Origin of the sequence: Pseudomonas sp. (assembly GCF_049653025.1) — a bacterium.
Lineage (GTDB): Bacteria > Pseudomonadota > Gammaproteobacteria > Pseudomonadales > Pseudomonadaceae > Aquipseudomonas.
Genome location: NZ_JBASFM010000016.1, coordinates 57672 through 113636 on the forward strand (window position 1 = coordinate 57672; position 55965 = coordinate 113636).

The window sequence follows — 55965 nt, forward strand, 5'->3', positions numbered from 1 at the left end:
TCCGCCGTTCACAACGTACATGGTCCTAGCCTCTGGCTTCAGTTGCACGCTGATAACCCAGCTACCACTCTTTGCCTTGCTGGGGAGTGGTAACGGCTCCCATGCCAGGCTGCCGTCTTCTTTCTGAATGATCTCTATGGCAGCCGCAAGCGCGTGCCGCCTGCGGTTTGCAGCAGCCCATGCCTGGGTTGGGGTCTCATATCGGATTGCAGCTTCCAGGCAGTACACCCAATGGCTCGGGGATGCGTCCACAAGGAAACCACCCTCGAAGCCGCTCTCTACTCCGTACCCGATCACCTTTCCCATCCTGCTTATCTCCCTTTGGTTTTTTCCTTCCTTTTATAGTTTGACCATACCGCGAGGAACGCCGTCAAGCGCGACAAGCAGCGCGAGAGTCTGCACCAACACCGTTTTCATCGCTGCGCTGATCGTCTACGGCTTCCAATAAGCGCTTATGCGAGGCTTTCAGAGAAATACGCTGCGTGATACCAGATTGCGCATAACGCAAAGCCTGCGGCCTTTCTGGTGCCTTTCTGGCTATATGATTCGCATAATGTATATTATGTTAAATTACATTTATGAACACCGCTATCGATCAGCGGTGTGAGCCTCCTGACAAAAAAAGAGAAAAATCCTGATCAAAAAGAATCTTTGATAATCAGAGTCCTACAGACGCTCAGCCATTTCACTCCCCTCCGTGGGTGAAATTCACAGTCTAAAAAAGAGACTGGTGCCCAATTTATGCCTGACTAAAAAAAGCAAAAAGTAGACAAATCTCAACTCGCTTACTTACATGTAGCTCACTAGCCACTGCTCGACAATGTCGCTGGAGTCGCCTATGTCCTTAGCTACAGATTTAGCGCCGCGCCCGATATTTTGCGGTCCCGACGCCATAGGCCTTAGCGTTGAGCAGTATTCCGCTAGTTATCCTTGTGTCTTGGCGTACCTCCGTAGTTTCTCGCCTTCAATAGGCGTAGAAAACGATGTCTTATGGGGGCGGCAATTTTTAAGTCACCACACACGTGTCTCCGGCACATACAATTCCTATCGCGCAATTGTAGAGCGCTTGTTGCTTTGGAGTTGGATATTTGAAGGCAAATCAGTCTTAACCTTGAATAGAAGTGATTTCGGTCGATTTTGTTCGTTTTGTGAGCAGCCACCCGAGAGTTGGATTGGAGCCGGCCGGCTGGTTCGTTTTTTGAACACCGATTCGGGTCGAGTTCAAAATGACTCTTGGCGCCCATTCGATGCCAGTGGTCAGGCAGGATCAGATAACTATAAGCCGTTCACAGGCGCACTGCGTCAGGTGCAAAGCATCAGCAGTTCTTTCTTCAATTTCCTTCACGCAAACGATGCGGCAGCAGTTAATCCCGTGGTCATGAGCAGATCGAAGAATGGGCGCGCAGATAAGCGACACCAACCTAGTCGGCAGTTTTTAACTTCAGAGCAAATATCTAAGGTAATTGACGTTTTAGAGCGTCTCGCAGTAGTCGACCCCGCTCTGGAACGCCCCCTCTTTATCGTGGCTGCCACTGTATATATGTGCCTGCATGGAACTGATTTAGCGTCAACTGATGGCTACTGCCCGACCATGAACTGCTTCGTCATGGAGGAAGATAATTGGTGGTTTATTATTGATCGGCCAGGCTCCTCACCTCACAAGCTCGCAGTTCCTTCGCACTTTTTGCCTTATCTGAAGCGCTACCGGATCAGCCGAGGGTTGCTGCCACTGCCAGGACGCAATGAGGACGAGCCCATGTTGCATAGCAATCGTGGACGCCTGGGGCTATGTGAGCGCCATATCCGCGAAGTAGTAAATGATGCGCTAAAACAGGTACATTCCGATATCAACGAGAGAGAAGGAAGTTGCGCAGATTGGAATATATTGCTTTCTTCCAATATGCGCTTTTTAAAAGATAGTGGCGCGAAGATTGCCGCTCTAACCCAGTCGCCTTCTGAGTTGCAACATAATCTTCGCAGTGGGAGCCTTACTTATACGTATGGCAGATATTACGTTGACCCATAAATCATTATCACGCCAGCAGTTGTTACTCTGCTTGCCATAATTTTTTATGTGGCCGGTGCTAGACGTTGTTTTGGAGGGCGTGGCAAGGCTTACTCAAAAATTTCGTTGGCTTTGCGCCTCCCCTCAGAGACGATAGGTCTTTGGGACGCCAATACATTGCGTAGCCAACCTAGCGTATGCCCCGAAGGCTCTACCTCCATCATGTCACCATGGACCTTGCCATCATCCCGCAGCCAGCCTTAGGACTCTATAATCACTCTATAATCACTCTATAATCGACTATAAAGACCTATAGAACCTTAGATCTAGAGCGGTGCAAGGCTGCTCCCGCTGCGACTCAGGTTATCGGGCTCCACGCCGAGCCGAGTGGGTGCTGCGAATCCTACGAGCTTGAGCAATCCGTCTAAACGGAGCAGCCAACTGGGCCCGATACCCCGTTGGGTAGTCCCCCTCTTGCAGCCCTACTTGTGCATCGCCGAGCTTGTCTGCTCCGTCATAGAAGGTGCCAAACAAGTGATCCCACAGAAGTAAGAACTCACCAAAATTAACCTGAGCATCTTCGAAATCACGCTTGTGGTGCCAGCGGTGTGTCTCCGCGACGCCGATCACATTGCGTAGCCAGCCTAACGAGTAGTCCAGGTTGGAATGCTGGAAAGCGAGATGCACAGTCAGGATGCCAAACCAAGTTGCGACAAGGGCTGATGGTGTTCCCATCGCGAAAAGCACCAAGAGTCCGGGACCGGCCATGATCGCTGCGTGTAGGGGATGTCGGCGCTCGCCATTCATCCAGTAGAGTCGCTCTGCGCTGTGGTGTGGTTCATGTAGGTGCCATAGCCATGGCACGTAATGGCTGAGCCGGTGCATGGCGTAGAGACTGAGATCCAAAACCATGGCTACGATGAGCAACTGGCACCACAGTGGCAGATCCGTTGGGAAGGTACGCACAGCGTCAGGCACCCAATCGCCCAGCCGAGCCAGGATCGCGGCGGTGAACTGGATGACAGACAGATTCACGATCATGTGAAGCAGGTCGGTCAGCGTGTCTTGGTGGTCGGCAAGCCAGCTCTTCCGGAATGGCTGCAGGCGTTCCAAGATAGCGACCGGAATAATTCCGACTACGGCAATGAGGGCTGTGCTGGGCCAATATGGCAAGCCTTTGTAAAGCAGCCAGATCATCCAACCCGCCGTACCGCCAAAAATAACTGGATAGCTGAACCAGCGAATCACGAACTTGAGGCAATTGGTCATCGTACAGTCCTCCCCTTGATGACCATAACGTTAAGCTGCTTCAGCGGTGCTGGCTTGAACGAAAAAGCTGCTCTCAACTGCTAAGACTGACTTGCTTCAAGGCCGAAGACGGATCGAGGCCAAACAGGCTGCGAAAGGTCCTAGAAAAGTGCGCGGCATCCGAGAATCCTGCAGCGTGGGCCGCCACGGTCAAACTTTGGCCTTCCGTAATCTGTTGCAGCGCAGTGACCAGACGAAGCCACTTCCGGTAACTACGCAGTGGCAGACCGGTCTGTTCAACAAACCAATGTGAAAAGCGAGTCGGCGAAAGGTGGATCAGATCGGCTAACTCTTGCCTGCCATTAGCGGGTTTGCTCAACGCTTTAAGGACAAGCTGTAGCCGTGTATCGATTGTCGGTAGATCGGTGAGATTAAGAAATTGGCGTACCGCTTCCCGCATCTGTTGGGCTGAGATATCAGGAGTTGCCAACAGTCTTTGCAGAGACGAAATGCTTTGTACATCTATAGGCAAAATGTTGGTTGCGGCATTGAACACCTGTGCTTCCTCAGACAAGGCGTCAAGGTAAATCGAAATGACCTCCACCGCTTCGATTCGGTGAGTTACGCCTGCCTGGATACAGATAGCTCGGGCTGTGACGCTGCTACCGGGGGTTATCACGGTCAAGTCATTGGTTATTCCGATAGTGATCTGGTGAGCCATGTGACAGTGCCAATCATGATGGCCTGCCTGCCCCGAAAATACTCCAAACCCTGGAGAGACCCAGGCCTTGCCGTGCCAGCGGACACCCTGCGTTGCAATCACCTAATACTTCCTCGGCTTTTTTGCGCCCTGCTCTTCTGCCTGTCGCTCTTTCATTGAAACCACGACTCGATGCTTCGTAGCGAACAGGACTGCCTGTCCACAGAGGGAGCCTTGCAGATCCTCTAGTTTGATCGAGATCAACGAAGTGCTGCAGTGGTCGAAAGGAGCACTCATGCCTTGGAGCAATCTGCTATCGTCGCACTATCGCCTTGCTTGGTGAATCGTTGTGCGTCGAATTGGATTGGTTCTGGTAATGATTGTTAGCCTAGTACTGCCGAGCTTCGGCGGTATGGCTTTCAGCATGCCGGCACAACCTTGTCCGATGCAGAACAGTGATCACCTAGATCATGCAATGGCTGATGCTCCGTGCTGCGAGCATATGGATAAATCCGATGGGCTGGCCGGAAAATCCCCCTGTAAGTCCGGCCAGGACTGCAAGACTGGAGGTCTTCTTCAGGCAGCCGTGATTAAGACTATCTCCCCTCGCCCTTCACGCCCCGAGTCGCTACTGAACCAGTCGGTGATCAAGCGTGAGCCCGCAGAGCTTTGGCGCCCTCCTCGCTTCGCCTAATGCACTGATCCATCGCGCCTGCTTAGCAGGTGCGCCGTCGCTACCGTGCACTGCGCGGTAGCGACTTCGATCAATCGCATTGGAGGCGAAAGCATGTCAGCTTTCCTTTTCACACGCCGTGGCTGTATGGGCGTGCTGGCTGTCGCATTCTGGGCAGTCCCTTTTGTTGCCGTTCAGGCTCAACCCCTGACGTTTGAGCGCGCGCAATCACTTGCAGAACAAACCGCACCTGAGAACCTCGCGCGACAAGCGCAGGTCGCATCGGCACAGCAGGCTGTAGAGCCCGCGGATGCCCTACCCGACCCCAAGCTGATCCTCGGTGTCGACAACCTGCCTATCGAAGGGCCGGATCGTTACACCCTCAATAGGGACTTCATGACCATGCGCCGCATTGGGCTCATGCAGGAGGTCCCCAATAGCGACAAACGCCAGGCTCGACGCCAGTTGGCCGAGGCCTCCGTTGTTCGGGCCGAGGCCGAACAGCGAGCAATGCAACTGGAGATCAAGCGCCAGACGGCATTGAGTTGGCTGGATGTGTACTACGCCGAACGTAGTGTCGGCCTCTTCGATCAATTGGAGCGGCATATCGACATGCTCCGCTCGACTGTGCAATCGCTGATTGCCGGCGGCAGCGCCCAACCTGGCGAGCTGTTACAGGCCGATCAGGAAGCACTGGCATTACAGGATCGACGAGATGAACTCAACCGCGATGTGGCGATCGCCCGAGCCAAGCTGCGCCGCTGGATCGGCAATGAGGCCGATCAGCCTCTGACGGGAAACGTGCCCAGCCTGAGCCTCGAAGCTCCGCATTTGCAGCACCGTTTGGCTCAGCATCCCGACTTACGGGCAGCATCGGCCCGGGTTGGCGAGGCCAGCGCTGAGCTGGACGAGGCGATCGCCGAGAAGACGCCTGACTGGGGTGTTGAGCTTGCCTACAACAACCGCGACAACCAGTTCGGCGACATGGTGATGGTGCAGTTCACTTTCGACCTGCCGATGTTCGTTGGCACCCGCCAGGGGCCCAAGATCAGCTCCAAGCAGCAGAGCGTGTCGCAGATGGAAGCCGAGCAGGAAGTGCTGCTGCGCGCCCATCAGGCCGAGCTGGAAAGCGGCCTGGCTGAGCTTGAGCAATTACGTAGAACCCTGGCGCGCACCGAAAGCACCATGATTCCACTGGCAAGCAAACGTGCCGATCTTGAACTGGCCGCCTACCAGGCCGGCAACAGCCAGCTGACATCCGTTATCACCGTCCAGCGCGATCTGATCGAGGCGCAGCTACGGCAGCTCGAACAGCAGCGCAAGCTGAGCCAACTCTCCGCAAGCCTGTATTACGCCTATGTGGAGGGACTGAAATGAAGATTTCTGCATTTGGTTTTGCGGTCGCTATGCTGGCCGTTGGCATTGCGGCGGCAGGAAGTGGCTACTGGCTGGCCCAGAGGCAGCCTGGACATGACGTCATGCCAAGCAGCGCACCGACGAATGAGCGCAAAGTGCTCTACTGGTACGACCCCATGCAACCGGGGCAGCGCTTCGATAAACCGGGCAAATCACCCTTCATGGATATGGAGCTTGTCCCCAAGTACGCAGGGGCTGCACAGGAATCGTCTGCTCTGAGCGTGCCTGCTCAAGCCGTGCAAAGCCTTGGGATGCGAACCTCAAAGGTGGTTCGCGGTGTACTTCCCTCCGGCATCGAGGCTGTCGGTTCTCTGGCCTACAACCAGCGCGAGGTGGCGAACCTTCAGGCCCGCGCTGGCGGATTCGTCGAACGCGTCTACGGACGTGCCCCGGGCGATGTGCTGCCCGCCGGCACGCCTCTCGTCGACCTCCTGATTCCCGAGTGGTCTGCAGCCCAGCTTGAGTTCCTGGCGGTACTGCGCACCGGTGATGCCCGCCTGATCGCTGCAGGCCAGGAACGACTGCGCCTGCTGGGCATGCCGCGCGCACTGATCGAACAAGTTCGACACAGCGGAAAACCGCAGGCGGTGCAAACCCTCACCACACCTATCAGCGGCGAGCTCCAAACCTTGGAGGTACGCGCTGGGATGACCGTCGAAGCCGGGCAGGATCTGGCGCGTATCAACGGGCTGTCCACGGTCTGGCTCGATGCGGCAATACCCGAAGCGATGGCTGGAGCGGTTCAGGTTGGGAGCGACATCCGGGCCACCCTGACAGCCTTCCCCGGGCAACCGCTACAAGGCCGTATCATCGCTTTATTACCGAGTGCCGACCCGCAGACGCGTACGATCACCGTGCGCAGCGAACTGTCCAACACCGCAGGCAAGCTGCGCCCCGGCATGTTCGCGGCCGTGCGCTTGGACAGCGATGTCGAGCCGCCCGTACTTCTGGTGCCGAGTGAGGCGGTGATCCGTACGGGCAAACGTGCGCTGGTCATGCTGACCAACGGTGACGGGCGCTACCGCCCCCAGGAAATCATCCTGGGCCGTGAAGCCGATGGGCGCCTGGAAGTGTTGTCTGGCCTAGAGGAAAGTCAGGCCGTCGTCACCTCTGGCCAGTTCCTCATCGATTCGGAAGCCAGCCTTCAGGGCGTCATGGCCAGCAACGCGGAACAGAACAGCGCGAATGGGCTGCATGAGTCTCATGGTGTGATTCGTGCTCTGGACGCTGAGGAAGTCACCCTGGAGCACGGGCCCTTCGAGAGCCTGAACATGCCCGGTATGACCATGGCATTTCCACTGGCCAGCCCCGAAGTAGCGGCTGGGCTTAAGCCCGGGGATCACGTGCGTATCGGCGTCCGCCAGACGGACTCTGGCCTGCAGGTCGAGCGGCTGGTCAATCAAGGAGATCAGCCATGATCGCGCGTCTGATCCACTGGTCTATCGGCAATCGCTTTCTGGTGCTGCTGGCGACCCTGTTCATCACCGCCCTGGGCATCTGGTCACTGCGCAACACGCCGTTGGATGCACTGCCGGATCTGTCCGACACCCAGGTCATCATCCGCACCAGCTTCCCCGGCCAGGCACCGCAGATTGTCGAGAACCAGGTGACCTACCCGCTGGCCACCACCATGCTCTCGGTGCCGGGGGCGAAGACAGTGCGCGGCTACTCGTTCTTCGGCGACTCCTTCGTTTATGTGCTGTTCGAGGACGATATCGACCTCTACTGGGCGCGCTCGCGGGTGCTGGAGTACCTCAACCAGGCGCAGGAACGCCTGCCCGAGGGTGTTACCACCACCCTTGGGCCGGATGCCACCGGCGTGGGCTGGATCTACCAGTACGCCTTGGTCGACCGCAGCGGCCAGCATGATCTTGCCCAGCTGCGGGCACTGCAGGACTGGTTCCTTAAGTACGAACTCAAGAGCCTGCCCAACGTAGCCGAAGTGGCCACCCTCGGCGGCATGGTCAAGCAATACCAAGTGCTGCTCGATCCGCAGAAGCTAGTGGCTTATGGGGTAACTCAGCAGGAGGTCGAAGCGGCGCTGAAGAGCGCCAATCAGGAAACCGGCGGCGCCATCCTGGAGCTGGCAGAGCGCGAGTACATGGTGCGGGCTTCAGGCTATCTAGAAAGCTTGGAGGATTTCCGCAATGTGCCGCTTCGGGCTTCGGCAGGCGGAATTCCGGTGCTTCTGGGTCAGGTGGCCACCATTCAACTGGGACCAGAGATGCGGCGTGGCATTGCCGAGTTGGATGGTCAGGGTGAAGTGGTAGGCGGCGTAGTCATCCTTCGCTCCGGCAAAAATGCCCGCGATACCATCGCCGCGGTGAAGACCAGGCTGGACAGCCTGAAGGGCAGCCTGCCGGCCGGCGTCGAGGTGGTCACCACCTATGACCGTTCGCAACTGATCGACCGCGCCATCGACAACCTCAGCTATAAGCTGCTGGAAGAGTTCGCGGTGGTTGCCCTGGTTTGCCTGATCTTCCTCTGGCACCTGCGCTCGTCGCTGGTCGCGATCATCACCCTGCCCCTGGGCATCCTTATGGCCTTCATTGTCATGCGCTACCAGGGCGTCAATGCCAACATCATGTCGCTCGGCGGGATCGCCATCGCTATCGGTGCCATGGTCGACGCAGCCGTGGTGATGATCGAGAACGCGCACAAGCACATCGAGGCCTGGAAGGCCCGGAATCCTGATGAGCACCTCCATGGCGAGGCGCACTGGCGAGTGATCGGCGAAGCCGCAGCCGAAGTCGGGCCCGCGCTGTTCTTCAGCCTGCTGATCATCACCCTGTCCTTCCTCCCCGTTTTCACTCTGGAGGCTCAGGAGGGCCGGTTATTTGGCCCACTGGCCTTTACCAAGACCTATGCCATGGCGGCCGCCGCCGGACTGTCGGTCACCCTGGTGCCAGTGCTGATGGGCTACTGGATTCGTGGGCATATCCCCAACGAACAGCAAAACCCGCTAAATCGCTGGCTGATCAATGCCTACCGGCCGGTGTTGGAAGCGGTGCTGGCTTGGCCGAAAACAACGCTGACGCTGGCATTGGTGGTTTTTCTCTCTAGCGTCTGGCCACTTAGCCAGCTAGGCGGTGAGTTCCTGCCACCCATGGATGAGGGCGATCTGCTGTACATGCCATCTGCCCTGCCCGGCCTGCCGGCAAGCAAGGCCAGTCAGTTGCTGCAGCAGACCAACCGGATGATCCTTACCGTGCCGGAAGTGGCGCGGGTGTTCGGCAAAGCCGGTCGAGCAGAAACGGCCACCGACCCAGCGCCGCTGGAGATGTTCGAGACCACGGTACAGTTCAAGCCGCGCGATCAGTGGCGCCCGGGAATGACACCAGAGAAGCTCATCGAGGCATTGGACCAGGCGGTGAAAGTCCCGGGACTGTCCAACATCTGGGTTCCGCCGATCCGTAACCGCATCGACATGCTGGCCACGGGGATCAAGAGTCCCATCGGGGTCAAGGTGGCCGGAACCGCACTGGCCGAGATTGAGCGCATAACGCGTGACATTGAGGCAGTGGCCAAGGAGGTAGCTGGCGTGAGTTCAGCGCTGGCAGAGCGGCTGACCGGCGGGCGTTATGTGGATATCCAGATCAATCGCCTGGCCGCAGCGCGCTATGGTCTGAGCATCGCCGACGTGCAGGCGGTGGTATCGGGCGCTATAGGCGGCAGTAATATCGGTGAAACGGTCGAGGGGCTGGCCCGCTTCCCGATCAGCCTGCGCTATCCCAGGGAGTGGCGTGACAGCCCGGAGGCCTTGCGGCGGCTACCAATTCTGAGCGCAGCGGGCCAGCAAATCACGTTAGGAACCGTTGCCCAGATCAGCCTGACAGAAGGCCCAACGATGTTGCGCAGCGAGAACGGCCGTCTCTCGGGCTGGGTCTATGTCGATGTCCGCGGACGCGATCTGGCTTCGACTGTGCGTGAGCTGCAGCAGCGCGTCGCCGACCGCGTCCAGCTGGACGCCGGCATGACCGTCTCCTACTCAGGTCAGTTCGAGTTCCTGGAGCGCGCCAATGCGCGCCTGACCTGGGTGGTTCCGGCGACACTGCTGATTATCTTCGTGCTGCTCTATCTAACCTTCAACCGTTTGAGCGAGGCCTTGCTGATCATGGCCACCTTACCGTTCGCCCTGACCGGCGGCGTCTGGCTGCTCTACTGGCTGGGTTTCAACCTCTCGGTGGCCACTGGCGTAGGCTTTATTGCGCTGGCTGGTGTGTCTGCAGAGTTCGGGGTGATCATGCTGATCTACCTGCAGAACGCCTGGCATTCCCGAGTTGAAGCGGGCCGTACAGATAGTCCTGCTTTGCTTGAGTCCATTCGAGAGGGGGCGGTGTTGCGCGTGCGACCGAAGGTGATGACGGTCGCAGTGATCATTGCCGGTCTATTGCCGATCCTTTGGGGCGACGGAGCGGGATCTGAAGTAATGAAGCGAATCGCCGCACCGATGGTCGGCGGGATGATTACCGCACCGTTGCTGTCGATGCTGGTGTTGCCGGCTGCCTACTGGTTGATACGGTGCAAAGGACGTTGATCTCAAACCAACAGGCGTGAAGATTATTCGGGTCAACTGGATAAAAATCTAAGTTGACCCGAATTAGTTCATCTCTTCAGCTACAGCAGAAATCCCCGGCCCTAAGTCACGCCTGATACTCGCGATATTCGGTTAGTAACGATGTCGGTCGGCTCAGTACGAAAAAGTCTTTGCCGCTATCAGGTCGAAAAAAAACGCTGCAAGAGGCCGTCACTCAACCACTGACGCAACCAGCTCACGGCCTGCGCCGGTGCCTGCTCGCCCAGGTGAGTTAGCTCGCCGCACAACTCAGCAAAGCTCCAGCCCTGATCGGTCATGCCCTGCAGCGCCGCGGCTTCATCGGCCGCCAGGCTGCGATAACGGGTAATCAATTGATCGCGCCAGATCAGGCAAACCTCGGCTTTGGCCAATACCTGGCTACCGGGAAACTCGCCCTGCTCCTTGCATGCTCGCCAGATTGCCAAGCTGTTATTCCCGCACACCTGCCACTGCACGCTGGGCAGCAGACGCAGTTGCAGAGTTGGCCAATCCTCGACAGGCATCTCGGCCATCTGCGTCAGGCTCATGGGCTGCCCTTCGGGCGCATCGAAGGCCAGGGTAAAAGCCCACTCCAAGCGCGCCAGCTCACTCAGCGGCGCGGCCTGCGCGGGTACTAGATAACAATCGATAAAATCGGCGAGCTGCGCACCAAGCCAGCGCAGGCTGAAATGCTGCGACGGATGAACGCGCAGATAGGCCAGCGCCAGGGCGTCGAATTCCTCATCACCGAGCCAGCCATGCACAGCTGGGTAATCACCGAGTAAAGCCTCCAGCAGCCGCGCGCGGTAGGCGTTGTGGTAGATCGCCAAGCCCTGCTCGGCACTCAGGGCCGCGCTGCCCAGAAGGCTCGCCTGCAGCGCCGGGTTGGGCTGAGCATCAGGGCTCAGCAAATAGGCCTGCACTTCGTGCTGCCAGTCATTCAGGCGCATCGGGCAGCCCCCTGAAGCGCATCGGCGGCCACACGGCGGGCCTTGTCCAGCTCGCAGAGCAGTTCATCCAGAACGGGGAAATGATCATCGCGTTCGAGCAGGGTGGAAACCGGCCCAAGGTGCTGCAGCGTGCGTTGGTAGAGCTGCCAGACCGGGTCGCTGACCGGCTGATCATGGGTGTCAATCAGGTAGCTGCCGTAGTCGCTGTGGCCGGCCAAGTGCAACTGACGCACACGCTGCTTGGGCAGACTGCTGATGAACTCCCACGCATCAAAACCATGATTGCGCGCACTGACATAAACGTTGTTAACGTCCAGCAGCAACTCGCAGCCACTGAGCTCGCTGAGAGCGGCGAGAAACTGCCATTCGCTGAATTGATCATCGGCGCAGCGCAAGTAACTGGAAACGTTTTCCAGCACCAGCGGCCGTTCGATTACATCCTGCACCTGGCGCACCCGCGCAGCCACGTGCTGCAGACTTTCCTCGGTGTAAGGCACCGGCAACAGGTCATGCAGCTGGTGGGCATTGCCCCGGCTCCAGCATAGGTGATCGGAGATCCACGCCGGCCGCACTCTCTCGGCCAGATGTTTGAGCTGGCGTAGGTAGTCGCGGTCCAGCTCATGCGGGCCGCCAATCGACAGCGACACACCATGCATCACCAGCGGGTACTGTTCGCCGATGGCATCGAGAAAGTAGAGGGCCTTACCGCCCGCCACCAGGTAATTTTCCGAGACGATCTCGAACCAGTCGATCGCCGGCCGTTGTTCAAGAATGGCTTGGTAGTAGGTACTGCGCAGGCCCAGGCCAAAGCCCAGATTGTCGCGTTGAGCATTCATCACTGACTCCTTGCTCGGTGATGCGGGGCAACCGCACGGCGGTCGCCCCGGCTCACTTACTCGCCGACAGTACCCTTGGCAGCGTTGCACTCAGCCAGAGTCATAGACTTGAAGCCGTGGCCTTTGCAAGCGCCCTGGCCTTTGCAGCTGTTTTCGGCGGTCTTGCAGTCATTCTGGCCTTTGCAGGACGTTACGCCGTAGCAATGTACCTTGGCCTCTTCGGCCACCACGACAGTGCTTGAAAGGCCGGCAAACAGGCTTGCAGCAGCGAGCGCGATAGCAGCACCAGCAGCGGTATTTTTAATCGTCATGTGCGTATCCTCGGGTGATCTTGATTGGCCGGGCAAAAGGATTTTCGCGTGCCGGCATTCAACTAGAGCCACGAGGCGAGATGGCGTTACAACAAAGTTGAAAAATTCACAGCTCAAAGAAGATTCCCTGCTGATATCCAATGCCAAGGCCAGCAGAGCGCGTGCGACAATATTCAGTAAAGCTGCCTAGTAGCTGCAATTGAAATCATGCTGCCGACCGGAAACCATTGGCAAAAGCAGACACTGCCCGTCCGACCGGCTTCCTTGCCTGATGCTCGCCGGTCGGTGGACAGATGTAAGGAGTATAGGGCATCCAGCTATGGCGCTGAGTGGCCGGAAGTTGCTCGTAAATAGGTCACTAGTGGTCAACTTTCGACTCAAAGCAATCATTCGCCTGTCACGATACTTGCCCGAGAAGCTTAGCGGCTGGAGCTGGGGCGCTTTGCCTTAGATAACTCGTTTGACGCTCAGGTACTCGCCCTTGGTCTTCAGCGTGATGGTCACGTCGCTGTTACTGCGGTTGCGCCAGAACCAGCCGTGGGTACCGTCGAAAATTGCAGTTAGTTCGCCTTTGTCGCCTTTGACCTGCTTGGCCTTGCTGTAGCTGTGGTAGTAGTCCTTGGGGCCGTTGTAGGGCTCGCCGTGGGTGTCGTGGTTGACCGGAATGCCATTGGTCGTCCACTCGTAGCTGACCGTGGCCTTGTCCAGCATTTCCAGCTTGATTTCACTGGCCTCACCTGGCTTCAGGGTGACGGTTATCTCGTCAGACTTCAGGGCTGGCTGTGGCTCTGCGGCTGGTTCAGCCACAGGCACTGCCGCGACTTGCTCTTGAGCTACCGGCTGAACAGGCACGGGGGCTTGCACAACGGGGGCCGCAGCGGGTTGAACCGCTGCATCCGCAGCCGCTTCTTCGGCCAGGGTTTTCTTCATTTCGCCCATCTGGGTCAGGCCGAGTAAGCGGCCAACGCCCGTTGGGTCGATGGCGTACTCCGAAGGCATCACTACAGTGACCAGTAAGGCTGCGGCAACGCCCACGGCGATCACAGTGGAGCGCAACAGTTGGCGGCTGGTAGGCAATTCGCTTTGGGTCGGAAGCTTGGTATTGAACATGCTGAGAATTCCTTACTGAGAGACGATCAGGCCGGTGAGCTGGTAACCCATCAAGAGGAAACCGGCGCTCATCATGGCGACGTTTGCGGTATATGCATGGCGCCAGAAGCTGGCGGTGCGTCGCCAGTAGCCCATGACAATCAGGATGGCGCTCAGGGCCAGGAGCTGGCCGATTTCGACGCCGACGTTGAAGGCGATCAGGTTGGTGATCAGGCCATCTGCCGAGATCTCGTATTCCTGAATCTTGGTCGCCAGACCAAAGCCATGCAGCAGGCCGAAAATCAGCGTGGCCGCTTTGGTGTTCGGCTGATGGCCGAACCAGCGCTGGAATGCGCCCAGGTTATCCAGCGCCTTGTACACCACCGAGAAACCGATTATGGCGTCGATCACATAGGAACTGATGTTGATTTCCGCCAGTACGCCCAGCAGCAGCGTCACGGTGTGACCCACGGCGAACAGCGTGACGTAGAGCCCCACGTCCTTCAGGCGGTAGAGAAAGAAGATCACCCCGAAGAGGAACAGCAGATGGTCGTAGCCAGTGATCATGTGCTTAGCGCCCATGTATATAAACGGCAGCACCATCACCCCGGAGCTTTCCTGGATAAAGCCCTTGTCGCCCTCGGCGACAGCGTGGGCCAGTGCGTCAGGCATGCCGAGAAACAGCAATGCCGTGAAGAGCAGCAACAGTAGTAACGAGCGATTCGGACGCACGACAGATGAGTCCATTGCGCCCATAGATAGCGAATGCATGGCTGAGTCCTAAATTAAAGGGGGCTTGGGCCGCACAGCGGCCTGTGTCAGAGCACGAATGTGGCGCGCGGTGGCCGCTCGATCAGGAAGATCGGGCTTGGAGGAATGGAGTAATGAGGGGCTGGTATCGGCTGCGCACGTTCTGGCAGCGTGCTGATGCTCAGCAGCGTGGGCAGGTGCGGTGTTTCATGTAGATGGTCGGCGGTCAGCGGCGAGTGGCAGTGATCCCCGTAAGTAGCACAGGCCAGCGTCTCGTCACCATGCGCATGCGAATGAGCACCGTCACTGCCACCCAAGGCAGGCTGGCTCGACCCCATAAACAGCGCAGAGGTATGCCCAGCCCAAGCCATCAATATGGCGAGAGCAAGGGCAAAAATTACCTTGGTGCTGATGGGATTGCTGAGCATGTTGTGGTTCTTTCGATGCCTGAGCGGGTGGCTTTTCTGGAGGGGTGATCGGTTTGACCGTATCCCCCCAGGGGGGATAGCATGTGAGCGTAATTCATCGACGCACGAGACTCAAGGCATGAGCGATCACGAACACGGCCACCAGCACCAAAGTCATGGCGACATCATCAAAAGGTTGAAGCGTGCGGAGGGCCACCTGCGCAGCATCGTCACCATGATCGAAGAAAGCCGGGCCTGCGTCGACATCGCGCAGCAGCTGCATGCCGTGGAAAAAGCCGTGTGCCAGGCCAAGCGTGTGCTGATCCAGGATCATATCGATCACTGTCTGGAACACACGATCGAAGCACTCGCAACCGGCGAGCGCGCGTCACTCGAAGATTTCAAGCAAATCACCAAGTACCTCTAGGTCATTACCCCCATGTCGAGCTTCGTCGAACTGCTGCAACAGGGGGCCTCGCAGGCCTGGCTGTACTTCCCCAGCGCCATTCTGCTGGGTGCTTTGCACGGCTTGGAGCCAGGGCACTCGAAGACCATGATGGCGGCGTTTATCGTGGCCATTCGTGGCACGGTGAAGCAGGCCATTCTGCTAGGCCTTGCCGCAACGCTTTCGCACACCGCCGTAGTCTGGCTGGTGGCCATGGCTGGCATGTACCTAGGACAAGGCCTGGATGCCGAAACCACCGAGCCTTATTTCCAGCTCGCGTCCGCAGCGATCATTATCACTATCGCCTTGTGGATGCTTTGGCGCACTTGGCGTGGCGAGCAGATGTGGCGCTTCGAGGAGGGCAATGACCATCACCAACACGATGAAACCCATCGCATCGATACCGGGCATGGGTGTATCGAGCTGTCGATCTTTGAAGAAGGAGTTCCACCACGCTGGCGGCTGAAGTCCTTGAGTGGCCATACCTGGTCGGCTATTGAAGTGAGCCTGCTGGCTACCCGGCCCGATGGCCAGACCGAACAATTCTGGTTCGTAGACCGAGGAGGCTATCTGGAATCACTGGTCGAGATTCCTGAGCCCCATGACTTCACTGCACGGCTTAGCCTGGGCCATACCGGTCATTCCCACGACTATGACCTGGAGTTCCGCGAGCACAGCCACGGTCATGAGCATGCTGAGCAGGAGGAACTGGAACTGTCGCTGGAGGGCTATCAAGATGCCCATGAACGGGCGCACGCCAACGACATCCGCAAACGCTTCAGCAGCCGTAACGTCACCACCAGTCAGATCATCATGTTCGGCCTAACGGGAGGGCTGATTCCGTGTCCGGCCGCAATCACCGTGCTGCTGCTCTGCCTGCAAGTGAAGGAAGTTGCGCTGGGAGCCGTACTGGTGTTGTGCTTCAGCATTGGTTTGGCCATCACTCTGGTCACCGTTGGCGCTGCCGCCGCTATCGGCGCTCGCCAAGCCTCCAGTCGCTGGCCGTGGCTTGGCGCTGTAGCGCGTCGCGCCCCTTACCTGTCCAGCTTGCTGATCATCGGCGTGGGGATTTACGTCGGTTTCCACGGTTGGATCGGCCTGAACGCCTAGCCGATGTGGGAGTTATCCGGTTATTTCGGTCTGTTCCTCACAGCCTTCGGTGCCGCCACGCTGCTGCCCATGCAGTCGGAGGCGGTACTGGTCGGGTTGCTGCTGACTGACCGCTATACAGCATGGACACTACTGGCGGTGGCCACCACGGGCAATGTGCTGGGCTCGGTGCTGAACTGGCTGCTGGGTCGCTCCATCGAGCACTACCGGCACAAGCGCTGGTTTCCCGTCAGCGAAGGCAAGCTGGAAAGGGCCCAGCAGGCGTATCACCGCTTCGGTCGCTGGTCGCTGCTGCTCAGTTGGGTACCGATCATTGGTGATCCACTTACCGTGGTAGCCGGTGTCATGCGCGAACCGTTCTGGAGCTTCCTGTTAGTCGTGACGCTGGCCAAGGCCACCCGCTACCTGCTGCTGGCTGCGCTGACGCTTGGGTGGTTCGGGTGAGCCCGCATGCACGCGACGCCAACCTGGATCTGATCAAGTGGCTGGCGATGCTGACGATGCTGCTGGATCACTTGCGCTACGTTTGGCCTGAAGCCGAATGGCTGTTTATCGTCGGTCGTTTAGCGTTCCCGCTGTTCTGCCTGGGCATTGCAGCCAATGTGGCGCGCTCGCAATCGGGAGCACTGTACACCGATGACAACGTTCGTTATTTGGGCTGGATGGTTGCGTTTGCCGTGATCTCGGAGTTGCCCTATCGCCTGCTTTCCAGCGACAGTAGCACGCTCAATGTAATGCCCTCGCTGCTGCTGGGCCTGCTTATCGCCTGGGGCGCACACCATCGTGGCCGCGATGGCCTTATTCTGGCTCTGGCCGGAGTGAGCCTGGCAGTGCTGATTCAAGAACGCCTGATGTACGGGATTTTCGGTGCGCTGTTGCCGGCAGCATTGTTGCTGGCCATGCAACGCCCTGGTCTGGTTTGGCTATTGCCAGCCGCACTTTGCGTACTGGCCAACAGCCGTAACCGCTGGCTCGCGGAGTGGGAGTTGCAGCCCTATACGTTGCTGATCCTGGCCACAGCGTTCGCTGCGCCCTTAATTGGGCTATGGCTATGGCTACTGCGCCGAACGCGCCATTTCAGGATCTGGCCGGTCAAGCGCTGGGGCTACTGGTTCTACCCTAGTCATCTAGTAGCACTGCACCTGATCCGCACGCTCAGCTAGTGTGGGTTTTCCTTCTTCAAAGCCTGCTTGCTCACTCCATATAATCAGCAAGGAACCATCGTTAACAGCCGCCGTGCACTGTGTAATTAGCCCTTTGGGCGCGTCACCTTTTAAAAGGTTATGCGATGCCTATGGTGCTTGTGCCGCCCACCTGAGAGTGATTTCATGCGGGACAATTCGTACGACGACCGTATTTTCAATGAGGCTAGGATCAAACCTCCCTCCCCCACTTAATGCCTACCGACATCAACGATGCCCAGCCGTACTATTACAACTCAAGCAGTACTTGCACTGAGCCTGGCATTACTGCTGGTCATGGTCTGGCATACATCTTCCTTGTTGACGGGTACAGAGCCGCAAGCGGGATTCAAAAGCGAATCCACGCACAGTAGTTTGTCCACAGATACAGCCCCCTCTTGCTCATGGTGTGAAGATCATCGGCACTCGCCGGTGACTGCTGACCATGTGCATGAAACCCCTTACCTCGGGCCGTTGCTTACCCTGCCTGCCCAAGCAGAAAACAACGCACTTGCGGCTATTTCGGATCAAGCTACGCCAGTTCGCCCTATCTACCTGATTGAGCGCCCTCCACGATCCAGACGCGTGATCTAGACAAAGCCGCATTGCGGCCAAAGACCACTGCAATCCAGGATCAACTTATGCAATCGCTTTCTCCTCGCGGGTTCGTGGCTCTGTCCGTGCACCTACGCCGCCCGGCGCTCTTATCGCTGTTCGCCATCTCGTTGATGGTTATGGGCATGGCAGATGCACGGGCTCAAGACGTCACCACAAGCGGTATCGCGCCAAAGCTAGTTTCCGCGCCATCCACCTCAGTCGAGGGCAGGTATCAACCATGAAGGAAGCAGAGACAAACACTCGCGCTATCAACCCCTGGGGCCTGCTACTTATGGCCTGGGGTATTGCGCTTGTTTCAACTTTAGCCGCGCTGTTCATCGGCGAGGTCATGGGGAAAACACCCTGCGTTCTCTGCTGGTTCCAGCGCGCATTCATGTTCCCACTGGTCGTGATTCTGGCCGCTGGTTGCTACATCTCAGATTTCGGCGTCTGGCGCTATGCGTTGCCAGTTACCGTCGTGGGTTGGCTCATCGCGCTTTACCACAGCCTGCTCTACCTCGGGATCATCCCGGAGAGCATCAAGCCCTGTGGTGCAGGCCCATCATGCTCCAGCGCTGACATGATGATTTTCGGCAGCATACCGCTGCCACTGCTTTCGCTGGGTGCATTCACCCTTATCGCTGTTCTTCTTGTTCTCATCCGCCGGAGGTCTTCCCTATGAGCAGACGTGCAATCGTCCTCGTCATCAGCATTCTTACTGCGCTCGGCTTCGCTGCTGCGGCATTCGTTTATGATCGATATTCGGCAAGCGAAGAAACTCCGCCAGCGGCCCCGGCAACCAGCTCCTTGGTGCGCTTCCATTCGCCAGTTATCGGTGCCGCTAATGCGCCAGTAACCATTGTTGAGTTCTTCGATCCGTCCTGCGAAGCCTGCCGTGCCTTCTTTCCACTGGTTAAGCAGATCCTGGCTGAGAACCCGAAAGATGTGCGCTTGGTGCTGCGTTACGTCCTCTTCCATGAAGGCTCTGAAACAGCGGCAAGAATCCTTGAAACTGCGCGTAAGCAGGGGGTCTATGAGCCGGTTCTGGAGGCAATCATCGCGGCACAACCGCAATGGCACAGTGACCCTCAGGTGCTCAAAGCCTGGGAGGCTGCTGAAGCTGCAGGCTTAGATGTGGAAAAGGCCCGCGCAGAGATGATGGCTACCGATATCACCGAAACGCTTAAAACAGACGCCCAGGATGCCCAAGCTGCTGCCGTGCGCCAGACGCCCACGTTCTTTGTGAATGGCAAGCCGCTCCTGAGCTTTGGTGCACAGCCACTGATTGATCTGGTTAAAGCTGAAATCGAACAAAGCAAATAAGCGCTTGCAGTTTGTAAACAAACGAACCCGCACCACCGCCTGCAATGTCTCGTGCCGAGTACTGCAGGTGGTGGCGCATTGTTTAGTGGCGATGGCTTTTCCCAACGTGGGTATGGCCATCATCTGGAAGTGCACTGACTCCGCCAGTGGTGTTCAGCCGCTGAAGAATTCCACACTCGTCTACACCCCGCTCAGAGGCGCAACGGTGGCGTAACTCAACCAGCTGTTGTTGCAGTGCCAGCAGGCTGGTCACTCGCGCTTGCACATGCTCGATGTGCTCATCCACTAAGCTATTCACACCCTCACAGCTCCCCTCTGGCCGATCCATCAGCGCCAACAAGCTTCTGATCTCGTCCAGGGTCATGTCCAGTGTTCGGCAATTACGAATAAACGTAAGCCTCTCAAGATGCTCACTGCTGTAAAGACGATAATTGCCCTCGCTGCGAGCCGGTGTCGGCAACAGCCCTTCACGCTCGTAATAGCGAACCGTTTCAACCTGGCAATCGGCAAGCTTGGCCAGCTCTCCAATTTTCATGAAATACCCCTTCTACAAACTCTTGACCCTGTAGTGGCTTCAGGGTGTTCACTCTACAGCACTGACCAATAAGGATACCCCCATGGCTGGTTGCTGCAGTGATGAACAAAAACCTGAAGCGGTTTCAAAGGATGTCTGCTGTGACCCCAGCGGCGCGTTTAAGTGCTCGGCCACGGCAACTACAACGGTAAATGCCATGGTTGGCTCCAGGCTCAGCAGTTTCCGTATTGAACAAATGGACTGCCCCACCGAACAGACGCTGATTCAAGACAAACTGAGCAAGCTGGCTGGCATAGACAAGCTCGATTTCAATCTGATCAATCGCGTTCTTGGGGTATGGCACAGCTTGCCGTCGACCGCTCTTATTGAAGCGGCGATCTCATCCCTAGGTATGCAAGCAGAACCGCTCTCTGCTGAGGGGCAAGCCCGCATCACAATCGAACAGATGGACTGCCCAACGGAAGAAAAGCTGATCCGCGACAAACTCTCCTCCCTGACCGGCATCAGCGCGCTGGAGTTCAACTTGCTTCAGCGCGTATTGACGTTTAGCCACACAGCAGAAGCATTGCCAGCAGCCCTGGCAGCGATTCGCGACCTTGGTTTCACGCCAGTGGTTGAGGGTGCAGCAACAGTAAACGATGAAGCGCAAGCAGCGCCGCGCAAGAAGGCTTGGTGGCCTTTGGCGCTATCCGGTGTGGCTGCCGTATCGGCTGAAGTGCTGCACTTCGCCGAGCTTGCACCTGAGTGGGTTGTGGCCGGTGTGGCGCTGCTCGCCATTCTGCTGTGCGGCCTGACGACCTATAAAAAGGGTTGGATTGCGCTGAAGAACCGCAACCTGAACATCAATGCACTGATGAGTATTGCGGTTACCGGTGCGGTGCTGATTGGGCAATGGCCGGAAGCCGCCATGGTCATGTTCCTCTTTTCTGTGGCCGAGCTGATCGAGGCAAAATCGCTGGATCGGGCTCGTAATGCCATCCGCGGCCTGATGGATCTGACCCCAGAGCGCGCCACGGTGCAGCAAGCAGACGGCTCATGGCTTGAAGTTGAGGTTAAAACCATCGCCTTAGGTGCAATGGTCAGGGTTCGGCCTGGCGAGCGAATCGGCCTTGATGGCGAGGTGACTTCCGGCAACTCCACCATCAACCAAGCGCCGATCACGGGGGAAAGCCTGCCCGTAGAGAAAACCGTCGGAGACCCGGTTTTTGCTGGCACCATCAATCAAGCAGGCTCGCTGGAATACCGCGTCGTGGCAGCCGCTGCCAACACCACGCTGGCACGCATCATTCACGCGGTCGAAGAGGCACAGGGTTCACGTGCTCCGACCCAGCGCTTTGTCGACCAATTCGCCAAGGTATACACCCCTGTCGTATTCCTATTCGCCCTGGCTATCGCCATTGTGCCGCCACTCTTCATGGCCGAACCCTGGTACGACTGGATCTATCGTGCCTTGGTGCTGCTGGTGGTCGCTTGCCCTTGCGCCTTGGTTATTTCAACGCCCGTCACCATTGTCAGTGGCCTTGCTGCGGCTGCGCGCAAAGGCATTCTGATCAAAGGCGGTGTCTACCTTGAAACCGGCGGCAAGCTTGGCTTCCTGGCACTCGACAAGACCGGCACTATTACTCACGGCAAGCCGGTGCAGACCGATTACATGCCGCTGGTTGATCAGGACTCAGAAGTCTACCGCACACATGCCGCCAGCCTCGCCAGTCGGTCTGACCATCCGGTATCGCAAGCGATAGCCAAGCATGCCAGTAAGAATGGGCTGACGTTTACCGCCGTTGAAGGATTCGAAGCCCTGCCTGGTCGAGGTGTACGGGGCGCCATCGACGGCACAGATCTTCATCTGGGCAACCACCGCCTGGTGGAGGAGCTTGGTCTCTGTTCACCAGAGCTTGAAGCGACACTGGAGCGCCTCGAACGCCAAGGCAAGACGGTGGTGGTGCTGTGCAATCAGCAACGTGCGATTGCCATGTTCGCCGTTGCCGACACAGTCAAAGACTCCAGCCGCATGGCAATTGAGGAGTTACACGCACTCGGGGTGAAAACCACGATGCTGACCGGTGATAACCCGTACACCGCAGAAGCTATCGCAAAGCAGGTCGGTATCGATGAGGCACGCGGCAATCTCCTCCCGGTCGACAAATTGCAAGTCATTGAGGCATTACAAGCCCGCGGCTTTGTTGTCGGGATGGTCGGTGATGGGATCAACGACGCGCCAGCGCTGGCAAAGTCTGAAATCGGTTTTGCCATGGCCGCCGCCGGCACGGACACCGCTATTGAGACCGCAGATGTAGCGTTGATGGATGACGACCTGCGCAAAATTCCGGCTTTCATTCGCCTGTCCCAGCAAACCGCTGCCATCCTCAAGCAGAACATCGTGCTAGCGTTGGGGATCAAGGCCTTGTTTCTCGTCATTACGCTCACCGGGCAAGCCACCATGTGGATGGCCGTCTTTGCAGACATGGGCGTTAGCCTGCTGGTGGTGTTCAACGGCCTGCGCCTGCTTAAAAAGTAGGGCCGGAGGATTGCAGATGAAAGCAGCATTGCAACTCGCAGTTGAACAAGCCTTTCAACAGGCAGAGCACGCCATGCAGGAAAAGCGCAGTACAGAGGCCTTTCAATGGCTGGAACGCACGCACATCCTGACCCAACGCCACCCCTTGCTGCATGCCAGGTCGCACTGGTTGATGCTCATACTCGGATGGCAGACTGGCGACTATCGCGAGGTCGCGGGGCAAATACCCCGCATTTTCGCGGCCCTGCTGTTCTCCAAGATCTGGGTGCCGATTGGTAACACAGGCCGCTCCAGAGTCAGTGCTTTCAGGCCCATGCCGGTTCCTGAAGAACTGCAGGCCCTGCTTGCAGACGAAGATCCGACCCCATCCAATCGGTGATTGCATCCATGCTGTCTATGCGCACGCTTGAGAACAAAATACCCCCACCCATTATTGCCGCCCTGCTTGGAGGGCTAATGTGGGCGGGATCTATCTTTGCTCCAAGTCTCAACACCGCCTTTTCAGCGCGCGTGACGGCCGCTCTGTTGGTGCTCTGCATAGGGGTTTTCTTTAGCCTTGCAGGAGCGCTGTCTTTTCGGAAAGCGAAGACAACCGTCAATCCGTTGAAGCCTGAAACAGCCTCAGCGCTTGTGAGCTCGGGTATCTATCGGTACTCACGCAACCCGATGTATGTCGGCTTTGCGCTGTTTCTCACGGCCTGGGCTTGCTACCTGGCATCACCGCTTTCGTTGCTCGGCGTACTGGGCTTTGTCCTGTATATGAACAAGTTCCAAATCGCCGCCGAGGAGCGAGCGCTGAAGGCTCTATTTAAGGGCGACTTCTTGGCCTACCAGGCGAAAGTGCGCCGCTGGCTATAAGTCATTGCTCATCACAAGAGCAGTAATCTGTTTACTCGCGCGAGTTCAGCCACAACGGCGACCTAGACGATCTTGCGACTGACAGCTGTTCATCTACGCAGCGCTACCGTGAGCTGACTGACCTCCTCGTTAACCACACAGTCAATTTAAGACTGAGATTTCTCACGTCCTATGCGTCGTATTTTCGTTGAAAATACGCATGTAAATGTCGCTTTAAGACAACTTTTATTGCCGGCTTATGAAGATTACAGAATTGTAATCTTTCAATCATCTCCAAGTTATCTTCGCCTTGCAAGGATAGGACTCAGCCCCCAAAGGTGCAGAGCGCTTGAGGGTGCGCAACCAATAAGAACGCAATGGCGAAAAAACTAGACCTATAACTGCCAATTATAAAGGAGCAATAAATGCTTAATAAAACCAAGCTATCCCTTGCAGTATTTTCGGCGATTGTCAGCTCAACTCCTCTTATGGCGGCTGCAGAAGAGCAAGCCGAAGGTTTTGTAGAAGGTAGCAGTTTCAATATTCTCAACCGTAACTTCTACATGAACCGTGACTTTCGTAAAGGTCAGTCGAGCAACACTGACAATGGCTACTCTGAGGCATGGGCCCACGGGATCATTGGCAAGTTTGAATCGGGCTTTACCCAAGGAACTGTAGGCTTTGGTATTGATGCCTTCGCCATGCTCGGCCTTAAGCTGGATACCGGTGATGGTCGTTACGGTCCAGGCGGCAGCATTAACCTGCTCCCTGTAAACAGTGATGGCGAAGCTGAAGACAATTACTCCAAAGTCGGCGGTGCAGTAAAAGCCCGGCTACTCGACACTGTTGTCAAAGTGGGTGATGTATTCCCCATGACGCCAGTGGTTCACTACGGTGACGCCCGCCTGCTGCCGGAAAGCTTTCGCGGCGTTACGGTTGAGAACACCAGCTTTGATGGTTTGACCCTTCAAGGTGGCCGCCTGCATGCCATGAGCCAGCCGCAAGTCAGCACCATGCGCGATGAGTTCGCGACATTCTACGCAGGCTCCGTCGCATCGCCATGGGTTGCCTATTTCGGTGGCGACTACGCGCTGAACGATAACCTGCGCTTCAGCCTCTATAGCAGCCAACTCAAGGATGCTTGGAAGCAGCACTATGCCGGTACGTCCTTCACCTACCCGCTGACCGACAGTGTTTCCTTGTTCGGTGGTTTGAACTACTACAAAGCTGTCGATGACGGCCAACAGCTGCTGGGCGAGTTCGACAACGATATCTACAGCGGCAAAGTGGGCGTGCAGTTCGGTGCACACAGCGTTGCCCTGTCGCACCAGCGCAACAACGGCGACGATGATTTCGACTACCTGCGCCAGTCTGATTCCATCTTCCTCGACAACTCCATTCAGTACAGCGACTTCAACTCGCCGAAAGAGAAATCCTGGATGCTGCGCTACGACCTGGATATGGCCAGCTATGGCGTTCCTGGACTGACCTTCATGACGCGCTATGCGCTGGGTACAGATGCGGATTACTCCGACGCCAACAATGTGTATATGCGTCGTGATGCCGATGGTAATCCGCTGACCGACCAGAAGCGCTGGGAGCGCAACATCGAAGCCAAGTACGTCGTACAAGCTGGCTCGCTGAAAGATATGTCCTTCCGCGTTCGTCAGATGACTACCCGCGCAACGGATTACGAGTCGGATCTGGACGAGGTTCGTCTGATCGTTGAGTACCCACTGAGCGTGCTCTAAAAATGTATGGGCGGGCGGGCTCTAAAAGCCCTGCCCGCTCATGCATAACAAGATAGACAGTTATTAGATTTCAAGAATGTAATGTTGAGATCACGCTGCTGTTAGCTTCACACCCGTAAAATTCATTCGAACTTGCAGAACTTGTCCATAAATCTAGACAAGCGACTAATTGAATTTTACGAGGCCTGCCTTATGAAGATATTGAAAGCACTAGTTGTCGGATCGCTACTTATTATCGGCTCCGCACAGATTTATGCAGCAGACGGCTCTGGACGCTCAATTAAAATGAATGAAAAATTCAGAGCAGATCAAAAACGAATTCACGGAACTGAGCGCGCCGCTAAAGCGGCGGACGAGTTAAAGGCTAAGGCCACCAGCCAAGATCGGATCGATACCGATACTAAAAAAGAAACCAAAGCTGACTAACTGCTCACTTCCGAACGATGTTCACCTCTAGAAGCTCCCGAGCTCCTTTGGAAAGAGGTGTACCCTAAGCGCCCTTCGGGGCGCTTTTTTTATTTGATTTTTAATAATAAAAAAGACTCACTTGGAATATAAGCCTCCAAGCTAGATAACTAACTCTACTCTTCCGCAAGTTGCAACAAGCCATCGCTGTCAGCGTATAGCAAGACGGAAAAATGATACGCACCGATGGCCTTTACATCCAATCTGCACCGATAGTGCTGGTCACAGAGCCGCGTCCTCTATAACGGACTCATCGTAGACATAGCAGACGCGCTGCCCGAGCCAGGAATGCGGAAACGGTTGCTCCTGCCGAATCGTGTCATCGATGGTGGCAACCCATGACTTGCCGTGCGAGAGCCCGCAGCGTTTGGCCTCTAGCAGGCTGCATAGTCGGCGTTGGCTCTGATAGGCCTCATTGAGGCTGGAGCGCAATACACCAAAACCTCTGAGTAGGCGTGCCAGGCCGCTCACCTGCTCGAAACGAATCGGAGTCTCCGTGGCCAGTTGCCCGAGCAATTGAATCCCACCTGCGGCCTGGTAATGCTCGTCCGACTCAAGCAATTCAGAGAGCGTCAGGATGTCGATGGCTTCGCCGAGACTGGCCAGCGTCTCCATAGCCAGGTAAATCCGGCAATGTGGATATCCCTCGAAATCACCGGGATCGATAATTTCTGCCACCAAGCGTAACGCCTCACCATTGAGCATCAGGTAGCCCAGCAGATGGCGCTCTGCGAGATGGGCTGCCAGGGCATAGGCCGGGTCGAGGCGAATCAAGCCGGGGCTGGCTAGGGGGGAGTCAAGGGCGAGGGACATTTGTACCTTTTCTGGACAGCTATGAAGCGGGGTTATGACAATAGCGCGCATTGTACGGCCCTCCAAACACGGAGCGGCGCGGCAGGAAAGGAACTCAAGTCATGCTTTACCTTACCGATGTGCAACCTGCCTATTGCCCAAAGTGTGGCAAGCCCATGGAGCCGAGGCTGCATGGCTGGGAAGCACAGGATCGTTTCTACAACGCCAAGCAACCATTTCTCTGCGATTGCGGCGCGCGTTATCTGCTCAATGAGAATGCCGTTGCCAATGCACTCGATCACGCCGAGTCAGTAGGCGGTGATGCAGGCTTCGATCGCGCAGCCAGGATGAACGTGTTATCCGAGCTGTACGTGATTCTCGGTGCTCTCGACGCCCCTGAGGCGGTACTGGACCAGGTATTAGCCGCAGCCGAAGGTGATGCACTGCCGTACTCCACGCTGCTCCCTTTCGAGAAGAAATAAATGGACAGAATTCATTGGTTTGCCGTTTCAAACCCCGAGCAGAAGCAGTTCCCAGAATGGAGGCGCTCTTTCGGTATTAGCGACAACGGCATCGTCTTCGTGCCGGCGGCGATGGCCGGTGATGATTCAGAGTTGAACGTCATGCTCTGCGCCGCTGCCGAAGGCCAAAGCACAATCGTTCACCTCGATCATCACTTCGTGCCCAGCAACTGGCTCAAGCGAGAGTTCCCCAAACATTTCGAGCTAATCGAGATTATCGAGGCACGTGCACAGTTGACGCTGGCGGCAGCCTTTCAGCAGCACGAGGGCTAAGGGCCCCTCTGATCAGGGCTTCTTGGCGATAACTAAGAGCCTGCCACGATCAATCCCGCTCCGGCCAGCATAGGCACAGTCACCGCCTACATTGAGTGGTATTTCCGGTAAGCAAAAAGCCCCGCTCAAGAGCGGGGCTTTTCAGTTGCACACGAATAGTCCTGTAAACTTAGCGCAGGCGATGGGCCAAGCGATAGAGCAATGGCAGGACCAGCAACGTCAGCGCTGTTGAGGACAAGATTCCACCAATCACCACCGTGGCCAGAGGGCGCTGAACTTCTGCGCCCGTGCCGATGGCAGTGGCCATTGGAATAAAGCCCAGAGACGCCACCAAGGCAGTCATCAGCACTGGCCGTAGGCGCGTCAATGCGCCTTCGCGAATGGCCTCGTCCAACCCCATGCCGTTTTCACGCAAACTGCGAATAAAGGAAATCATCACCAGGCCGTTGAGTACCGCGACACCCGACAACGCAATGAAACCCACCCCCGCAGAGATCGAGAGCGGAATATCACGCAGCCACAAGGCCATGATCCCGCCTGTCAGCGCGAAAGGCACGCCGGTGAACACCAGCAAGCCATCTTTTACATTGCCGAACATCATGAAGAGCAGCGTGAACACCAGCAGCAAAGAGACCGGTACGACAATCTGCAGGCGCTTGGCCGCCGACTGAAGCTGCTCGAAGGTGCCGCCCCAGGTCGTCCAGTAACCTGTAGGAACACTCACCGCCTGGGCGATTTTGCTCTCGGCCTCGGCGACAAAAGAGCCGATATCGCGACCGCGAACGTTGGCAGTGACCACCACGCGGCGCTTGCCACTTTCACGGCTGATCTGGTTCGGCCCCGGTGCGGACACCACAGTCGCCACATCAGCCAAGCGCACAAACCCTGGGCCATCCAACCCATCGCCATTGGCCAGACGAATAGGTAGCTGCTGGATCTTGTCGACATCATTGCGCCACTCGTCCGCCAGGCGAACTTGGATATCGAAACGCCGGTCACCTTCAAACAGTGCACCCGCCTCGCGCCCGCCGATGGCGGTGGAAATGGCGTCCTGAATCTCCGAGACATTCAAACCAAATCGTGCGGCTTTCTCACGGTCGATTTGCACGCTGAGCATCGGCAGTCCTGTGGTCTGTTCGACCTTCACATCAGCCGCTCCTGGAATACCCTCCAGCACCTCAGCGATTTGCTCGGCAGTCTCGTTCATCACATCCATGTCATCGCCAAACACTTTCACCGCGACGTCACTGCGTACGCCGGAGATCAGCTCGTTGAAGCGCATCTGAATGGGCTGAGTGAACTCGTAGTTGTTGCCGGAAACCTGTTCAACCGCCTCCTGCATGGCCGCAACCAAATCGGCTTTACTGCGATCAGGATCGGGCCACTGGTCACGTGGCTTAAGCATGACAAAGTTGTCCGCCACGTTCGGTGGCATCGGGTCTGTGGCAATTTCAGCGGTACCCAGCTTGGCGAACACCGTATCAACCTCAGCAAAGGATTTGATCCGTTGTTCGAGCTGCACTTGCATGTCAATCGCTTGCGAGAGACTGGTGCCTGGAATGCGCAAGGCATGCAAGGCGATATCGCCTTCATCCAAACTCGGCACGAACTCGCTGCCCATCCGCGAAGCAGCCAAACCGGAAAGCACCATGATGACTGCTGCGATAGTCAGGACCAACGGCTTACTGACCATGACCCAATCCAGCAGCGGCGCGTAGCCTTGCTTGACCCAGACCATCAAACGGTTTTCTTTCTCGCTGACATTGCCATTGAGGAACAGCGCAACAGCCGCCGGGACGAAGGTCACCGAGAGGATCATGGCACCGAACAGGGCAGTCACCACGGTGAACGCCATTGGGTGGAACATCTTGCCCTCCACCCCGGTCAACGCAAAGATCGGCAGGTACACCACCATAATGATCAGTTGACCGAACAGCAGTGGACGACGCGCCTCCTTCGAAGCCGCGAACACCTCATGGAAGCGCTCGTTACGGGTCAGCGTTCGGCCCGCAGCGGCCTGGGCGTGAGCCAGACGACGCACGCAGTTCTCTACGATCACCACGGCACCATCGATGATGATGCCGAAATCGAGTGCACCAAGGCTCATCAGATTCGCGCTGACCTTGTTGCTGACCATGCCCGTGAAGGTGAACAGCATCGACAGCGGGATCACCATCGCGGTGATGAGGGCCGCCCGGATGTTGCCTAGGAACAGGAACAGGATCGCGATAACCAGCAGAGCGCCTTCGATCAGGTTCTTCTTCACCGTATTGATGGCCTTATCGACCAATACGGTGCGGTCATAGACCGTCTTCGCCATAACCCCTTTCGGCAGGTTGCGATTGATCTCCTTCAGGCGCAGGTCGACGGCCTGCGACACATAGCGACTGTTCTCACCAATCAACATAAAGGCTGTGCCGAGCACCACCTCTTGACCGTTTTCGGTGGCGGCACCGGTACGCAGTTCTTTACCCAGGCCAACCTCGGCCACATCACCGATACGCACGGGAACGCCATCGGTGCTCTTGATGATGATGTTGGCGATGTCGGCAATACTGCCTACCTGTCCTGGGGCGCGGATAAGATACTGCTCGCCGCTGCGTTCGATATAGCCCGCCCCGACGTTGGTGTTATTGCTTTCCAGCGCAACCACAATGTCCTGCAGGCTGAGGCCATGGGCGACCAGGCGCTCCGGCATGGGTGAAACCTGGAACTCCTTGGCATAGCCGCCAATGGTGTTGATCTCGGTAACACCTTTAACGGTTCGCAGTTGCGGCTTGACGATCCAGTCCTGAATCTCACGCAGATCCATCGGTGTATAGGCGCTGCCATCCGGTTTTTTCGCGCCGTCTTGCGCCTCGATGGTCCACATGTAGATCTCGCCCAGACCAGAGGCGATGGGCCCCATGCTTGGCGAGAGTTCGCCGGGCAGGTTGCCACGGGCTTCCTGTATCCGCTCATTCACCAACTGACGCGCAAAGTAGATGTCCGTACCGTCTTCAAAGATGACCGTGACCTGCGACAACCCATAACGCGAGATGGAGCGCGTTTCCTGCAAGTTAGGCAGCCCCGCCATGACCGTTTCAATCGGGAAGGTCACACGTTGTTCGGTCTCCAGTGGCGAGTAGCCCTTGGCCTCGGTATTGATCTGCACCTGCACGTTGGTGATATCTGGAACCGCATCAATCGGCAGTTTCTGGTAGCTGTAAACACCCAACGCGGCCATGCCGAGAACAGCCAGCAAAACCAGCCAGCGCTGATCGATGGCGAAGCGAATTAATCGTTCGTACATATCAATTTTCCCTAAAGCGCAGCATCACCGCGCTCTCCAGTACGGATGCGCAATGCGTCGGTCAACGGGGCTACGGCGACGATTCCGTCACCAGGTACACCGGTGTGGGCAGCCTTCTCAATGGCCTGGACGATCTCATCGGCAACCTCGTCGGAACAGAACGCCAGCAGCACGAGGTGCTGATGGGCGTCGGGGTTCCACTCGTCGGCAATGTAGCTGTGATCCTTGCCGTGGCCACGTGGATGACCATGGGCGGGCAGGATGGTAAATCCAGGCAGATGCGGCAGTGCATGCAACGCTTGCTCGACGGCCTCAAGCCGGATCGGGCGAAAAATAGCTGTAACTTGTTTCATGGCTCGACTCCGGATTAGTGGTCATGGCTCGCGCCGGCTTTGCCAAGCTCAGCCTTGATCAGGAAGCTGTTCTTCAGTACGTAACGATCACCCACCTGCAGACCCGAGATAACCTCGACAAAGCGTCCGTCGGATTTGCCCAGCTCAAGAGGCCGAGCCTCCAACTCGTTATCGAAGCGGCCGAACACTACTTGCCAGTCGCGAACGGTCTGGATCGCTTCGACCGCCACAGCAACGGGCACCTCGTTCTCCTCGGCAACCACCTCGACCGTCACCGGTAAACCGGGACGCCATAGCCGATCCGGGTTCGCGAGCACGATGCGCGCGGTCGCCGAGCGGGTTTGTGCCCCAACCAAAGCGCTGACATAGGAAATGGAGCCCTCAGCCGTGGCGGCGAATGCGCTGGAGCTCACGACAACGTTTTGTCCTTCGGCAATTACGCCCAGATCCTTCGCCGCCACGGTTGAGTCCACCCATACGGTCGACAAATCCGAAACGGTAAAGACCGCCGAGTCCTCTTTGAGTACTTCACCCACCGAGATGCTTTTGCTGGTTATCACGCCAGCGATCGGGGCGCGAATCTCGAACTCGGTGAGGTTCTGGCCTTTGGCCGGAGCACCGCCCAGCGAGGCGATTTGTTGCTGGACGCGCTGCACCGCGATAGCGGCTTCCTGCATGGCAACCTGCGCCTGCAGGAAGTCCTGCTCGGCGGAAATCTTCTCTTCCCACAATTGCTTTTCACGCGAATAGGTCGTGCGGGCAAGCGCCGAACGCTGCTGCGCAGCCAGCAGTTCGCCACGGAGTTCGGCCAGCGCCTGACTGGAAATCTTGGCCAACACCTGGCCCTTGCGGACCGTCTCACCAGCACTCACCGCCACCGAGTCGACCCGCCCTGCAAGTTGCGGGGTCACCTGAACCGTGCGGTCACCGTTGTAGCGAACCTCGCCCAGCACCTGCAGCGTGAAGGCAATTTTCGCGGGACCCGCTGTGCCGATCGTGACGCCGCCCTGCTCAAGCTGTGCATCGGTCATGGATACGCGCGCCTCAACCTGCTCGTAACCGAACGAATAGCTTTTGCCGCTGTGCTTGGCGCTAACGGAAACCTGGAACGAATGCGGCTCGACAACTACGGCATCGCCACGCAGATAGTCATTCTCTTTGCTGAAGTTGATGATTTGCGCAGGTTGACCAAGGCGTGACAACGTCACTTGAACCGTGCTGTCCGCAGGGTTTAGAAGCTTGCCGTCCAGGTAGGTATAGAGCCGGAATTGAGGTTCTACGCCTTCCTCAAAAATCGTCACTTCAAGCGCGTAATCACCCTCAGTGAAAAGTTTGCCGCCATGCTCGCCCTTGGTGGGTTCTACGGCTTCATGATGCTCTTTATCTGCATGCTCGTCGGCCTCTTCATGCGCCTCTGCCGAAGCCTCCCCGTGGTGCTCGGGATCTGCGTGAGCCGATACATCCTCATGATTCTCATCATGGCCATGGCCTTCCTCCCCGGACTTACCAGGGCTACCACTTAGAATCAGACCCGCCACGGCTAAACCGATAACGACAACAGCCACAATCATCAGCCACTGCTTTCTGGGAGTTGTTGATGCCATTGGTAACTCCAAATTATCAAAAGTATTGAATTTGACTCATGCCTAGGCGGCGACTAAACGCGCTCAATAAACATGCAGCCGCCAGGAAAGCAGGCGAGGCTTCATGTCGCATGACGCGACCGTCTAAGGCGTTATGTAGGTGCGCAGAGATGCTTATTTTTTGAATTCGACGTTGAGTTGGGAGCCGTAAATCTTCTCCAAGCTCACCCAGGCCGAGATAGCTTCATCCAGGGTATTCAGGTACTGGGAGCGCATGCTTACGAGAGTGCGCTGAGCATCGAGTACATCGATAAAGGCAAACTTACCCATCTCGAATCCACGTACCGCGCCCTCTACTGCTTGCTGTGCGGTCGGCAGCAGTGTGCCGCTGATCGAGTCGACTTCACCTCTAGCGCTTTCCCACTGCTCAAATGCCTGCTGGGCTTCCGCGCGCAGGCGGAGTTCTGCGGCATTGCGCAAATCCCGCGCTTGGTCAGCTCCTTGAGCAGCGGCCAACACATTGCCCTGGTTGCGGTTGAATAATGGAATAGGCATCGACAAGCCGAGCAAATTGACGCGCTCGCCAAGCCCTTCGTCGTATTGGCTGCCAACGCTGACGGTGAGGTCTGGAATGCGCTGCGACTTTTCGAGTTCCAAGGAAGACTCGGCACGCTGGATTTGCATGCTGGCCAGCCGCAGGTCCGCGGTATCCGCTATGCGTGCAAGCATCTCAGCCTGCGATGGCAGGTTCGGTAGGCGCTCAAGATCACCCTCGACATGCTCGAAGTTCGGCGTCTTGGCACCCGTTATGAGCGCCAGCTGCTTGTAGGCATTGCTTCGATTGAGGCGTGCGCGATTCAGCTCCAGTTGAATTTCCGAAAGCTGCACCTGGGCACGCGAAATTTCGATCGGGGAAGCCTTGCCGGCCTTTACACGCCCTTCGACCACCTGGAGTCCGCGACTGGCTAGGTTCAGCGACTGGGTGGAAAGCTGCAGTCCTTCCTGGGCACGCAGTGCTGAGTAAAAGGCCTGGATGACCTCTGCGCGCAGGGTATTTTTCTTACGCTCTAGGTCAATCGCCACAGCGTCCTGATCACGTTCAGACACATCAATACGCGCGCTACGCTTGCCGCCCAGCTCAATTGGCTGAGATACCTGAATGCTGGTAACGCGCGACTCACTTCGCGTGTCCTCAACGCTCCAGGACAGTTCAGGATTCGGGATCAGCCCAGCTTGAGTACGAGCACCTTCGGCAATGCCTGTATTCCATTGTGCTGCAGCGAACTCCTGGTTCTCAGTGAGCGCTTGCGCCAACGCCTCTTCAATCGTTATTGACTGCCTTGTTGATTCGGCAGCAGTTGTTGGAGCTGGAGCAATTAACAATGCAGCCAGTAGCCCTGAAAGCACACAGAACTTACCTATGCCAATTCCATGTTCGGCCATTGTTTTTACATACACTTAAAAGTCCTCCGCAGAACTAGCTCTGCTGGAATATAATGAAGGCCTTTATATCTATTAATCCCGAGGATTATCACTTGGGAAAATAAGTAGAAAGCCAATTCCCGGCAGAATGTAGTGCTCCATGCCTATCAGCAAGGTGACTGGAAAATTACAAATACGTTATCCAGCACTTTTCCAGGTAGGCCTGTATTAGTATTGGCAGCGCTCAAGAGAGCAGGCGATTTAGCGCCCAGCAACAACTAGAAACAAACACAGTTAAATAGAGGTTGCCTCGCGTGTAGCGCCACCGGGCAGCCCTGCCAGTCCAAAGTTGGGTGTTTTGGATGACCGTGAGACGTGCGACATGTTGTCGCTAACCACATTGAGACCAGGCAAGGCGGGCGTTAAGGCTTGACCCTAAAGCCGCTACAGGCTTTAGCCTTGGAGCAACCTGAAAAGCCGTAGGTCATATCTGTGACCGTCGATGAAAGAATTAAAACCACTCCGCAGCCACAACAAAAGAATATCTAATAAATACTGGCCGCACATTTTAAGGTGAATTTTTATGCGAATCCTTATTGTCGAGGACGAGCCCAAGACTGCCGAATACTTACACCAAGGCTTAAGCGAGAGTGGCTATGTAGTTGATAAGGCCGCCACTGGCGTGGATGGTCTTCATCTTGTTAGGCAACACGCTTACGACTTGGTAGTGCTTGATGTAAACCTTCCTGAAATTGATGGTTGGGGCGTGCTTGAGCATATACGCAGTAACAGCAGTACTCGCGTGATAATGCTGACTGCACGTGGGCGTTTAGTGGATAAAATTAAAGGCCTGGATTTGGGGGCAGATGATTATTTAGTCAAACCCTTTGAGTTCCCTGAGTTACTTGCACGAATTCGTACGCTGCTACGGCGAAGCGAGCAAATTCCGGTACCGGAAGTGCTGCGGGTAGCCGATCTTGAACTTGACCCGGCTAGGCACCGCGCGTTCCGTGGCGAGCAGCGCATCGACCTGACCACCAAAGAGTTTGCGTTGTTGCACCTACTGATGCGCCGCTCTGGGGAAGTTTTATCGCGCACCCAGATCATTTCGCTGGTCTGGGATATGAATTTTGACTGCGACACCAACGTCGTCGAAGTCTCCATCCGCAGGCTGCGCGCCAAAATTGATGACCCGTTCGATAACAAACTGATCCACACCCTAAGGGGTGTTGGGTACGTGCTTGAGGAACGGGCATGAAGCCGGCCAGTCTATCCATGCGCCTTGGCCTGTCGGTCAGCGTGATGGGGGCGGCACTGGTTGTTCTGCTAGCGGCACTCGCCTATTTCGCGCTTACCCATGAGCTGGACTCGTTGGCCAAGCAGAGTCTTGACGGCAAACTGGAGCAGATTCAGCACAATCTCGCCGAAGACATGAGCGCACATGCAATTGCCCAGCAACCTCACGAGCTGCTGGATCTGGTCATGGGGCATGACAACCTGCACCTGACGATCTACGGGAAAAAGTCAGGCACCAAATTACTCCTGAATCTGGGTGAGAAATCCAGGGAGCCCATTCTTGCCAACATACCGGCAGGCGATACCCCTAGTTACCAAAGCTGGTCGGATACTGAGGGAAACAACTTCCTGACCGCATCCAAGGTGATGCTGCTCAACGACGGCGACCACGTCAGGGTCTTACTCTCAATTGATCGATCTGCCGACGAAGCACTGCTCAGTGCCTACCTCAAGTCAACGTTGATCGCGCTCCCTCTTCTTCTGGCGCTAATTGGTATGGGCGCATGGTGGATTGTACAGCGGGGCCTTTCGCCGCTCCGGCAATTTCGCCAGGTTGCATCGCTGATATCCACGCAGGATCTGACCCATCGGATTTCAGTCGACAAACTTCCACAAGAACTCAGCGCGCTGGCCCACGGCATCAACTTCATGCTGCATCGTCTTGATGGTGGCGTTCAGCAGCTATCGCAGTTCTCTGATGACCTGGCCCATGAGTTGCGCTCACCCATCACCAACCTGATGGGTAAAGCGCAGGTAACGCTCTCCAGAGAGCGTCCACCTGAGGAGTACAAAGCCGTACTGGAATGCTGCACAGAAGAGCTTGAGCGCGTCACCCGAATCGTGTCCGACATGCTGTTTCTCGCTCAAGTCAGCCACCCCGCATCCCTGGTTCCCTTCGAGAAGATTGCACTGGAGGACGAGGCAAGACGCGTTGTGGATCTGTTCAGCATCTCTGCTGAAGAGAAACAGATCAGCCTGAGCATTTCCGGGGCCGGCCGAACCTTCGGTGATCGGCTGATGGTACAGCGCGCCATTTCAAACTTATTGTCCAATGCGATTCGGCATAGCCCCATCGGCGCAAACATCTCGCTGCTGATCGAGAAGCACAGCGAAACCGTGTCGTTCTCAGTCGGGAACCCCGGGATTGGCATCCCCGCACAACACATCCCCCATTTGTTCGAACGCTTCTACCGCGTCGATACCAGTCGCTCCCGTGCCGAAGGTGGAACAGGGCTGGGCCTGGCAATTGTTCGCTCGATCATGAGCCTGCATCAGGGCACGGTCGAGGTCAGCAGCCTGCCAGGCAGCTTCACCGTGTTCCGTTTGATCTTCCCCAAAGTCCGCAATGGTTCCTCGACCTAGACCCTGCAGGCGTACAGGCATAACGACCAGCCGAAGATTGGCTGCAGAGGAACCCGCCCCTATTCGGAGAGCACGGCATACAGCGACGGCTCCCCGATATGCCAACCCCCTGAGCATGGAGAAACAACAATGAAGAAGACCCTCTTGGCAGTCGCGGTGAGTACTGGGGTACTCAGTCTTAGCCAGCCAGCCTCCGCTGAATTTTTTGCAGACAGCAAAGCCGGTCTGGAAGCGCGTAACTTCTATTTCAATCGCGACTTCCGCCAAGACTCAGCCAGCCAATCAAAGCAGGAAGAATGGGCCCAGGGCTTCCTGCTGCGCTATGAATCCGGGTTCACCGACGGGACCGTCGGCGTGGGCTTCGACGCCATCGGCATGCTTGGCCTCAAGCTGGACTCCAGCGCCGACCGCTCAGGATCAGGCCTGCTCAAGCGCGATAAAGAAGCGCCTCGTGCCGCGCAGGATGAATATGGCGAGATGGGTTTAACCGCGAAGCTACGTGCTTCGAACAGCGTGCTGAAATTGGGTACGCTGCAACCCAAGCTGCCAACCGTCCAAGCTAATGACTCGCGCCTACAGCCACAGACCTTTCAGGGCGGGCATCTCAACTCGTTGGAGATTGATGGACTGACCTTCGATGCAGGCCAGCTCAAGCAAGTAAGCCAGCGCGACTCATCCGATAGCGAGGACCTCAGCATTACCAGCGGCTCGGCCCGCGCTATCAGTGGCGGTGGAGCCCAGACGAGCGATGAGTTCAGCTTTGCCGGGGCGACCTACAAATGGAACAGCAACCTGGCCACCGGCTACAACTACGGCAACTTGGACGAGTTCTACAAGCAGCATATTTTCACTGTCCTGCATACCTTGCCGCTAGGTGACAAACAGTCGCTAAAAACTGATCTTCGCTACGCCCGCTCCACCGACGAAGGCAACAGCAACGTCGACAACAAGGCATTCGGAGCAATGTTTACCTACGCCTTTGGTGGCCACGCCCTCGGTATTGGCTACCAGAGCATGAGCGGAGACACCGGCTACGCCTACATCAACGGCACTGATCCGTTCCTGGTCAATTATGTGCAGATCGGCGACTTTGCCAACAAAGACGAGACCTCATGGCAGGCCCGCTATGACTTCAACTTTGCCAGCGTTGGCATCCCTGGTTTGACGTTCATGACCCGTTATCTGACCGGCGACGATATTGATCTAGGCGCAGGCAACGCCAATGGTAAGGAGTGGGAGCGCAATACTGACATCGCCTATGTCTTCCAGGACGGCGCGCTGAAGAATCTGGGCGTGAAATGGCGCAACGCCACACTGCGCTCTAGCAATTTCGGCAACGACGTTGATGAGAACCGTCTGATCGTCAGCTACACCCTTCCGCTGCTGTAGTCGTCATGGTCCGAGCGCCGCACTGGCTACCCAGTGCGGCGCTCGCAGTTTGTGACAATACGGATGAGTGGCTTACTACTTTGCAGGGTACTCAGCGACAACCTGGTCAGCACCTGCTTGAGTCAGTCCGATGACTTGGTAGGCGTGCTGCACGCCGCCAGTCTCCATTCCCGGAGAGCCAGCCGGCATCCCGGGCACTGCGATTCCGACCAATTCATTGCGCTTGGTGAGCTCGACTACCTGGGCTGCCGGCACGTGGCCTTCGACGAATTTCCCGTCAATCACAGCGGTGTGGCAGGACGCCAACCGCGGCACGACGCCCAGCTTCTGCTTCACCGCGGTCATGTTGCTTTCGACATGATCGACGACCTTGAAGCCATTTTCTTCGAGATGTGAGATCCACTTCTTGCAGCACCCACAATTGGCATCACGATGCACATCAATGGTCAGGGCATCCGCTGCTTGAACTGTGGATGCCGCGAAGAGAGCGGCTAACAATGCGAGATTTTTAGCTTTCATGTACGTGCTCTTTGCCATCGGCATGGGTGTGGGTCTTGGGCGCGGCATTCGGGGCTTGTTCGGTGTGATGATTTTCGGCGCTACTGCCGTTGGTGGAAGTCTTATCTCCAGCATGGTGGTCATTGCCACCGGCGTCCGAAGAGTGGTGGCCAGCTTCAGGGGCGGAGCCACCCTCGTCATCCGTAGGTACGGTGTCGTGGTGACCAGGCGCTCCGGCATCACCGGAGCCATGATGGTCTTCGCTACCCTCAGTGTTGCCATGTTGTCCCTCATGGTTATGCATTTGGGTCTCACCACCGCCATGCTGGTGACCGCTACTGGACGCTACGAGCGCTTGGTATTGCGTGGCATCCATCTTCGGCAATTGATTGAGAAAGGCCACCATGCCCCAGATGTATTCGTCCTCCATGCTCTTGCCCCAGGCGGGCATACCTGATGCCTTGATGCCGTGCTTGATCACCCAGAATGCAGCAGAGGGACTGCCATCAATACCGATCTTGGCCAGGTTGGGTGGGGCTGGATAAAGCGATTGGCTCAACTCTGTTTGCGCTACACCCGGTGCCAAATGGCAACCGATACACATGGAGTTGTAGTTGCCTGCCCCGGCACGAATGATGGCCGGATCATCGAGCTTGGGAACCTCGATATCCCGAGAGCGCACCTCGATGGACCGATCACGGGCCATCGTCAGGAAGGCATGAACAGCTGGAAAGTGGGGATCATCTGCCCCCACGTTGACCAGCCCAGAATAGGCTCCGGCCAGGACTGCTGCGCTGCCGACAACACCTGCTGCCACTAAGGTTGTAATTGTTCTTTTCATGTCAGGCTCTCAAAACCACATCCGAATACCGGCGACAAAGCGCGCCTCATCTACATCACCACCTTCGTCGCGCGTCATATCAGCGGTGTTGCCGTAAGAACGGCTCCAAGAGACACCAATATAAGGCGCAAACTGCCGGACAATCTCGTAGCGCAGGCGCAAACCGAGCTCGGTATTGGCGAGCCCCGACCCGACCCCACGCTCGGGATCGTTCTTGCCGTAAAAATTCACTTCTGCAGTCGGCTGAAGAATCAGTCGGTTGGTCAGCAGAATGTCGTAGTCGCCCTCAAGACGGGCAGCGGTCTGGCCATTCTCGCCGACAAAGGCCGTGGCCTCGGCCTCAAAGGCATAGAGCGCCATGCCCTGGATACCAAAGGCTGCCCAGGTCTGTGGAGACTCAGGTTTGAAGTCCTGGCGAACACCAGCGACTACGTCCCACCAAGGGCCGATTGAGCGCCCGTACAACAGCTGCAATTCGGCATCCTCGGTAACCCCATTGGTGCGTTCCCCTTCGGAGCGAAACCAGGCCCGGTTGATATCACCACCAACCCAACCTGATGCATCCCAGGCCAGGGTGCTACCTTCATCTGCGTCCTGATATTCGAGCTGATCGAGCAGGAAAAAGCTGTTGATGGCACTGTCATGCACTTTGTGGCCAGGTAGCGGCGGGAAAGCAGCTTGGCGATCAGCGTCAGTCAGAACAGGGATCGGTGTGCGACTGGTAGTTCTCGGGGCTTCAGCGGAACCATGGTTCATTTTTGAATGATCCATGCCATCCATCTGCCCTTGCATGGCACCGTGACCCATCTTGCTGTGGTCCATAGCTGGAGCCTTTTCTTGGCTCTGACTGTGACCCATCTGGCTGTGATCCATGCCCTCCATCGGCTCCTTGGCGGAACCGTGGTTCATCTTGCTAGGGGGCATCGGCATGGAACCGTGGCCCATTGCCGAATGATCCATTTCTTCCGCAGCGAGGGTGAAACCGCTGCTAAGCGCGCTCAGCGACACTGCCAGCGCTATTAGGGACGGACGTAAAAGCCTAGTCATGGTTCGAACCTGCTTCGGCTTCAGCGCCGCCCAGCTTATTCATCATGTTCTCGTGGTCCATACCGTCATGATTCATGGTCCTGTGATCCATCTGCTGACCGGCAGCAGCTTTTTCCTTCGTTTGCGGGGCCTGTTTGTCGGTTTCAGCGTCAGACGCTGGGGCTTCAGCGGTCTGGAGCGCCTCAACAGCCAACGACACGGGAGCATGCAGGGCAGCCAAAAGGCTCAACATAGCAGCGCTGCCAACCAGGGCATTTCGCTTCATAAAAATGCTCATCGGATATCTCCTTTACTCATCCACACGAACTTCACGGAACATGCCCATTTCCATGTGGAGCAGCAGGTGGCAGTGATAAGCCCAGCGACCCAACGCATCGGCCGTCACGCGATAGCTGCGCTTGGAGCCTGGTGGCATGTCGATGGTGTGCTTGCGCACCAGGAAGTTGCCGTCCGCATCCTCCAGATCACTCCACATGCCATGCAGGTGAATGGGGTGCGTCATCATGGTGTCGTTGATCAGCGTGATGCGGACGCGCTCGCCGTACTTGAGACGCAGAGGCTCGGCATCAGAGAACTTGATGCCGTCGAAGGACCAAGAGAACTTCTCCATATGCCCGGTGAGGTGCAGTTCGATGGTGCGGCTTGGCTCGCGCCCATCAGGATCGGGGAAGACGCTGCGCAAGTCAGAGTAGGTCAGGACGCGACGGCCGTTGTCCCGCAAGCCGATACCTGGATCGTCCAACTTGTGCGTCGGCGTCATCGTCTGCATATCGACCAGCGGGTTGCCGGTCTCGGATGCCGGGTGCGCTTGCATGGCACCTGCCATGTCGGCCATACCTGCCATGCTCGAATGATCCATTCCGGCCATCTGGCTGTGATCCATACCAGACATATCAGCCATGCCACCCGACATGCTGCCTTGACCCATGCCGGCCATGTTCCCATGGTCCATACCACCCATGCTGCCGTGATCCATGCCCATATCGCCCATGGCAATCAGCGGGCGCGGGGCCGGGCTCGGCACAGGTGCGCTCAACCCTTCCTGCACTGCAAGGGTGCCGCGTGCATAGCCGGTGCGATCCATGGATTGAGTGAAGATGGTGTAGGCCTGCTCGTTGTCTGGCTCGACTATCACGTCGTAGGTCTCGGCCACAGCGATACGGAACTCATCAACGCTGACCGGTTTGACGTGCTGCCCGTCGGCCGCGACCACCGTCATCTTCAGGCCCGGGATGCGCACATCGAAATAGGTCATGGCCGAGGCATTGATAACGCGCAGGCGAATTTTTTCCCCCGGTTTGAATATGCCGGTCCAATTGCCATCCGGTGCCTGGCCATTCATCAGATAGGTGTAGGTGTAGCCACTGACGTCGGCGAGGTCGGTCGGGCTCATCTTCATCTCGGCCCACATCTTCCGATCAGCTACGGCAGCGGACCAACCCATTTCGCCGACATCGTTGATGAAGTCGCCAACCGTGCGTTTGTGCTGATTGTAGTAATCCGACTGCTTTTTCAGCTTGGCCAATACCCGTGTAGGGTTTTCGTCGGTCCAGTCGCTCAGCAGCACGACGTAGTCACGGTCATAGCTGAACGGCTCGGGCTCTTTGGCATCGATGACCAATGCGCCGTATACGCCGACCTGCTCCTGGAGCCCTGAGTGGCTGTGATACCAGTAGGTGCCGCTCTGGTTGACCTTGAACTTGTACTCATACATGCCGTCAGGGGCGATGCCATGGAAGCTGAGGCCCGGAACACCATCCATGTTCGCCGGCAGGATGATGCCGTGCCAATGAATGGAGGTGTCTTCCTTGAGGCGATTGCGCACGCGCAGCGTAACGGTCTCACCCTCCCGCCAACGCAGGATCGGTCCAGGCAGCAAGCCGTTGATGGTCTTGGCAGTACGCGCTGCACCGGTAATATTTACTGGGTTCTCGCCGATAAACAGGTCGAAATCGTTACCGGTTAGCACGTTGGGCTGACCAGGGTTGGTCATCGCCCAAACCGGCGTGCGCCACAAGCCAAGGCCACCGAGAATACCGGTGGCGGCCAGGCCTTTGACGAAAGTGCGCCTTGTGGTTTTACTTTGCATGCCGTTATGTCCAATCAGTCAGATGAGCCGGTGATGTGCATCCGGTCTCGGGTTCATTGGCTGCTTCAATATCGGAGGGCAACCCTCAAGCCTTGCCCGCTGGCGGAAGTGCGCAGCCGCGCCGACAACGAGCAATACGAAACTGCCATATCTCAACCATCCGGGTGATTACATTTCTGTCAGGTAAAGCCCTCAGCAGTTGACGTGCTCGGCACGCTTAGCTTGGTCGCCTGCAATGGGGGCGTCGACTTTCTGCTGCTTGGCCACCTGGTAAGCTTTCAATGACGCCTGACGGGCCTGCTCCATACGTGCGAAGGTTCGGTCCGCACCACCTTCTGCCATTGCCAGGCTAGAAACACTTAGTGCAGCTACTACAAACAGGGCTTTGATCGATTTCATTTGGGGAATCCTCGTAAGTTCAGTAGGCCCCTTGTAACCACAAGGACCGAGCTTCAGGCTCGATGCCACGTTAACCACGACGTCCTGTCAGAAACCTGAGCCGAACATTACAGTTCTGTCAGGTTGCTATTTCTTGCTTGTCGCCCCTCCAGAAGGCTCGGTACTGTCTTTACATGCGCCCCACAGGAGCCTTGCGGATTTCGTGGGAGCGCATGCCCGGCAGCGATGCCTAAGCTATTTAGGGTCATTCGCGTAAACGAACTCGACCACCACACAATTAAGAGAGATAGCCACTATGTCGACCAAATCTAATGCTGCTACCGGTGCTGCTCTGGCTCTTGTGGCCGCCAGCCTGTTTGCCACCCTGCCGGCACAAGCCGCTCAGGACACAAAAACAGCAGAAGTGAAGTGCTTCGGCGTCAACGGTTGCAAGGGTCAGAATGACTGCATGACTGCCAAAAATGCCTGCAAAGGCCAAGGCGAATGCAAAGGCCAAGGCTTCCAATTGATGACCCAGGCCAAATGTGACGAAGTCGGTGGCAAGACCAGCGAATGATGCCGCCTGAGGGAGTGCATGCCACTCCCCTGCTGGAGTCCCGAATGAGCAAGCGCACAACGCTGGGTTTCGGTCTTGGCCTGCGTAGCGAGTACTACCAGCAGATTCTGGAACAGCGGCCTGCAGTCGACTGGTTCGAGATCATTTCCGAGAACTACATGGTAGAAGGCGGCAAGGCCCTCTACTTTCTCGACGCGGTCAAAGAGCAGTACCCCTTGGTCATGCATGGGGTATCCCTGTCGATTGGCGGCCCTCATGCCATAGACATTGATTATTTACGGCAGCTCAAGAGACTGGCGGATCGGGTCCAGCCCCACTGGATTTCCGATCACTTGTGCTGGAGCCGCGGCAATGCCCATCAACTGCACGACCTGCTGCCACTGCCATTTACCCAGGAAAGCCTGCTGCATGTCGCGGCGCGGGTGCGTCTGGTGCAAGATATTTTGGAACGCCCACTGGTCCTAGAAAACGTCTCTGCCTACATCCAATGGGAGACATCCTGCATGAGCGAATCGCAGTTTCTCGCGGAGCTGAGCTACCTGACCGGCTGCGAGTTGCTCCTGGACGTAAACAACGTCTACGTCAGCGCGCGAAACCAGGATTTCGACCCCTGGCAGTTCATCATGGAACTGCCGCATGATCGGATTCGCCAAATTCACCTGGCAGGCCACAGCGATTATGGGCATTACCTCATCGACACCCATGATCAGCCCATCGCTGATCCGGTTTGGTCGCTTTACAGCAAAGCGCTGAGCTATCTGGGCCCGATATCGACCTTGATCGAGCGGGACGATCACTTTCCGCCTTTCGAGGAGCTGCTATCCGAGCTGGCACATGCGCGTGCTATTGCCGCTATATCGAGGGCCACCCCTTGAGCCTGATATCCCAACAGGCTGCATTGGAAGCCTATCTGACAGATGAAGACGCCCTCCCCTCTGATGTACTTCTGGAGCAGGTCCGAAGCAGCACAGCGCTGAGTGCCCTTGAAGGTCTGAAGATCTACCACAACGCTTACCGTGCTCGACTGCTGGCAGTCCTGCAAGAGGACTTCCCGGCGCTACATCACTGGATGGGCGAAGAGTCATTTGAGCAACTCGCACTGGCCTATATCGCAGCCTGGCCACCGCGGCATTTCAGTATTCGCTGGCTGGGCGAGAAACTGTCCGAGTTCATTGGCTGTTATGTCGCGGAACCCCAACTATCGCCGATGCGCGAGCTGACGAAACTGGAGTGGGCCTTCACCCTGGCATTCGACGCACAGGATGCCGAAGCGCTCTCGTTGGAAACCATGTGTAGTTTCTCGGCTGAAGACTGGATCTCGCTCAGGGTTGCCCTGACTCCATCTGTCAGGTGGTTGCAGCTGCAGTACAACACTCTGGAGTTGTGGAAGGCTGCCAAGTCTGGAGATCTGCTTCCCGCTATTACCCCGCTATCCGCGAATCAAGACTGTCTCGTCTGGCGTCATGACCTCGTATGCCAGTACCGGAGCCTGGAGCCAGAAGAGGCGTCAGCATTGAGATTTTTCGTCGTGGGTGGATCGTTCGCTGAGCTCTGCGAGTTATTGTTCCCTGAGCATGCAGAACAGGCACCCTTGCAAGCAGCAACCTGGTTGAGGCAATGGGTCAGTGACGGGATGCTCATGTGGGGTGGGTAGTGTCGAGGGAGCGGTTAGTGAATGAGCGAATAATCGAGATTCTTGCCCAAGGCTTCGAGCGTGAGCTTTTCACGGCCGCCCTGAACAATCTCGCTGACTCAAGTAACCCACTGCGGCTCAACAATTTCGCTTATGCCATGCGAGAGCTGACCCGTCATGTACTGCATCGCCTGGCTCCGGATGAATCAGTTCGGAAGTGCCGCTGGTACCGTGATGAGTCTAACGGGAAGAACGAACCGACCCGCCGGCAGCGAGCCTGCTATGCGGTTCAGGGCGGGCTTTCTGATGAGTACGTGCAGGACATCCTGGGTCTTGAAGTCGCGGAAATGCATAGCCGTTTAAGCAAAGCAATCCGTGCTCTCAGCAAGCTGACCCATATCGAGGAAAGCGTCTTCGCCTTACCGGAAGAAGTCGTCCAAGCACTATCGGATGACACGGTTGAGGCAGTTGCAGGCCTCTGCAACGCGATTCTGGAATGCCGTCGGGAAATCATCACAGCTCTTTGGGAGCAAATTGATCAGGCCGCCGTAGAGCAATTGCTCAGCGAGACTTTGCTGGCCATCGATGAGATTGCACCACACCACAGCATCGAAGAGATCTACACCGACCGAATCGAGATCATTTCGATCACGCACGATCAGGTGAACTTCGTTGCGGAGGGCTCAGTAACGGCAGGCCTCCAATGGGGTTCAAACTCGGATATACGCCGAGGGGATGGCATAACAGGAACTGAGGACTTCCCCTTTACCTGCCAGCTTTGGAGCCCTGTAGAAGCACCCGATGAAGTAGAAACCAGCGAGGAAGGCCCGGCCGTAGATACAAGCTCTTGGTGGGATGGCTATTACGATGAGGAGCCTGAACCTTTAGGCTAGCGACTTCACTTTGGCCACTTCCGAGCGCGTCTATGACTCACCGCACCATTCATTTCAAACAGCAAGCCTTGCTGGACCCTGAAACCTACCAGGCGATGCTGGCCGACGGCGTCGGTCAGTGGAAAGTACTTGTAGGAGAAGTCGTAGGGATAGAAGACGAGAAAGCCCACGATTTTCCTGCACTGAAGAGCTTGTTCAAGCGAAAGCGGTATTCCTATGACGCGCTGGAAATGCGCGAGCCAGGCGATCACTCAACCTGGCTTCGCGGTCGTGATGGCTCGGAAGGCATTACCAACGAGGTCACTAGCATCCACGGGCTGAAGGAGCTTTCAGACCTAGGGATTTAGTTGGGCATCTGGTCAGCGCTCAAGCGCTGACCTGAGCCGCATAGCCAAGCTCCTGGATGAGCTCGCGGATCGATTCGACACTTTCTGTGCTCTCGACCGTCACCTTGCCGGCCGCTCGATCGACTTCTACCCGTGCATCCTGATCCAGTGTCTGGATGGCCTTCGTGATTTTGCTGACACAGCTGCTACAGCCCATTCCGGTAACTTTCAGATTGAACATATATCACCTCGTATAGGTCTCGGCACACGTTGCCGCACAGACAGCATCGACCTTTCCATCGTGGGAAGGTCAAGTCTGTGAACCTATAGTCCATTCAAGGTCACGGGCATAGGTGCAAATGGCGCTTGGATCGGTTTAGTGGCAAGACAGGGCATCGATTAATCGGCATTACTCGATCATCCCACCCTGGAAGCAGGCGATTAGTTTTACCAGGAGCCGCGGCGGCACGGATGCGTGCTCTTATTTGTTGCAGTTGATAAGGGGCGGACACTAGAGCAATACCCACTATTGAACTAGATCAGTTGACCATCCTGTCATGTTGACGGGCTCATATCGCCTCGGCGTGCCTGGGTAAGGCGATAGAAATCAGGGCGGCCAACAAGACAAATACCGTGGATACCCACAAGCAAGCCTCCAGCCCATAACCCTGATAAATCCACCCGGACAACAGCGTACCGATCAGGCGACCCAGGGCGTTGGACATGTAGTAGAAACCCACGTCCAGCGACACACCATCTTCCTTGGCGTAGGACACGATCAGGTAGCTGTGGAGCGACGAGTTCACCGCGAACAGCGCGCCAAACACCATCAGCCCACCCAACAGCACAACCTGCGGCGACCACCCTGCCGCCAGGCCCAGCGCAATGGCCGCCGGTAAACCTGCGAGCAGAGCGGCCCAGACAAAGGCGGCGCGCCCATCGGGAACCAGGCCACGCTGTTTCCCGGTGATGTGCGGAGCGAATGACTGCACGATGCCGTAACCGATGACCCAGGCGGCGAGAAAGCCGCCCACCAGCCAGAAGTCCCAGCCCAATACGCTGCTCAAGTAAACCGGCAAGGCCACCACGAACCACACATCACGGGCGCCGAAGAGGAACAGCCGGGCCGCCGAAAGGATGTTGATTGCCCGGCTTTTGGAGAGGATGTCGCGGAACTTGGGTTTGGCTTTGGCCTTGCCCAGGTCTTTCTTCAACAGGCACAGGCTGGCGATCCAGATCAGGGCCAGCACGGCGGCCATCGCCAGCACGGCACCGGTGAAACCCAGCAATGCCAGCAACGCGCCACCGAGGAAGAAGCCTACCCCTTTCAGCGCGTTCTTTGAGCCGGTGAGGATCGCCACCCACTGGTAAAGCGTGCCTTGCTGGTTGTCCGGCACCAGCAGTTTGATCGAGCTCTTGGCGCTCATTTTGTTGAGGTCTTTGGCGATCCCCGACATGGCCTGCGCGCCCATCACCCAAGGGATGGTCAGCCAGGCGGCGGGCACCGTCAGCATCAACAGAGCCGCTACCTGTAGGCCCAAACCAATATTCATGGTGCGATTCAGGCCCAGCCGCGCGCCGAGGTAGCCGCCGACCAGGTTGGTGACAACCCCGAATATTTCGTAGAACAGGAACAGCGCAGCGATCTGCAGTGGCGTGTAGCCCAGCGTATGGAAATGCAGCACCACCAACATGCGCAGCGCGCCGTCGGTGAGGGTAAAGGCCCAGTAATTGCCGGTAACCAGCAGGTACTGGCGCACGTCCGGGGCCAGGGCTGACAACGCCTTCATGATCGCTCCTGGTTAACCGGCCAAGCCGACTAGCTTGGCCAGCTCGACTGCGCGGTTGGCGTATCCCCATTCGTTGTCGTACCAGGCGTAGATCTTCACCTGGGTGTCATTGACCACCATGGTCGACAGCGCATCGATGATCGAGGAACGCGGGTCGGTGCGGTAGTCGATGGACACCAGCGGGCGCACTTCATAGCCGAGGATGTTTTTCAGTGGACCATCGGCGGCCGCTTTAAGCAGCGCATTGACCTCCTCCACGGAGGTGGCGCGCTCGACCTCGAATACGCAATCGGTCAGCGAGGCGTTGGCCAGCGGCACGCGCACGGCATGGCCATTCAGCTTGCCACGCAGTTCGGGGAAGATCTCGGCAATGGCGGTGGCCGAACCCGTGGTCGTAGGAATCAGGCTCATGCCCGAGGCACGGGCGCGGCGCAGATCCTTGTGTGGCTGATCGAGGATGCTCTGGGTGTTGGTCAGGTCGTGGATGGTGGTGATCGAACCATGGCGAATACCCAGGTTCTCGTGGATCACCTTGACCACGGGAGCCAGGCAGTTGGTGGTGCAGGAAGCCGCCGTCACGATGCGGTGCTGCGCAGGGTCGAACAGGTGCTGGTTGACGCCCATAACCACGTTCAGTGCGCCCTTCTCTTTGACTGGCGCGCACACCACCACCCGCTTCACACCCTGATCCAGATAGGCCTGCAGCACTGCAACGGTTTTCATCTTGCCGCTGGCTTCGATCACCAGATCACAGCCCGACCAGTCGGTGTCCACAATCGCCTTGTTGGCGGTCACCTTGATGCGCTGGCCGCCGATCAGCACATGCTCACCCTCGGCGCTGGCTTCGTTGTTCCAGCGGCCATGCACCGAGTCGAAGTTGATCAGGTGCGCGTGAGTCGCGGCGTCACCTGCCGGGTCGTTGATCTGCACGAACTCAAACTCAGGCCAGCTCCAGGCCGCACGCAGGGCGAGACGACCGATACGACCGAAACCGTTGATACCTATTTTGATGCTCATGTTTTTGTTCTCTCGGGGCGGCTAGCGCGGGCAATTACGCCTGGGCGATGTCGAACTGGCTGATGTAGTTGATATGCGCGGGATGCTGAATCGCACGGGGGCGAAGCGCCTGCACTTCACTGACCGCCTCGCGGAATGGCACGCCGCATTCGATCAGCAGCTGTGCGGCAATTAGGCCGGTACGACCCGAACCGCCCTTGCAGTGAATGGCGATGTTCTTGCCTTCAGTGAGCAGTTGCTTGATCCGCTCGCGATTGGCGTCCCAGGCCGCCTGGAACGGCTCGCCGGGTGCCTGGTCGTCTTCCACTGGGAGGTGGAACCACTCGATGCCGCGCAACTGGCACTGCCCAGGCAGATTCTCGACTTCGTTCTGGGTCAGTTCTTCAGTGGGCATCAAGGTCAGCAAGGCCGAAGCACCGGCCTCCTTGAGGGTGTCCAGCGCCTCAGCGACTGAGGTGTCTTTGGTGCCAGGGCACGGCGTGAAGATCAGTTGGCCCTTGACCTGCTCGGAGGTCAGCACGGAATACGGATGTTGTTGCACGATCAAAATCCTTCAGATGGAACGTTGATTAACGCGTTTGGAGAGTTCTTGTGCCGATTCCTTGCGCTCGGAATAGCGGTCAACCAGGTAGTCGGAACGCTCACGCAGCAGCAGGGTGAACTTCACTAGCTCCTCCATCACGTCCACTACGCGGTCATAGAAAGCCGAGGGTTTCATCCGGCCAGCCTCATCGAACTCCAGGAAGGCCTTCGGTACGGACGACTGGTTGGGGATGGTGAACATGCGCATCCAGCGGCCTAACACGCGCAACTGGTTAACCACGTTGAAGGACTGCGAGCCGCCACAGACCTGCATCACCGCCAAGGTCTTGCCCTGGGTCGGGCGCACCGCGCCAATGGCCAGCGGAACCCAGTCGATCTGCGCCTTGAACACTCCGGTCATTGAGCCGTGACGCTCCGGCGAGCACCAGACCTGGCCTTCCGACCACTGCATCAACTCGCGCAGCTCCTGCACCTTGGGATGGCTATCCGGAGCATCGTCCGGCAAAGGCAGGCCAGAGGGATTGAAGATCCGCGTTTCGGCACCGAAGTGCTCCAGCAAGCGAGCGGCTTCCTCGGTCAGCAAGCGACTGAACGAGCGTGCGCGGGTCGATCCATAGAGCAGCAGGATGCGCGGCTTGTGCGTGACGGTAAGCGGGCTACCGAGCTTGTCGAGTGTGGGCAGATCGACCAGTTCAGCATCGAGATTGGGGATGTGTTCTTCAGACATACGTCTACTCCTGAGCGAGTGCTGCGCGAGGCTGGTCGAACCAGCGGCGCTTGAGCCAAAGGGCTACGCCGACCAGGGCGATCAGCACAGGCACCTCAACCAGCGGGCCAATCACCGTGGCAAAGGCCACTGGCGAAGCCAGGCCGAAAGTGGCAATGGCCACAGCAATAGCGAGTTCAAAGTTGTTGCTGGCAGCGGTAAAGGCCAGTGCGGTAGTACGTGGGTAATCTGCCTTCAGCAGCTTGCCCATCCAGAAGCTGATAAAGAACATCACCACGAAGTAGATGGTCAGCGGGATGGCGATGCGCAGTACATCCAGCGGCAGTTGCAGCACCATGTCGCCCTTGAGGCTGAACATCGCCACGATGGTCAGCAGCAGCGCGACCAGCGTCAGCGGGCTGATGCGTGGGATAAAACGCTGGTTGAACCACTCTTCGCCTTTGCGGCTGATCAGGATCTTGCGCGTCAGGAAACCCGCCAGAAACGGAATGCCGAGGTAGATCAGCACGGACTCGGCGATGCTGACAAAGCTCACATCGATCACGCTGCCCTGTAGGCCGAACAAGGGCGGCAGCAGGCCGAGGAAGATCCAGGCATACACGCTAAAGAACAGGATCTGGAAGATGCTGTTGAACGCGACCAGACCCGCGACGTACTGGCTGTTGCCACCTGCGATCTGGTTCCACACCAGTACCATGGCGATGCAGCGCGCGAGGCCGATAAGGATCAGGCCGGTCATGTATTCAGGTTGATCACGCAGGAAGATCACTGCCAGCGCAAACATTAGCACCGGGCCGATCACCCAGTTCTGGATCAGCGACAACGCGAGAATGCGTTTGTCCTTGAATACCTCGGGCAGCTCTTCATACCTGACCTTGGCCAGCGGTGGGTACATCATCACGATCAGGCCAATGGCAATCGGGATATTGGTCGAACCTATCGACAGACTGTTGAGCCAGACCGGCAGGCCTTCGAATAGGCTGCCCAGGCTGACCCCAATCGCCATGGCGAGAAAGATCCAGACCGTCAGGTAGCGATCCAGAAATGAAAGACGGCTTTTGCTCTTCATCATGCCTCCAATGTCAGAGCGTGCCGATCAAGGCCAGCTCGGCCTTGAGTTGCTCGGCATCCATCTGCTTGAGCGGTAAAGCCAGGAAGGCTTCGATGCGGGTTCTGATCTGCTCCAAGGTGGCATCAAAAGCGGCTTCGATCTCGTCTTCACTGCCCTGGTATTCCGACGGATCAGCCAGCCCCCAGTGAGCCTTGGTCGCGGGCCCGAAAAACACCGGGCAGGCTTCGCCGGCAGCCTTGTCGCAGACTGTGATCACGTAGTCAGGGGCTAGACCCTCATGAACATCGCTGGATTTGCTGGAGAGCCCTGCGGTCGAGATGCCGGCGTTTTCCAGCGTTTTCAGACTCAGTGGGTGCACGACACCTTTAGGTTGGCTGCCGGCGCTGTAGGCTTTCATGCCAGCCGGTGCCAAGTGATTGAACACAGCCTCGCAAAGAATGCTGCGGCAGCTGTTGGCGGTGCACAGGAATAAAATTTTCATAAGGCTATCTCGTAAAGGCCGAGCGCGACTCAGCAGCAGGCCGCAAGGCGCTGCGGGCGGTCGCCCATTACATCGAGGCGTTTGGCATCTGGGCTGAGCCAGTGCTGATTGGCATCCAAAGTGGTTTTCAGGATGGCGATCACCCAGTCCGGCAGACTGGGGTGCAAGCGGTAATAGACCCACTGACCTTGCCGGCGATCTTCCAGCAGTCCGCAGTTGCGCAGTTGCGCCAGGTGGCGGGACACCTTCGGCTGACTTTCATCGAGCGCGCAGGTCAGCTCACAGACACACAACTCATCCTCACGGGCGATGAGCAACATCAGGCGAACGCGGGTCTCGTCAGCCAGGCATTTGAATACGGTGGTCGGGGTCAGATGGTCAGCCATAAAGGTCTCAACGTTTGGTTTTCACCAGCACGAACATCTTGATGCGCTCGTGTATCTCGTGAAGGGTGTGGCGGAATGCGTCAGGCTTGGTGCTGGTCACTGGGTCTTCGAAGTTCCACACCAGTAACTCTCCTGCGCCGGGCAGGGCATGACACTCCAGCGACGATTTATCGCACAGTGTGATGACGTATTCGAAACGCTCGCCGGCAAACTCATCGATGGACTTGCTATGCAGCCCCTCGGTGCTCACGCCCAGATGCTCAAGTGCATCCAGGGTGCGAGGATCAACTTCGCCGGGCTCGGTGCCGGCGCTGAATGCCTCGAAACGTTCGGAATCAGTGTGTCGCAGCAGCGCTTCAGCCAGCTGCGAACGAGCAGCGTTAGCCACACAAACGAACAGCACGCGGGTCTTGTAAGCCATTGCCAAATCTCGAATCGAATATGGTTTAACGAATATACGTATTCACGAATATTCAGTAAAGCGGCAATGCTAATCCCAGAATGATTCACGCGCCGACCTTGCGCTTAGGTTCAGGTTTACTGGGGTTCAGCACCGCTAAGGCCGAAACCTGGGCTGGCTTTGCAGTGAAACATCTGGTTACTCGCATATCCATATCTTGTAACTTTTCTGTCATCAAAAGGGCCTTAGGCTTTATCGCACCTCAACCCAAACAGGAAACTTGCGATGAAAAAACTGACTCTGACCGCAATGCTGCTGACCAGCCTGTTCGCCAGCGCCACCTTCGCCAGCCAGTACGATAAGCCTGGCTTTGTCACCGAGATCGAAGATGGTCGCCTGTGGGTATTCCGTGAAGGCTCCAAGGAGCTGGAAGAGTTCAAGAAAACTGGGGAGCCTGCCAAGCAGTTCACTGACATCGGCACAGGCCCGGATGGCATGACCGTTAAATCTGCTGACGAGGCGACCCTGAAGGACTATCTGCAAGCCATTAAGAAGTAAGCCGCACAGGCACTGCTCTCTAAACGCAGAGAGAGCAGTGCCTGGCCTTGGTATGTGCTTTGAGGTCGCAAATGGCCGCTCACTACCGGTGCATCTAAGCCACATACTGGCCTAGCTGGAAGCAAGCAGTGGCCACCACCGTTAGATGAATGCAATTACGCATTTAACCGCCCCGCCGGTGGTTGGCACCTAGCTAGTCAGAGTTCAGCCAACGTCCGTTTGTTTCAACCGAAGGGCATTGAATACCACCGAGGCCGAGCTGACACTCATCGCCAAGGCTGCGATCAAAGGCGACAGAAGATGCCCAGTCAGTGGGTACAGCAGCCCAGCAGCTAGCGGGATTCCCATAGCGTTGTAGAGGAACGCAAAAGCAAGGTTCTGCCTCATGTTCTTCACAGTGGCAACTGACAGGGTGCGTGCTCGCAGGATGCCCATCAGGTCTCCCTTAACCAGCGTCACTTGGGCGCTGTTCATCGCCACGTCGGTGCCCGTACCCATGGCGATTCCGACGTCGGCCCTGGCCAGAGCCGGTGCATCGTTGATGCCGTCCCCAGCCATGGCCACTCGGCGACCGTCACCTTGCAGATCAGCAACTAACTTCTCCTTGTCCTGTGGCTTCACCTCACCATGCACTTCCTCGATTCCTAACTCCTTCGCTACGGCTCTTGCTGTGGTCAGGCCATCACCAGTAGCCATGATGACCTTTACGCCCTCGCTTTGAAGTTTAGAGACGGCCTGTAGCGAAGTTGGCTTAATCGGATCGGAAACGGCCAGGAGACCAGTCAGGCGAGCGTCAACTGCCAGATAGATGATGCTAATGCCTTCCAGGCGCAGTTGCTCGGCACGATCACGCAGCGAGGCAATATCGACGCCCGCCTCCTCCATCAGCGCTGTATTACCGAGCTGCAGTTGATGGCTATCGACTTGTCCGCGAACACCGATGCCCGAGCCAGACTCGAAGGTGTCCGGCTTCACCAAGGCAAGACCTTGGCCACGTGCGTGATCGACAATGGCATGAGCCAGTGGGTGCTCGCTGCCCTGGTCGAGGCTAGCAGCCAAGCGCAGTACCTCGATCGAGTCGAACGACCCGACTCCTTCTGCACTATGAAAAACCGGCCGGCCCTCGGTCAGGGTTCCAGTCTTGTCGACGATCAAGGTGTCGATCTTGCACAGGTTTTCGATGGCACTGGCATCACGGAATAACACGCCGCTGCTGGCGGCCTTACCAGTCGCGACCATGACCGACATTGGCGTCGCCAAACCCAAGGCGCAGGGGCAAGCAATGATCAATACGGCCACGGCATTGATCAGGCCGAAAACCCAGCCTGATTCCGGCCCGAATAGCCCCCAGCCGAAGAACGTCAGGATGGCGATCAGGATCACCCCAACGACAAAATACCCTGCCACCGCATCAGCCATGCGCTGCATCGGTGCCTTGGAACGCTGAGCTCTCGCCACCATCTGGACAATCTGCGACAGCATGGTTTCTGCACCGACCTTCTGTGCCTCCATCACCAGGCTCCCATGGGTGTTCATAGTGGCACCGATAAGGGCATCCCCTGCCCGTTTGGTCACGGGTAGTGGTTCTCCGGTAAGCATCGATTCGTCGACGGCGCTCTCCCCCTCTAGAACCTTACCGTCCACCGGGACTTTCTCCCCCGGCCGGACACGCAGGTGGTCGCCCTGATGGACATGAGTCAGCGGAATATCTTCTTCCTGGCCATCGGACTTGATGCGACGCGCAGTCTTTGGTGCCAACCTCAACAGTGATTTGATTGCGGCCGAAGTCTGCGAGCGGGCCTTGAGTTCGAGCATCTGGCCCAACAGCGTGAGCGAGATGATCACCGCGGCTGCTTCGAAATAGACGCCAATACGTCCGTCCTGGACAAAGGCCGCCGGGAACCACTGCGGAACCAAGGTGGCTGCCACACTGTAGAGGTAGGCAGCTGCAGTTCCTAATCCGATCAGCGTCCACATGTTCGGGCTGCGGTGCTGGATGGAGTCAATGCCGCGGGTGAAGAATACCCAGCCGCCCCATAGCGTCACTGGCGTCGCCAGAACCAACTCAACCCAGTTCTGGGCCGTGCCATGAAACAGTTGCAAGGAATGGCCAGCCATCGCCAGTACGGTCACGATGACGGTCAACGGTAGGGTCCACCAGAACCGCTGCGAGAAGTCCTTCAACTCCGGATTTTCCTCCTCTTCCAGCTCTGGGATGAGAGGCTCCAGCGTCATGCCGCAAATCGGACAGTTTCCGGGAGTCGGTTGACGAATCTCTGGATGCATCGGACAGGTGTATTCAGCACTTACGGGTGTCGATGTAGGTGCTGGAGTCACGTGCTGGTGATGCCCACCATGCGACTGATGGCTCATGTACTGATGAGGATCTGCTTGGAATTTCTCCAGGCACTTCGCACTGCAGAAACGATAGGCCTTCTCTTCAACGCTCTCGTGGTAAGGGCTATCAGGTTTGACCTCCATGCCACACACCGGGTCGCGTTGGCTCTCAGGGTGACCGTGTGAGTTATGTGCATGACCCTGGTCATGATGGCAGGAGGTTTTTTGCATGCGCTTTATTTCCTATCTTCGTCCTTGGAAACAGCGGTGCTGCTGGAGTGGGCATGCCCGCCGTGATTGTGGCCAAACAGATGCATCAACGGGCACAGCAGCAGGATAAGGTACGGCAGAGCCTGCGAAAGATGACCGTAGTGCTCACGCGCCACA

Annotated in this window: 58 protein-coding genes (2 of these 58 running past the window's edge); 26 read left to right on the forward strand and 32 right to left on the reverse strand. The window is 57.1% G+C overall.

Annotated elements, in window-relative coordinates; genetic code table 11:
• Positions 1-306, reverse strand: partial view of a hypothetical protein gene (locus WBK23_RS12025; RefSeq protein WP_424484186.1) — the 5' portion only. The gene continues 147 nt to the left of window position 1, outside the view; 306 of the gene's 453 nt are visible here — the first part of the coding sequence; the start codon lies at positions 304-306; its stop codon lies off the left edge, out of view.
• An 892-nt stretch (positions 307-1198) separates the two neighbouring features.
• Here WBK23_RS12025 and WBK23_RS12030 point away from each other — a divergent pair.
• Complete coding sequence (locus WBK23_RS12030; RefSeq protein ID WP_424484187.1) at positions 1199-2026, forward strand: integrase; 828 nt, start codon at positions 1199-1201, stop codon at positions 2024-2026.
• A gap of 342 nt (positions 2027-2368) precedes the next feature.
• Here the strand turns inward: WBK23_RS12030 and WBK23_RS12035 are convergent, their stop codons facing one another.
• Together WBK23_RS12035 and WBK23_RS12040 are read right to left on the reverse strand one after the other, a co-directional pair.
• Entirely contained in the window at positions 2369-3274 is a 906-nt protein-coding gene (locus WBK23_RS12035; RefSeq protein ID WP_424484188.1) for a sterol desaturase family protein, read from the reverse strand.
• Between the two features lie 73 nt (positions 3275-3347).
• Positions 3348-4076, reverse strand: coding sequence for a helix-turn-helix domain-containing protein (locus WBK23_RS12040; RefSeq protein WP_424484189.1), 729 nt, complete (start codon positions 4074-4076; stop codon positions 3348-3350).
• Positions 4077-4740: 664 nt separating this feature from the next.
• Between WBK23_RS12040 and WBK23_RS12045 the strand changes: the two genes are divergently transcribed.
• The 3 genes from WBK23_RS12045 to WBK23_RS12055 are packed head-to-tail and all read left to right on the forward strand — an operon-like array spanning position 4741 to position 10579.
• Positions 4741-6003 (forward strand): TolC family protein, encoded by a 1263-nt coding sequence (locus WBK23_RS12045; RefSeq protein WP_424484540.1) that lies wholly within the window; start codon positions 4741-4743, stop codon positions 6001-6003.
• Positions 6000-7460 (forward strand): efflux RND transporter periplasmic adaptor subunit, encoded by a 1461-nt coding sequence (locus tag WBK23_RS12050; RefSeq protein WP_424484190.1) that lies wholly within the window; start codon positions 6000-6002, stop codon positions 7458-7460. The genes WBK23_RS12045 and WBK23_RS12050 overlap by 4 nt, the downstream gene beginning before the upstream one ends.
• The gene (locus WBK23_RS12055; protein WP_424484191.1) at positions 7457-10579 is read left to right on the forward strand and encodes an efflux RND transporter permease subunit; all 3123 of its coding nucleotides are present in this window, start codon (positions 7457-7459) and stop codon (positions 10577-10579) included. The genes WBK23_RS12050 and WBK23_RS12055 overlap by 4 nt, the downstream gene beginning before the upstream one ends.
• A 179-nt stretch (positions 10580-10758) precedes the next feature.
• Here WBK23_RS12055 and WBK23_RS12060 read toward each other — a convergent pair whose 3' ends face one another.
• The 6 genes from WBK23_RS12060 to WBK23_RS12085 form a co-directional block, all read right to left on the reverse strand.
• On the reverse strand, positions 10759-11547 hold the full coding sequence (locus WBK23_RS12060) for a DNA-binding domain-containing protein (RefSeq protein ID WP_424484192.1): 789 nt from the start codon (positions 11545-11547) through the stop codon (positions 10759-10761).
• On the reverse strand, positions 11538-12383 hold the full coding sequence (locus WBK23_RS12065) for a DUF692 domain-containing protein (protein WP_424484193.1): 846 nt from the start codon (positions 12381-12383) through the stop codon (positions 11538-11540). The genes WBK23_RS12060 and WBK23_RS12065 overlap by 10 nt, the downstream gene beginning before the upstream one ends.
• A 56-nt stretch (positions 12384-12439) precedes the next feature.
• Positions 12440-12694, reverse strand: a complete 255-nt coding sequence (locus WBK23_RS12070; RefSeq protein WP_424484541.1) for a hypothetical protein — start codon at positions 12692-12694, stop codon at positions 12440-12442.
• A gap of 447 nt (positions 12695-13141) precedes the next feature.
• The gene (locus WBK23_RS12075) at positions 13142-13804 is read right to left on the reverse strand and encodes a transmembrane anchor protein (RefSeq protein WP_424484194.1); all 663 of its coding nucleotides are present in this window, start codon (positions 13802-13804) and stop codon (positions 13142-13144) included.
• Between the two features lie 12 nt (positions 13805-13816).
• Positions 13817-14554 carry a HupE/UreJ family protein gene (locus tag WBK23_RS12080; RefSeq protein ID WP_424484195.1) on the reverse strand — a complete coding sequence of 246 codons (738 nt, stop codon included), beginning with the start codon at positions 14552-14554 and terminating at the stop codon, positions 13817-13819.
• A gap of 47 nt (positions 14555-14601) precedes the next feature.
• Positions 14602-14961: a hypothetical protein gene (locus WBK23_RS12085; protein ID WP_424484196.1), complete on the reverse strand. Its 360-nt coding sequence runs from the start codon at positions 14959-14961 to the stop codon at positions 14602-14604.
• 118 nt (positions 14962-15079) lie between these two features.
• On the opposite strand from WBK23_RS12085, the gene mreA reads away from it, so the two are divergent.
• From mreA to WBK23_RS12115, 6 genes are all read left to right on the forward strand, one after another.
• Positions 15080-15367, forward strand: a complete 288-nt coding sequence (gene mreA, locus WBK23_RS12090; RefSeq protein WP_039588631.1) for a metal-sensing transcriptional repressor MreA — start codon at positions 15080-15082, stop codon at positions 15365-15367.
• 12 nt (positions 15368-15379) lie between these two features.
• Positions 15380-16495 (forward strand): nickel/cobalt efflux transporter, encoded by a 1116-nt coding sequence (locus WBK23_RS12095; RefSeq protein WP_424484197.1) that lies wholly within the window; start codon positions 15380-15382, stop codon positions 16493-16495.
• A 3-nt stretch (positions 16496-16498) separates the two neighbouring features.
• Positions 16499-16939: a YqaA family protein gene (locus WBK23_RS12100; protein ID WP_424484198.1), complete on the forward strand. Its 441-nt coding sequence runs from the start codon at positions 16499-16501 to the stop codon at positions 16937-16939.
• Positions 16936-17658: a TraX family protein gene (locus WBK23_RS12105; protein ID WP_424484199.1), complete on the forward strand. Its 723-nt coding sequence runs from the start codon at positions 16936-16938 to the stop codon at positions 17656-17658. The genes WBK23_RS12100 and WBK23_RS12105 overlap by 4 nt, the downstream gene beginning before the upstream one ends.
• Before the next feature lie 853 nt (positions 17659-18511).
• On the forward strand, positions 18512-18955 hold the full coding sequence (locus WBK23_RS12110) for a disulfide bond formation protein B (RefSeq protein ID WP_137821415.1): 444 nt from the start codon (positions 18512-18514) through the stop codon (positions 18953-18955).
• The gene (locus tag WBK23_RS12115; RefSeq protein WP_137821416.1) at positions 18952-19596 is read left to right on the forward strand and encodes a DsbA family protein; all 645 of its coding nucleotides are present in this window, start codon (positions 18952-18954) and stop codon (positions 19594-19596) included. The genes WBK23_RS12110 and WBK23_RS12115 overlap by 4 nt, the downstream gene beginning before the upstream one ends.
• A gap of 82 nt (positions 19597-19678) precedes the next feature.
• Here the strand turns inward: WBK23_RS12115 and cadR are convergent, their stop codons facing one another.
• Positions 19679-20131 (reverse strand): Cd(II)/Pb(II)-responsive transcriptional regulator, encoded by a 453-nt coding sequence (gene cadR, locus WBK23_RS12120; protein WP_424484200.1) that lies wholly within the window; start codon positions 20129-20131, stop codon positions 19679-19681.
• A 235-nt stretch (positions 20132-20366) separates the two neighbouring features.
• Between cadR and WBK23_RS12125 the strand changes: the two genes are divergently transcribed.
• From WBK23_RS12125 to WBK23_RS12145, 5 genes are all read left to right on the forward strand, one after another.
• Positions 20367-22649, forward strand: a complete 2283-nt coding sequence (locus tag WBK23_RS12125) for a heavy metal translocating P-type ATPase (RefSeq protein ID WP_424484542.1) — start codon at positions 20367-20369, stop codon at positions 22647-22649.
• Positions 22650-22665: 16 nt separating this feature from the next.
• Positions 22666-23028, forward strand: coding sequence for a DUF3703 domain-containing protein (locus WBK23_RS12130; RefSeq protein ID WP_424484201.1), 363 nt, complete (start codon positions 22666-22668; stop codon positions 23026-23028).
• A gap of 17 nt (positions 23029-23045) precedes the next feature.
• Positions 23046-23507, forward strand: a complete 462-nt coding sequence (locus WBK23_RS12135) for a methyltransferase family protein (protein WP_424484543.1) — start codon at positions 23046-23048, stop codon at positions 23505-23507.
• Between the two features lie 404 nt (positions 23508-23911).
• Positions 23912-25237: an OprD family porin gene (locus tag WBK23_RS12140; protein WP_424484202.1), complete on the forward strand. Its 1326-nt coding sequence runs from the start codon at positions 23912-23914 to the stop codon at positions 25235-25237.
• Positions 25238-25429: 192 nt separating this feature from the next.
• Entirely contained in the window at positions 25430-25663 is a 234-nt protein-coding gene (locus tag WBK23_RS12145) for a hypothetical protein (protein ID WP_424484203.1), read from the forward strand.
• Between the two features lie 261 nt (positions 25664-25924).
• Here the strand turns inward: WBK23_RS12145 and WBK23_RS12150 are convergent, their stop codons facing one another.
• Positions 25925-26515, reverse strand: coding sequence for a DnaB-like helicase N-terminal domain-containing protein (locus WBK23_RS12150; RefSeq protein WP_424484204.1), 591 nt, complete (start codon positions 26513-26515; stop codon positions 25925-25927).
• 101 nt (positions 26516-26616) lie between these two features.
• On the opposite strand from WBK23_RS12150, the gene WBK23_RS12155 reads away from it, so the two are divergent.
• Both WBK23_RS12155 and WBK23_RS12160 read left to right on the forward strand, forming a co-directional pair.
• Positions 26617-26976: a hypothetical protein gene (locus WBK23_RS12155; protein ID WP_424484205.1), complete on the forward strand. Its 360-nt coding sequence runs from the start codon at positions 26617-26619 to the stop codon at positions 26974-26976.
• Complete coding sequence (locus tag WBK23_RS12160; RefSeq protein WP_424484206.1) at positions 26977-27288, forward strand: hypothetical protein; 312 nt, start codon at positions 26977-26979, stop codon at positions 27286-27288.
• A 169-nt stretch (positions 27289-27457) separates the two neighbouring features.
• Here the strand turns inward: WBK23_RS12160 and WBK23_RS12165 are convergent, their stop codons facing one another.
• The 4 genes from WBK23_RS12165 to WBK23_RS12180 form a co-directional block, all read right to left on the reverse strand.
• Positions 27458-30580: an efflux RND transporter permease subunit gene (locus WBK23_RS12165; RefSeq protein ID WP_424484207.1), complete on the reverse strand. Its 3123-nt coding sequence runs from the start codon at positions 30578-30580 to the stop codon at positions 27458-27460.
• Between the two features lie 11 nt (positions 30581-30591).
• On the reverse strand, positions 30592-30933 hold the full coding sequence (locus WBK23_RS12170) for a P-II family nitrogen regulator (protein ID WP_424484208.1): 342 nt from the start codon (positions 30931-30933) through the stop codon (positions 30592-30594).
• 14 nt (positions 30934-30947) lie between these two features.
• Complete coding sequence (locus WBK23_RS12175; protein ID WP_424484209.1) at positions 30948-32537, reverse strand: efflux RND transporter periplasmic adaptor subunit; 1590 nt, start codon at positions 32535-32537, stop codon at positions 30948-30950.
• 153 nt (positions 32538-32690) lie between these two features.
• Positions 32691-33959: a TolC family protein gene (locus tag WBK23_RS12180; protein WP_424484544.1), complete on the reverse strand. Its 1269-nt coding sequence runs from the start codon at positions 33957-33959 to the stop codon at positions 32691-32693.
• Positions 33960-34521: 562 nt separating this feature from the next.
• Between WBK23_RS12180 and WBK23_RS12185 the strand changes: the two genes are divergently transcribed.
• The 3 genes from WBK23_RS12185 to WBK23_RS12195 all read left to right on the forward strand — a co-directional run bounded on the left by WBK23_RS12185 (position 34522) and on the right by WBK23_RS12195 (position 37985).
• The gene (locus tag WBK23_RS12185; RefSeq protein ID WP_017675714.1) at positions 34522-35196 is read left to right on the forward strand and encodes a heavy metal response regulator transcription factor; all 675 of its coding nucleotides are present in this window, start codon (positions 34522-34524) and stop codon (positions 35194-35196) included.
• Positions 35193-36596 (forward strand): heavy metal sensor histidine kinase, encoded by a 1404-nt coding sequence (locus WBK23_RS12190; RefSeq protein ID WP_424484210.1) that lies wholly within the window; start codon positions 35193-35195, stop codon positions 36594-36596. The genes WBK23_RS12185 and WBK23_RS12190 overlap by 4 nt, the downstream gene beginning before the upstream one ends.
• 129 nt (positions 36597-36725) lie before the next feature.
• Positions 36726-37985, forward strand: coding sequence for an OprD family porin (locus WBK23_RS12195; protein ID WP_424484211.1), 1260 nt, complete (start codon positions 36726-36728; stop codon positions 37983-37985).
• Between the two features lie 75 nt (positions 37986-38060).
• Here the strand turns inward: WBK23_RS12195 and WBK23_RS12200 are convergent, their stop codons facing one another.
• The 6 genes from WBK23_RS12200 to WBK23_RS12225 all read right to left on the reverse strand — a co-directional run bounded on the left by WBK23_RS12200 (position 38061) and on the right by WBK23_RS12225 (position 42859).
• Positions 38061-38504 carry a DUF411 domain-containing protein gene (locus tag WBK23_RS12200; protein ID WP_424484212.1) on the reverse strand — a complete coding sequence of 148 codons (444 nt, stop codon included), beginning with the start codon at positions 38502-38504 and terminating at the stop codon, positions 38061-38063.
• On the reverse strand, positions 38494-39324 hold the full coding sequence (locus WBK23_RS12205) for a c-type cytochrome (protein ID WP_424484213.1): 831 nt from the start codon (positions 39322-39324) through the stop codon (positions 38494-38496). Before WBK23_RS12205 ends, WBK23_RS12200 begins: the two co-directional genes overlap by 11 nt.
• Positions 39325-39333: 9 nt before the next feature.
• A complete protein-coding gene (locus WBK23_RS12210) occupies positions 39334-40371 on the reverse strand; it encodes a copper resistance protein B (protein WP_424484214.1) in 1038 nt (345 codons plus the stop codon).
• A complete protein-coding gene (locus WBK23_RS12215) occupies positions 40364-40648 on the reverse strand; it encodes a hypothetical protein (RefSeq protein WP_424484215.1) in 285 nt (94 codons plus the stop codon). The genes WBK23_RS12210 and WBK23_RS12215 overlap by 8 nt, the downstream gene beginning before the upstream one ends.
• A gap of 12 nt (positions 40649-40660) precedes the next feature.
• A complete protein-coding gene (locus WBK23_RS12220) occupies positions 40661-42460 on the reverse strand; it encodes a copper resistance system multicopper oxidase (RefSeq protein WP_424484216.1) in 1800 nt (599 codons plus the stop codon).
• A 192-nt stretch (positions 42461-42652) separates the two neighbouring features.
• Entirely contained in the window at positions 42653-42859 is a 207-nt protein-coding gene (locus WBK23_RS12225) for a co-regulatory protein PtrA N-terminal domain-containing protein (RefSeq protein ID WP_424484217.1), read from the reverse strand.
• A 295-nt stretch (positions 42860-43154) separates the two neighbouring features.
• Here WBK23_RS12225 and WBK23_RS12230 point away from each other — a divergent pair, with 295 nt between their 5' ends.
• Genes WBK23_RS12230 through WBK23_RS12250 form a run of 5 tightly spaced genes read left to right on the forward strand, consistent with a single transcriptional unit; the run spans position 43155 to position 46288 of the window.
• Positions 43155-43415: a hypothetical protein gene (locus WBK23_RS12230; RefSeq protein ID WP_424484218.1), complete on the forward strand. Its 261-nt coding sequence runs from the start codon at positions 43155-43157 to the stop codon at positions 43413-43415.
• Positions 43416-43459: 44 nt separating this feature from the next.
• The gene (locus WBK23_RS12235; RefSeq protein ID WP_424484219.1) at positions 43460-44290 is read left to right on the forward strand and encodes a DUF692 domain-containing protein; all 831 of its coding nucleotides are present in this window, start codon (positions 43460-43462) and stop codon (positions 44288-44290) included.
• Complete coding sequence (locus WBK23_RS12240) at positions 44287-45069, forward strand: putative DNA-binding domain-containing protein (RefSeq protein WP_424484220.1); 783 nt, start codon at positions 44287-44289, stop codon at positions 45067-45069. Before WBK23_RS12235 ends, WBK23_RS12240 begins: the two co-directional genes overlap by 4 nt.
• Positions 45070-45086: 17 nt before the next feature.
• On the forward strand, positions 45087-45941 hold the full coding sequence (locus tag WBK23_RS12245; protein WP_424484221.1) for a hypothetical protein: 855 nt from the start codon (positions 45087-45089) through the stop codon (positions 45939-45941).
• Positions 45942-45973: 32 nt separating this feature from the next.
• On the forward strand, positions 45974-46288 hold the full coding sequence (locus WBK23_RS12250) for a hypothetical protein (RefSeq protein ID WP_424484222.1): 315 nt from the start codon (positions 45974-45976) through the stop codon (positions 46286-46288).
• 19 nt (positions 46289-46307) lie between these two features.
• Here the strand turns inward: WBK23_RS12250 and WBK23_RS12255 are convergent, their stop codons facing one another.
• From WBK23_RS12255 to WBK23_RS12295, 9 genes are all read right to left on the reverse strand, one after another.
• Positions 46308-46508 (reverse strand): heavy-metal-associated domain-containing protein, encoded by a 201-nt coding sequence (locus tag WBK23_RS12255; protein WP_424484223.1) that lies wholly within the window; start codon positions 46506-46508, stop codon positions 46308-46310.
• A gap of 328 nt (positions 46509-46836) precedes the next feature.
• Complete coding sequence (gene arsJ / locus WBK23_RS12260) at positions 46837-48057, reverse strand: organoarsenical effux MFS transporter ArsJ (protein ID WP_424484224.1); 1221 nt, start codon at positions 48055-48057, stop codon at positions 46837-46839.
• Positions 48058-48069: 12 nt separating this feature from the next.
• Positions 48070-49074, reverse strand: a complete 1005-nt coding sequence (locus tag WBK23_RS12265; protein WP_424484225.1) for an ArsJ-associated glyceraldehyde-3-phosphate dehydrogenase — start codon at positions 49072-49074, stop codon at positions 48070-48072.
• A gap of 34 nt (positions 49075-49108) precedes the next feature.
• Positions 49109-49615: a cyclin-dependent kinase inhibitor 3 family protein gene (locus tag WBK23_RS12270; RefSeq protein ID WP_424484226.1), complete on the reverse strand. Its 507-nt coding sequence runs from the start codon at positions 49613-49615 to the stop codon at positions 49109-49111.
• Positions 49616-49627: 12 nt separating this feature from the next.
• Entirely contained in the window at positions 49628-50344 is a 717-nt protein-coding gene (gene arsH / locus WBK23_RS12275; RefSeq protein ID WP_424484227.1) for an arsenical resistance protein ArsH, read from the reverse strand.
• A 4-nt stretch (positions 50345-50348) separates the two neighbouring features.
• Positions 50349-51416, reverse strand: a complete 1068-nt coding sequence (gene arsB / locus WBK23_RS12280; protein ID WP_424484228.1) for an ACR3 family arsenite efflux transporter — start codon at positions 51414-51416, stop codon at positions 50349-50351.
• Between the two features lie 10 nt (positions 51417-51426).
• Entirely contained in the window at positions 51427-51897 is a 471-nt protein-coding gene (locus tag WBK23_RS12285; protein WP_424484229.1) for an arsenate reductase ArsC, read from the reverse strand.
• A gap of 29 nt (positions 51898-51926) precedes the next feature.
• Positions 51927-52283, reverse strand: coding sequence for a metalloregulator ArsR/SmtB family transcription factor (locus tag WBK23_RS12290; RefSeq protein WP_260496571.1), 357 nt, complete (start codon positions 52281-52283; stop codon positions 51927-51929).
• A gap of 7 nt (positions 52284-52290) precedes the next feature.
• Entirely contained in the window at positions 52291-52704 is a 414-nt protein-coding gene (locus WBK23_RS12295) for an arsenate reductase ArsC (protein WP_424484230.1), read from the reverse strand.
• Positions 52705-52968: 264 nt separating this feature from the next.
• On the opposite strand from WBK23_RS12295, the gene WBK23_RS12300 reads away from it, so the two are divergent.
• Positions 52969-53241 (forward strand): hypothetical protein, encoded by a 273-nt coding sequence (locus WBK23_RS12300; protein ID WP_069900661.1) that lies wholly within the window; start codon positions 52969-52971, stop codon positions 53239-53241.
• Between the two features lie 204 nt (positions 53242-53445).
• Here WBK23_RS12300 and WBK23_RS12305 read toward each other — a convergent pair whose 3' ends face one another.
• On the reverse strand, positions 53446-55809 hold the full coding sequence (locus WBK23_RS12305) for a heavy metal translocating P-type ATPase (RefSeq protein WP_424484231.1): 2364 nt from the start codon (positions 55807-55809) through the stop codon (positions 53446-53448).
• 5 nt (positions 55810-55814) lie between these two features.
• Positions 55815-55965, reverse strand: the 3' portion of a protein-coding gene (locus WBK23_RS12310) for a DUF2933 domain-containing protein (protein ID WP_424484232.1). It continues 98 nt past the right edge of the window; only the last 151 of its 249 coding nucleotides appear in the window; its start codon lies beyond the right edge, outside the window; the stop codon is at positions 55815-55817.

Bases quoted from the DNA above. Each gene is read 5' to 3' on its own strand.
- WBK23_RS12035 (WP_424484188.1), bottom strand. From the start codon at position 3,274: ATGACCAATTGCCTCAAGTTCGTGATTCGCTGGTTCAGCTATCCAGTT.
- WBK23_RS12045 (WP_424484540.1), top strand. From the start codon at position 4,741: ATGTCAGCTTTCCTTTTCACACGCCGTGGCTGTATGGGCGTGCTGGCT.
- WBK23_RS12050 (WP_424484190.1), top strand. From the start codon at position 6,000: ATGAAGATTTCTGCATTTGGTTTTGCGGTCGCTATGCTGGCCGTTGGC.
- WBK23_RS12055 (WP_424484191.1), top strand. From the start codon at position 7,457: ATGATCGCGCGTCTGATCCACTGGTCTATCGGCAATCGCTTTCTGGTG.
- WBK23_RS12060 (WP_424484192.1), bottom strand. From the start codon at position 11,547: ATGCGCCTGAATGACTGGCAGCACGAAGTGCAGGCCTATTTGCTGAGC.
- WBK23_RS12065 (WP_424484193.1), bottom strand. From the start codon at position 12,383: ATGAATGCTCAACGCGACAATCTGGGCTTTGGCCTGGGCCTGCGCAGT.
- WBK23_RS12070 (WP_424484541.1), bottom strand. From the start codon at position 12,694: ATGACGATTAAAAATACCGCTGCTGGTGCTGCTATCGCGCTCGCTGCT.
- WBK23_RS12075 (WP_424484194.1), bottom strand. From the start codon at position 13,804: ATGTTCAATACCAAGCTTCCGACCCAAAGCGAATTGCCTACCAGCCGC.
- WBK23_RS12080 (WP_424484195.1), bottom strand. From the start codon at position 14,554: ATGCATTCGCTATCTATGGGCGCAATGGACTCATCTGTCGTGCGTCCG.
- WBK23_RS12085 (WP_424484196.1), bottom strand. From the start codon at position 14,961: ATGCTCAGCAATCCCATCAGCACCAAGGTAATTTTTGCCCTTGCTCTC.
- mreA (WP_039588631.1), top strand. From the start codon at position 15,080: ATGAGCGATCACGAACACGGCCACCAGCACCAAAGTCATGGCGACATC.
- WBK23_RS12095 (WP_424484197.1), top strand. From the start codon at position 15,380: ATGTCGAGCTTCGTCGAACTGCTGCAACAGGGGGCCTCGCAGGCCTGG.
- WBK23_RS12100 (WP_424484198.1), top strand. From the start codon at position 16,499: ATGTGGGAGTTATCCGGTTATTTCGGTCTGTTCCTCACAGCCTTCGGT.
- WBK23_RS12110 (WP_137821415.1), top strand. From the start codon at position 18,512: ATGAAGGAAGCAGAGACAAACACTCGCGCTATCAACCCCTGGGGCCTG.
- WBK23_RS12115 (WP_137821416.1), top strand. From the start codon at position 18,952: ATGAGCAGACGTGCAATCGTCCTCGTCATCAGCATTCTTACTGCGCTC.
- cadR (WP_424484200.1), bottom strand. From the start codon at position 20,131: ATGAAAATTGGAGAGCTGGCCAAGCTTGCCGATTGCCAGGTTGAAACG.
- WBK23_RS12125 (WP_424484542.1), top strand. From the start codon at position 20,367: ATGGACTGCCCCACCGAACAGACGCTGATTCAAGACAAACTGAGCAAG.
- WBK23_RS12130 (WP_424484201.1), top strand. From the start codon at position 22,666: ATGAAAGCAGCATTGCAACTCGCAGTTGAACAAGCCTTTCAACAGGCA.
- WBK23_RS12135 (WP_424484543.1), top strand. From the start codon at position 23,046: ATGCGCACGCTTGAGAACAAAATACCCCCACCCATTATTGCCGCCCTG.
- WBK23_RS12140 (WP_424484202.1), top strand. From the start codon at position 23,912: ATGCTTAATAAAACCAAGCTATCCCTTGCAGTATTTTCGGCGATTGTC.
- WBK23_RS12145 (WP_424484203.1), top strand. From the start codon at position 25,430: ATGAAGATATTGAAAGCACTAGTTGTCGGATCGCTACTTATTATCGGC.
- WBK23_RS12150 (WP_424484204.1), bottom strand. From the start codon at position 26,515: ATGTCCCTCGCCCTTGACTCCCCCCTAGCCAGCCCCGGCTTGATTCGC.
- WBK23_RS12155 (WP_424484205.1), top strand. From the start codon at position 26,617: ATGCTTTACCTTACCGATGTGCAACCTGCCTATTGCCCAAAGTGTGGC.
- WBK23_RS12160 (WP_424484206.1), top strand. From the start codon at position 26,977: ATGGACAGAATTCATTGGTTTGCCGTTTCAAACCCCGAGCAGAAGCAG.
- WBK23_RS12165 (WP_424484207.1), bottom strand. From the start codon at position 30,580: ATGTACGAACGATTAATTCGCTTCGCCATCGATCAGCGCTGGCTGGTT.
- WBK23_RS12170 (WP_424484208.1), bottom strand. From the start codon at position 30,933: ATGAAACAAGTTACAGCTATTTTTCGCCCGATCCGGCTTGAGGCCGTC.
- WBK23_RS12175 (WP_424484209.1), bottom strand. From the start codon at position 32,537: ATGGCATCAACAACTCCCAGAAAGCAGTGGCTGATGATTGTGGCTGTT.
- WBK23_RS12180 (WP_424484544.1), bottom strand. From the start codon at position 33,959: ATGGCCGAACATGGAATTGGCATAGGTAAGTTCTGTGTGCTTTCAGGG.
- WBK23_RS12185 (WP_017675714.1), top strand. From the start codon at position 34,522: ATGCGAATCCTTATTGTCGAGGACGAGCCCAAGACTGCCGAATACTTA.
- WBK23_RS12190 (WP_424484210.1), top strand. From the start codon at position 35,193: ATGAAGCCGGCCAGTCTATCCATGCGCCTTGGCCTGTCGGTCAGCGTG.
- WBK23_RS12195 (WP_424484211.1), top strand. From the start codon at position 36,726: ATGAAGAAGACCCTCTTGGCAGTCGCGGTGAGTACTGGGGTACTCAGT.
- WBK23_RS12200 (WP_424484212.1), bottom strand. From the start codon at position 38,504: ATGAAAGCTAAAAATCTCGCATTGTTAGCCGCTCTCTTCGCGGCATCC.
- WBK23_RS12205 (WP_424484213.1), bottom strand. From the start codon at position 39,324: ATGAAAAGAACAATTACAACCTTAGTGGCAGCAGGTGTTGTCGGCAGC.
- WBK23_RS12210 (WP_424484214.1), bottom strand. From the start codon at position 40,371: ATGACTAGGCTTTTACGTCCGTCCCTAATAGCGCTGGCAGTGTCGCTG.
- WBK23_RS12215 (WP_424484215.1), bottom strand. From the start codon at position 40,648: ATGAGCATTTTTATGAAGCGAAATGCCCTGGTTGGCAGCGCTGCTATG.
- WBK23_RS12220 (WP_424484216.1), bottom strand. From the start codon at position 42,460: ATGCAAAGTAAAACCACAAGGCGCACTTTCGTCAAAGGCCTGGCCGCC.
- WBK23_RS12225 (WP_424484217.1), bottom strand. From the start codon at position 42,859: ATGAAATCGATCAAAGCCCTGTTTGTAGTAGCTGCACTAAGTGTTTCT.
- WBK23_RS12230 (WP_424484218.1), top strand. From the start codon at position 43,155: ATGTCGACCAAATCTAATGCTGCTACCGGTGCTGCTCTGGCTCTTGTG.
- WBK23_RS12235 (WP_424484219.1), top strand. From the start codon at position 43,460: ATGAGCAAGCGCACAACGCTGGGTTTCGGTCTTGGCCTGCGTAGCGAG.
- WBK23_RS12250 (WP_424484222.1), top strand. From the start codon at position 45,974: ATGACTCACCGCACCATTCATTTCAAACAGCAAGCCTTGCTGGACCCT.
- WBK23_RS12255 (WP_424484223.1), bottom strand. From the start codon at position 46,508: ATGTTCAATCTGAAAGTTACCGGAATGGGCTGTAGCAGCTGTGTCAGC.
- arsJ (WP_424484224.1), bottom strand. From the start codon at position 48,057: ATGAAGGCGTTGTCAGCCCTGGCCCCGGACGTGCGCCAGTACCTGCTG.
- WBK23_RS12265 (WP_424484225.1), bottom strand. From the start codon at position 49,074: ATGAGCATCAAAATAGGTATCAACGGTTTCGGTCGTATCGGTCGTCTC.
- arsH (WP_424484227.1), bottom strand. From the start codon at position 50,344: ATGTCTGAAGAACACATCCCCAATCTCGATGCTGAACTGGTCGATCTG.
- arsB (WP_424484228.1), bottom strand. From the start codon at position 51,416: ATGATGAAGAGCAAAAGCCGTCTTTCATTTCTGGATCGCTACCTGACG.
- WBK23_RS12285 (WP_424484229.1), bottom strand. From the start codon at position 51,897: ATGAAAATTTTATTCCTGTGCACCGCCAACAGCTGCCGCAGCATTCTT.
- WBK23_RS12290 (WP_260496571.1), bottom strand. From the start codon at position 52,283: ATGGCTGACCATCTGACCCCGACCACCGTATTCAAATGCCTGGCTGAC.
- WBK23_RS12295 (WP_424484230.1), bottom strand. From the start codon at position 52,704: ATGGCTTACAAGACCCGCGTGCTGTTCGTTTGTGTGGCTAACGCTGCT.
- WBK23_RS12300 (WP_069900661.1), top strand. From the start codon at position 52,969: ATGAAAAAACTGACTCTGACCGCAATGCTGCTGACCAGCCTGTTCGCC.
- WBK23_RS12305 (WP_424484231.1), bottom strand. From the start codon at position 55,809: ATGCAAAAAACCTCCTGCCATCATGACCAGGGTCATGCACATAACTCA.